This window comes from Corynebacterium durum, assembly GCF_030408675.1.
GTDB lineage: Bacteria > Actinomycetota > Actinomycetes > Mycobacteriales > Mycobacteriaceae > Corynebacterium > Corynebacterium durum.
Genome location: NZ_CP047200.1, coordinates 1,441,381 through 1,499,051 on the forward strand (window position 1 = coordinate 1,441,381; position 57,671 = coordinate 1,499,051).

Genomic DNA, 57,671 nt, shown 5'->3' on the forward strand with positions numbered 1-57,671 from the left:
GTCGAGTATCGGACACGGGGTGCACCGAATGCGGTGCTGAGAATATACCCATTGAACCTGCTCTAGCTCGAACTAGCGAAGGGATAGTCATGAATCAGCTTTGCTGTGCTGTGTCTGCAGTGCGTGAAATAAATCCTTTGGTGCAATGTTTAACAAATAGTGTGGTCATGGAAATCACGGCCAACGTTCTTCTTGCTGTTGGTGCCTCACCAGCAATGTGCGATACCCCCTCAGAATCAGCTGATTTTGCAGCGATAGCATCAGCTGTGCTGATTAATGCAGGGACTCCTACTCGGGACCAGTATGAGGGCATGCGCCAGGCAATTCAAGGAGCGACCGTCGCGGGAACCCCATGGGTGCTTGACCCCGTTGCGGTGGGTGCACTGCAGGAACGCACCGATTTTGCCCGTGAAATTCTGCAGTTCGCTCCGCACGCTATCCGGGGTAACGCATCTGAAATTGTAGCGTTAGCTGGGCTTGGCTCCGGCGGTCGCGGTGTGGATGCTACTGATGATGTCGCCGCCGCACTTCCTGCTGCCAAGCAGCTTGCTGCGCAGACGAAAGGCGTGGTGGCCATTTCTGGCGAATCCGACTTTATCGTAAGCGCACATCAGGTGACCAAGGTTGATTCTGGGCATCCACTGATGCCTATAGTCATTGGGACTGGTTGCGCGCTGGGGGCGTTAACTGCGGCGTATCTCGGTGCCGCCCATATTCGGGGTATCGCTGCCCACGATGCTGTTGTTGCAGCACATGCCCACACTGGCGCTGCGGGAATGGTTGCGGGTGAAAGTGCACGCGGTCCAGGGTCTTTTGCTCCAGCATGGGTTGATGCGTTGTACAACCTCACGCCTGAACACATCGCCGAGCTTGTGACGGTTCAGGAGGTATCTAGCTCATGACTGACTGGACGCTCTACCTTGTCACTGACCCAGATTTAGCAGGTGGCCCAGATAATGTTCCACATATTGTTTCCCAGGCAATCTCAGGTGGGGTGAGTGTGGTGCAGTTACGCGACAAACGCGCCACACGAGGAGAGATACGGCAGCACGCACAGGCGTTGTGCGAAGTTACTGGCAACATTCCCCTCTTTATTAATGATTACGTTGATATTGCCGCAGAACTAGGGTTACACGCCCATATCGGTCAGAGCGACACGCGTTATGTTGAGGCGCGCAAGCTTCTTCCTGATCACCTGATGCTGGGGCTAAGTATTGAAACGCATGAGCAACTCATCACCGTGATTGCTGATGCGCAAGAGGCTGGTGTACGTCTTCCTGATGTGATCGGGATAGGGCCAGTGCGGGCAACCTCAACAAAACCGGATCACGCAGCACCATTGGGAGTTGAGGGCGTAGCGGCGATTGCCCGTACAGCCGTCTGCTACGGAATTGCAACGGTGGCGATCGGGGGCGTCGATAAGCAATGTGCGTCAAAACTTCAGGCAGTGGACGGTGCGTGCGTGGTGTCAGCGATTATGGCTGCGCAGGATCCTCATGCTGCGGCGCGTGAGCTTCGAGGGGCGTTTGTGCAGGTTCCTCGGGTGCTGTCGATCGCGGGAACGGATCCGACTGGGGGTGCGGGTGCGCAGGCTGATGTGAAATCAATTACTGCTGCTGGCGGTTATGGCATGAATGTTGTCACGGCGCTTGTGGCGCAAAATACGCATGGGGTTCGGTCCGTCCATACGCCGCCGTTGGAGTTTTTGGATGAGCAACTTGATGCGGTGTTTTCTGACGTTGCGGTGGATGCCATCAAGATCGGCATGCTTGCCACCGTTGATACGATAGCGACAGTGCAAGCGTGGCTTGACATGTACCCCTCGCCTGTTGTTGTGCTGGATCCAGTAATGATTGCTACCAGCGGCGACAGGCTTATTGACGCCGATGCGGAACAAGCGCTCCGTCAGCTTGCGCGCCGCGTCGATGTAATAACGCCGAACATTCCTGAACTTGCCGTGTTGGTCGGCGAGCAGCCGGCTTCTACTTTTGCGGAAGCAGTGGAGCAGGCACGTCATTTTAATAGAGGCACTGCGACCACAGTCATTGTCAAGGGTGGGCACCTGACCGGCACGGAGGTGGAAAACGCGGTGGTAGAACCCGATGGAAACGTAACAGTTGTGCGCGCGCCTCGGGTGGAAACAATGAATACGCATGGGACTGGGTGCTCGTTGTCCTCTGCGCTCGCAACGCGCATTGCTGCGGGTGACACAGTGGCAGAGGCGCTGCAGTGGTCAATCAAGTGGTTGCACGAAGCAATCGCTCATGGTGTTGAACTGCGGGTTGGTCAGCCAGGCGGCCACGGACCAGTTGATCACGGGTACCGTGCTCGGCAAGTCTAGTGATCAGTCATCGAGGCTTCATAGTGTTTGTCTGAGGGTTGCCTCCCGCAGAGGGTGAAAAGTTAGGCTACCCTTGATTTCTGCATGCAGAAAGATGCTATGTAAGGTTGCGGCGCGCGGGCGTCGACAAGCTTGAACAGACTCAATATAACCTGCGGAAGTGGGACTGATGTGACTCTACCAACCGCCGTGAATGCCGATGTGTCGCGCACCTACAAAATATGGATTGTGCTGGGTATATGCCTCTTGCTTGTGGGGGCGTCATTCGTGATAAGCCTGACGGTAGGATCCCGATCAACTGGTTTTATGGACTCGTTGCGGGTGATGCCGGAATCGCTACGGTACGCCTTTGACTCCAACTACGCCGGGAACATGGCGTTTAATGACCTCGTTGTGCTGATCGGTGGGCTGCGAGTACCACGCACTGTTCTAGCTTTACTCACCGGTGTCGCACTTGGTGGAGCTGGGGCGTTGATCCAAGGGCACACCCGAAATCCACTGGCAGACCCCCATATTTTAGGCATAAACGCCGGTGCAGCCCTGGCTGTCGTGATCGCCGTGTATGCGGGTGTTGGCACCGAACCTGGCAACTTGGTGCTTCCCGCTATCATCGGTTGCGCCATCACCGCTGGATTGGTTTTTCTTATCTCATCGTTTGGGCCGGTGGCCATGAACCCTCTGGCGCTCATTCTGGCGGGTGTGGCGCTAGCTGCTCTGTTTATGGGGCTGGTCAACGCACTTGTTCTGAACAATAGTCTGTCCCTTGATGCTCTTCGTGCGTGGTCAACGGGATCGGTCGGTGACCGTGATATGGGTGTCGTACGTGCCGTATTCTGGCCTTTCCTTATTGGTGTAGTTTTATGCCTTTTCCAAGGGCGAGGACTCAACCTTCTCAGCCTGGGGGAATCCGTCGCTGCGACACTCGGATTGCCAGTGACGCGAACGCGCATTCTCGGGCTTACGACAGTTGCGCTCCTCGGGGGTGCTGCGGTTGCAGGTGCTGGTCCCGTTGGCTTTATCGGCCTAGCTGCCCCGCATATTGTGCGAGCCATAGCAGGCCATGACTATCGAATCATCATTCCGTTGTCCATGGTTGTGGGCGGAATGCTCGGGTTGTGGGCCGATATTCTTGGACGCGTGGTAGCCCACCCTGGCGAAATCGCCATGGGTATTGTCGTAGCGCTCTTCGGGGTTCCACTGTTTATAGTCCTAGTCAAACGAGGCTTGGCGACGGAAGTATGATCGCAGCGCACACAAAGACAACGAGATGGCCGCGCGTGATAACTATAGGCCGATTATCGATTTTCTTTAATATGCGACTCATTTTCCTCAGTGTTCTTGTTAGTACGCTTGCGGCTGGCACATTTGCGTTGAATATTGCCCACGGTGATTATCCTTTAGATATTACTGATGTGGTACGAATTCTCGCCGGAAACGGGACACGAATTGAACATAAAGTAGTGTTTGAACTTCGCATGGGTCGGGCTGTCACAGCACTGGCGGTGGGCGCTGCATTGGGGTGTGCAGGTGCACTAACTCAAAGTGTTGCGCGAAACCCGTTGGTAAGTCCAGATGTGCTAGGACTCACCGAAGGTGCATCACTTGCCGTTGTGATGGCCATTGGCTTCGCAGGACTAGATGCAACGAGAATCAGCAAAGGTGCCGATACCCTGCTGAGCACAGTGGGAATTCCACTGGTAGCCATTGTAGGTGCGCTCATTACTGCTGCATTTATTTGGTTTATCGCAGGTTCCTCCCGTGCGCACACAATGCAGCTTGTATTGATTGGCGTTGGTGCAGCCATGTTCCTCAATGCCGCGATTGTGTGGATCATGGCGGAAACAGACCTAGAACGTTCCACCCAGGCGAAAGTCTGGCTAACCGGCAGCCTGAATGGCCGCGACTGGGGAAACGCCTGGCCGGTTGTGGGATGTGTACTTGTGGTCTGCGCGAGTGCCGGTTGGTTGGCATTTAGGCTCTCTGCTCTAGCTTTAGGTGAGCAAACAGCCCACGTTTTAGGCGTGAACGTGAGACTAGCTACGATGATACAACTATTGTGCGCTGTTGTTTTAAGTGCTGTTGCCGTTTCCGCTGCTGGACCTATTGCCTTTATTGCGTTTGTCACTCCACACATTGCGCGCTTTGCGGCACAAACTGCCACTCCCCCGCTTATATTATCAGCTCTGCTGGGTGGGTTATTTGTCTCTGCAGCGGATTATCTTGCTCGCGTGGTATTGCCGTGGGAATTACCGGTGGGTGTTGTTACTGCTGTATGCGGTGCACCAGTTCTGCTGTATTTTATTATTCGAACGTATAGAAAGACGCTGTGATATGGGCAGAATTGTTGCGAAAGATCTGACAATTTCTTATGGGACGCGTTCTATAATCCAGGGTTTAGACATTGCGATACCAGACAATAAAATCACCACGATCATCGGCCCGAACGGGTGCGGAAAATCCACGCTGCTCAAAGCACTGTGTACACTTCTTCCCTACTCCGGTGTGGTCGAATTGTCTGGAAAAGACATCACCACGTATCGACGCCGCGACCGCGCCCGCCAACTTACGCTCCTACCCCAGCACCCCACCGCGCCGGATGGTTTGACAGTGAAGCAACTCATTTCACGTGGGCGACATCCCCACCAATCCTGGTTGCAGCAGTGGTCCGCGGACGATGATGAGCACGTGCAGCAGGCACTGAAGATAACCAACCTCGTGGGGCTAGAGGAGCGTCGTCTCGCGGAACTATCCGGTGGCCAGCGGCAACGGGTATGGATTGCTATGGTCTTGGCGCAAGATACACCCACGTTGCTGCTTGACGAACCCACAACCTACCTCGACCTAACACACAGTCTGGACGTATTGAAACTGGTTCGTCGGTTGGGTGAGCAGGACGGAAAGACTGTGGTCATGGTGCTGCATGACCTCAACCTGGCGGCGCGTTTTTCTGACCATGTGGTGGTTATGGGTGCTGTGGATGGTCACGGGGTTATATGTGCAGAGGGAGCACCCGCCGCAGTGATAACTCCAAAGTTGTTGGGTGATGTGTTTGATTTAGATGCTGAGGTCATCACGGATCCGGTGTCGGGAGGGCCGTTGGTTGTGCCACGGTAAAACCTTGACATATCAACTTTGGTTAGGCAACACTTATTTTCTGTACTACTTTCACACGTAAGGAGATGACTGTGCAACGTAGAAAAACCGCTGTTAAAAAAATAGCCGCAATTGTTGCAGGTGCAATGCTTATTTTTAGTGCGGCATGTTCTCAGCAATCCAAGGATTCAGAAGGGACATCGTCCTCGGAAAGCTCGACCAGTGCTGCACAATCTGCTGAGTTTCCCCGCACTATAGAAACCCTCAACGGCGCAAAGCAACCCACCACCATCACCATCGAACAGCAACCCAAGCGCATCGTCTCTGCATCAGTGTCCCTCACTGGATCGCTGCTCTCCATTGACGCTCCCATTGTGGCCAGCGGTGGCGGGAATGGCGAATCCCCCATGTTCACCAAGGATGAGGGATTTGGAATCCAATGGGCAGACAAAGCCAAAGAAAAAGGCGTTGAGTCCATGTGGCAACTTCAGCCCAATGTTGAAGCCATCCTCGCACAAAACCCTGACCTGGTGATCATGTCGTCCGTTGGCGGTGACCAAGCACTTGATCTTTACGACCAACTCGCCTCTGACGTGCCGGTGATGGTGATTGACTACAGCGACAAAAGCTGGGAAGACGTCACCACCATGATGGGCAAAGCCACCGGTTTGGAGAAAAATGCCGACGAGGTGATCAAAAAATACGAAGACCGCGTGACCGAGGTGAAAAACAGCATCAACCTTCCTCCTCAGCCCGTCAACATTGTCTCCATGACGCCTGAGTCGATGAACTTCTTCACCCCGGAATCCGCCCAAGGACGAATCTTCACCTCCGTTGGCTTTGAGGTGGCCACTCCACCGCAGGAGCTCATTGGCGAAACATCCATTGGCCGTCAGCGTTCTGATGCCGTCGGGGTTGTCCCAGAAAACTTCGGTCCAGCCCTCACCGGCGAAACCGTGTTCGCGCAGACACTCAAAGCTGAAGGCAAAACCTCGGACAAAATCCGGCAGAATCCGCAGCTAGCACAAGCCCCGGCCGTGACAGCCGGCCGGTTATACGACCTCAACCCGGACGCCTTCCGCATCGATTACTACAGCGCCATGAACGTGCTCAACAACCTTGAAGGCTGGTTCAAAAAATAGGCGCTAAGCCTTGGCAAGCACCGCAACCAGGAAATCAGAACCCTTGGTGAATGGGTGGCATTCCCAGCTAGAGAAGTTAATTGACTGCTTCAATCCAGCCTGTTCGGCCAGGGCAAAAAATTCATCAAAGAAAAATCCACGGCCTGTGCTGAAACCAATGACGGCGCGGCCGTGTGGTGCGAGAGAATCAGCGATGCCCTGAAGAGCGGGAAGCCGCCCCTCAACAGGCAGGAAACCCATCACATTCCCGGCGGATACCACAATGTCGTAGTTATCCCCTGGGACTGTTCCTGTACACAGATCGCCCACATGCCATTCCGCATCAGGAAAATCTGTCTTGGCGTAGTTGATCAGCACCGGGTCAAGATCAACACCCACCACCGTATGTCCGCAGGCGGCCAGGTAGCCGCCAACGCGCCCTGTCCCGCATCCGGCATCAAGGATTCGTGCGGCGCGGGGTGACATGGCGTCGATAAGCCGCGCCTCCCCGTCGATATCCTTGCCCTCGGCGACGAAGTTCCGCCACCGCTGGGCATACATTTCCGAATGGTTCGGGTTGGCTTGCAGCATCTCATTCCATGTAGGCATAGCACCCAGTCTAAACGTATCGCATGCCCACAGGACATAAGGCGGGTATAAGAGGCAGACTTAACGACGCCGCGACCGGTACCGCGTGGTTTTCAGCTCCTCGTAACCTGGGACATCGCCGGACGTGTAGCGCTCCCACACCTCCTCAAACAGGCGTTGAGCAGGCATCAGCACCGGGCATCCCTCAATCGCCGGCTGGACCTTATCGGACTGCCACAGCAAGTAGTGCGGAGCTTTCCACACTTCCATCGGTTTATTGTTCGTGGAACCCGGTAACCAGCCACCAGGAAGGAAACGCGACCTGCCTGCACCCGACCGCTTCGCCTCCACAATGAGCCCCTTATCTAGCAGCTCTGCGGAAGCAGTATCAATATCCTTCTTCTTCCAGCCATTCCAAGCACGGATATTAGCGTCCGTAGGATGTGCGAGAGCAAGAAGCTGTAGGAAATACCGAGCGGCGTTGGTGCTTAGCGCGTGATGCTGCATCACTTGTTGCACTAACTCAGGTACAGAAACTTCAGGATCCCACTGGGAGCCAGTTGTGGTGTACTTGGTCTTCAAATCCGCAATAAGGCTATCCAAGTGCCCTTCCAACAGCACTCGAATTGACTGTAGGCGAGGAGACGTTTTCGCCTTAGCAAAGCGGGAATCATCGAAAGGGGCACCGAATTCGACATCGCACAAATACTTTTTGTACTGCGGAATTGCAAATACTCTCGCTGATTCTGTGCGCAGCCATTCCAGCTTGGATGCTAAAAGCGGCCGTCGAGAATCATCAAGTGGCAATGATGCCGCGAGGACCGTGAACATACGAAGAATGTCATCACTGTTATGGGCAATATCGTTGTCCTCCAGTTTTGTATCCTCGTTGGCATACATCGCTTTGTCGCTTATGCTGTTGAAGCAATCGCGGAGATCCCAAAATTCCTCGCTGCTCAACCTAATATCCGGAACTCGGTGATGGGATTTCCAGTACTCAACAACGCCCTGGGCATCAGGGCCCTCAGTAATGTAGGAAATCGGACTATCAGCCGGAACAGCTGCGGCAAGAACATCAAGAACGGGTGCGTCGCTAAATCTGACCTGCCTGCGCGCCCCTTGAGATTGCTTGACAGTGAAACCATAGACCGCGCGCTGCTCCTTGGTGAGGAAATTAGCCTCCCATGCATCTATACCGGGTAGGCCGCCAAACAAATAGGTCACGGCTTCAGGGGATAAACCTGTTCCACTAGCTATGGCATCTCGTGTTTCAGGAAGTAGAGATCGTTCCGGGGTTGAATGCTCAATGGCATCCAGGCAGGCAAGAATTTCGTCGGCTGACAATGGATCGTAGTGTTGTGACGCTACAGGGTAGCCAGCTATTTCTGTGCGATCATCAGGCGCCCAGACCGTGCGTTTAATGAGGTATTGGGAACCGTCATAATCCCAGGCGTCGTCCACCACGAGGCAGCCATCAGTAACTGTTCCAACAGGGAGCACGCATGTTTTACTATTTCTCCAGCCCGATGAATCGGGGCCAAGATCAAGCGTGACCAACCTGGCACCATGCCCCAGTACTTTGGCATCAACTAATGCGCGTATAAACGAAATAGCGACAGACAACGTGTCATCATGCTCAAACAATGCAGACAGCAGTGGGGAGCCAAGCAGACCAATGAGCTTACGTTCATTATTGGCATATTTGGCCAACGCGCGAGAGAAAAGAAAACTGCGCTTTTCTTCCTCAAGAATATTACCTTGGTTCAATTCTGAAAGAATATGCAGCGTTGCCAACATGTCTTCATGCTCATTATGCCAACCTCCTACATCAACTCTCAGTAATGAAGCAGCAGCATCCGTAAGAATTGCCTTTTCAGTTAAAGAAAGCTGTCGCATGTAGCGCACTCGAATGGCAGCAAACTGCTGATCAATGTCACGAATGGCCTCTGCTAATCTAACCACAGATTCAATGAGGGGTTGGTTGGCCGTGCCCAACTGTGTAGCAATGGTTTCGCGATCAATGCTATCGCCATTCATCACTGCTTTCGCCTGTGCAAGCGTGTAGGAACGCATTACAGTGCTGGCGTCTTCATCTGCGGGGCGAAGTTGATGCCAACCAGCCAGTGGAAGTTCACTCAAGTGAATGTTCGAGTCATTAAACAGTTCAACATCCGACTCTGGATCCCACAAATTTGTGCCGGTGGTAAGCCATACGCCACCGCCCGGGCGCCGAATAGCGGCGCACGTATCGTAAGATGCCGAAGAAAACGTTCCTAATGAACTGACAATGAATGACCGTTTTCCGTGGCTGTGGCCATAATTTTCTGAAGAAAAAGTCAGCGAAATATGCACATCCTTAACACTTCCAAACAGGCTAGTGCGTGTGGTAGGTTGGACCGGAATAAAGGTGCTGCGGGAAGCGTTGAGATTAAAGCTAGCGGGTAGCGTGGAAAAATCAAGGTTATAATCAGAATATACCCCCAATTCCTGAAGCATCTCGGAGAGCGTACCGTCCCATTCCTCTACCCCAGACCCGTTCCATTTGCATAAATCCGCCCAGCGAGATTTCTGAATAAACGTTGGTCCCTTGATCGTATCTGCAGAGAGCACGGTACCTTCACCTGGTGTCGTCGCACTATTTTCCGTCAACACGCCACTTCCGGTCAACCGAGTATCGTTGATGGGAAGCGAATACTCACCAGAGTTACTAAACCAGGTATCAAAATCAGTCACAGCAAGACTGCCCGTCCAGAACACAGAAGAACGGTAGCGGTTTGGCTTGTCGTAGGTCACCATGGCCTGATTGCCAACAAGCCGCACGGCGTCAACATCTCCGTATTGGGCAGGCATTTCTGCATTGATGACGATCTGGTCGCCATCAATGATCTCGCAGTCCTTTTCTGCCACCAGTGACACTGCTGGATAGCTTTCAAAAACCTCTATTTCGTAGTCTTTTGAGGAAAGATTTTCGGCAAGTCGTGCATACTCCTGTTCAAAGAGAGGCCAGGTAAGCTCGGCAAGAATACCCATATTCATGGCCGCTTGGAGTTGCTCGGCGGCATCTAAAGAAAATAGGGCATCAAGGCGCTCTGGAGCAGCAGCGTAAAGCTCTGGCTGAGCATAGTACTCTGCTTTATGTGTTAGGAATTTACTATTTTCAGGAACGCTTCCCTTCTGCTTTTTGCGCTCATCAATGAGCATGTCTATTTTTTGCAGAAGAATCTTCTTTGCGCCTTCGTGGGCAAGAATAAGACCAAGTTGATGCTGAACCCTATGTCCACTTAGGTCGTGGGCGAGTTGCGGCGCTAGTACAGAATCATCAGCGAGAAAGCTCAGCGAACGGCGAGTCGAGTCGTAGTCTGGATTAAACCATTCCGACCACGAAAAATCAATATATCGTTTCTCACCTTCAATACCTTTCCACACAACATTGAATTCAGCTAATGCATCAAGAACGCTCAGAGGTGTGCGGTGCCATTCTGGCCGTATTTCCTGGCCTTGAAGTGCTGTTCCTGCTGCAAGAATTTCATTGATCAGTCGCGGACTTGGTTCATCAAAGGATGAATAGGATACATTTTCGCAAAGATTAATGACCCATGCAGCTAAAGCATCCTTATTTTCTCGCAGTTCAACCAGAGCCCCTGCGTTGTCCAGCAACGTGAGATACTTTTCTATAGTCATCTCATCTGGACAACTGGACAGTAGAATTTCCCGCACATCTGGTCTGGTGCGTGCGTAGCGGCTCAGTGACGTTACAACTGAGTTAAAGAAACCGGCGGGCGCGTTGTCGAAGCCCTTGAGTCCAAGAATGGAGTCAAAGAGTTTATCATCGACGTCGTCGGCAGATAGTCCTGCAGCCTTTCCAATTTTACGCATGTCACGCGGTAGGAATGCATATGGTGCTACGCCGGCGCGTATCCGTTCAGCATTGATATTCAGCATGTAGTCAAAGGCATCTGCCGGATTGTCAGATCGCTCCAGTGCTGCCGATGCCTCGGCCGTGAGTTCACGCGCACCAACAACACCAGCAACGGCGAATTCCACGAAAACGCTCTGGTGGCGGTCATTATCGACGGGCAACGCATGGGCGCGCTCCACTTCGCGAGCTTTGCCAAAATACTGCCTGGCGTACTGAACATTTCCTACCCCGTAGAAGATGCGAGCAAGTTCTTCCAGCAGTGTGGGGACAAAATGCGGCGCGGAGGATGTGAGGGTAACCACCAGGGCGTCGAAACGCTCTTTAACACGTTTGGCGTTGTTTTGGGCATTTCGGCGTGCCCATTCCAGGTCCCCCACCAGGTTTAACGCATGGTGGGCGTTGTCTGGGTCATTGATGATGGGCCATGCGGGGAAGCCCACGGCACGGCTCGCGGCCGCCCCAACTGGCCGGGATGCCCCAGCGGAAACTCCCAAAGAACCTAATGTGAGCGTTTCGGCTTGGTTGAGCTTTTCAGGAATGAGTCGCACGAGGGGGCGATCATTGATAGTGAACGATAGCGCGATAAGGCGGTCGGTGTGTGCGGGTACCCCGTCGGCGAGCGGCGCAATACCGCCTGCTGAAATGGTAGTTGTAGACATTATTGTGTTCTTTCAGTGATTGGTAGCGTTGCCGATTACTTGTTTTCTTTGACGGAGCGTCCTGCGTAGATGAATTCGCACATACGGATGCCTTCGGACCATGCAATGGGACCAACTTTGTCGAGTTCAAGGTCTTCACCATGGACAGAGAAAGACAGTTTTCCGAGTTCGGCTGATTCGGTGGGATCCCACGCTGAAACGTCCAGGGAGGCTGTGATGGTCTCGCCGCCTTCGTGAACCCGAAGGGAAACCTCTCCCATGGTGGTCACAAATCCACCCCCGCGGCCGCGTCCCATGAGGTGGCTAGAACGCTCATACGTTGCACCGACGTATGCCTTGACGGCTGCTTTTTGTCCATCTTCGTCTGCCGGTTTGATGTAGACGTCGCGGAACAACTGATCGAGCCCTTGATGCACTCCAAGTTCAACGGCAAATTCACGCCATTCATCGAGGTTTTCGGTGACAGCGGGGTGTGGGATTGTCACGAGGGCGGCATCGGAGTAGTCAATTGTGGTGGTCTCCCCATCAAGGTCGACGACCTGAATACCGTCATCGTTAACTGCGCGCAAAAACCCTGTGATACTGCCATCAGAGACAATCACATCGGCCAAGTATTTCCGCCATGATGGATCCGGCCATACCGCAATGATCACACTGAGCGGGACGGGAAGGCTAGACAGGAACCATCGCCGAACCGTGTCCAGGCAGTGTTCATCATGCTGGGCCAAAAATGCTCGCAGGCCATCAAGCTGATCATATTGTTCAAGCTTTTTTGCCTTCGCTGGCACGGTCTTCAGCACTTTTCCCTTTGCGTTTCGGGCGATAATGACATCACCCTCCAATTTTAGGGAGTACTCCCCTGCGTCAATCCAGCCGTCGTTGTCCTCTGCCTGGTTGTTGATTGTTGCTACTTTTTCTTTGTTTTCCGACATCTATAATCTCCAGTTAAAATCTCAGCCACGCTATCCACACCAAGGGTAGCAAGACTGATTCTTATTTTGTTGCGAATGGGCTTTTGTGTGCCCACCTGCTCTTTTCCTGGGTATGGGACCCAGCACTGCACGCCATGCACCTTTCCTTCATTTATCGAACCACGTCTGACGTGGTTTTGTTGCAATGAGGAAAGAATAGCTTTCGCTGCAGATACGCTATCTTAAAGATCAAACGCTTGTTCTATCTTGATAATAAATGGCCTGCTCTAATAGCTCTTTTTGCGATATTTAGTCGACTTTATCTGCTCTAAGCTTGGTACCTCCCCACCCGCATATCGCTCCCAGGCGTTACTGAACAAATCAGCCGGTGGGAGCAGAGGAGGGCAGCCAGAAACCACCGATTCCGCCTTCCCTGATTCCCGAACCCACCGCACAAGGTAGTACGGTGCCTTCCACTCCTCCATGGGCAGATTCGGGGTGGCCACATCCAACCACGCTCCAGAGAGAAATACTCGCCGCCCAGATCGCGCTCGCTTGCCTTCAACCACCAACTCTCGCTGTAGAAGCTCAGCTCTAGCAGCATCCAGCTCCTTCTTTGTCCACCCGTTCCAGGTTTTCACCTTGGCATCAGTGCAATTCACCAGGCATAACAACTGCAGAAAATAGGTAGCGGCCTGCGTGCTAAGCCGCAACGTATCGACGACCGCGTCCACCACCATGGCTGCCGAAACCCGAGGATCCCACACGCAGCCGTTCACGGTGTTCGACGAACTGGCATCAGTTATCACGGCATCGAACAGCCCTTCTTTGAGCCCACGGAAAGCATCGCCGCTAGAAATGCTGTGCGGCGGACTAGCCGGCATGACGCCCTGAAGCGGCAGCTCTGTGACATTTTCCATGTGTGCGACGCCGATGGGATACTCCGCGAGTCGCCTCAGTTGAGCGACGTAAAACTCGCCATGGGGGTTGTTGGGGTGGGCGTCGATAAGCACGTGCAACAACACTGCTGTAGCCAGTCCGTGCATGTTACTGAGCGTGCTTTCTTTCGGTAGCGGGACCATGAGTTTCCATGTAAGGGCCACCGTCGTCACAGCATCTCGGCAGCAGGTATCGACGGCGGCCAGCAGCGCGTCGTCAATGGGCACAGATGACTGAGGAAGATCGGCTGCGATTCGCTTGATTGCCTCGACATCAGAGTCAAAAGCTGCGGCCAACAATAGCTCCTGAGTCTGCGCATCGATCCTGTTCAATTGGGCAACTCCGCGTGCCACCGCAGCCTGCGACAACCCTAACGCCGAATACATACTTTTCACCCGGAGTGCATCCTCAGCCACGGCATTTTTCTGGGCTACATAATCGGTATCAAATAAATCTCTACCGAGGTGAATGGGTTGTATACCGCCGCCGAATAGCACTATGGCCGCAGCTTCCGTTAAAGCACAGGCCCCACAGAGCGCCTGAACACATGGTTTGACCTGCTCATACCAGGTTGCAGGATCGCCACTATTCTTGCCATACAGTTCGCACACCCGTGACGACCACGCACTGAGCTGCGGCGATGAAAGCGCAGTGCTCACGCCGTATGTTGCGGCACCTGTTGGCGCGCCTTCCACCGGAACACCTAAAACGCTCTCGGGCAGCTCAGTAGACGAAGCCTGGCAAAGAATCCTGTGTTGACTTCCGTGCGCAGTCCAGTTGTGAGTGTGAGCAGCGGTACGCCGCAACGGCAACCCCAACGTCAACACTGGTAGAGACGTAGGCAGCCGTGTCCCAACAGCAAACTTTCCACACTGATCAGTCAACCTAAACCATTGGATTGTCGCAGCTGACCATTGTTCCGAGCCAACCCCCAACTCGCTCAGCCCCTGAAGCATCGCGGCTAGTTCGATGGGGGCTCTTGGGTGCGCGAACGGACCCGTCGCCCAGGAAATCAACGCCTTTTCTAGGCCAATCGCGCCCAGCCATTCCCATTGTTTGGGCTTAGCTTGGTTGGTTTGTTGGACTTTTCGCGGTGAGCGGTCATTCAACCCTGCTGCTAGCTGGGAAACTTCTTCGGCAGCGACAATCGACGCACCGGCAAGTGTTGTTGCTGTCGTACTTGAGTGGTCCGAGTCATCCGCGTGTTGAGCATAAATTGCGGTTGTGGGTGCACTGTCGAGTTTCGCAATAAGCGCCTGCACCTGGGTATTAAGTGAAGCGCATCGTCGCGCCTCACGGCACGACAACGTCACCAGCTGCACAACGCTGGCACACAATTCTTGATCATCGGTGCCCAGGAACGTGGCAGCCGCTTCCATCGCTGGCGCGTTAGGACGACACAATGGCGACACGGAAGTAGATGTCGCCTTGTGAACAGTGCTTTGTTTCTTAGTTTCCTGCGCGGCGGCCTCAACAATGTTGGTCAATGGCTCAAGTTGCTGAGCTGTGGCGTGACGCAAACGCTGACTTGCAGCTGCGTCACGAAGCCGAAGGTTTCCCCACACCGACCACGGAATATCATGCATCCAATGCCTGTTCCCCCGCGCATCCAACGTTAGTGCAAGGCGGCCGTAGGAAATATCTGCGGTAATGCTTTCCTGAGCCTCCGCACGCGATGCTGCGGGAATAAGCAAGTGGGTGTGATCATCTTTGTCATGCACATCGTCCGCGATAAGCCAAGTAAGACCCGCGACATGTGCAACACCTACACATGGCTCCGCAGACCACCACACACCGCCATCTCCAGTGGTCACGGCATGCGAATCTATCGCATCATACCGATCAACCACATCAACCGACGCGACAAGCACCTCACCATCCACGACTGGGATGGCTCTTTCATGCGAACCAGACAGCTTGTACTCTGGACCTGCGGTGGGTGCAGGAAGCAACGTAGACATGCGGTAATTCACACGCACCCGGACATTTCCATCACTGTTGAATGCGCCTCGCTTTGCGACGTCGCGTTCAACCAGCTGCGTCACTCGTCGCTGCGCACTCACCAACTGCGGCGGGATTTCCTGTTGAATATCCACCGCAGTCACAGGGGCAACACGGCGGACCACAAATGTCCGATCTGCCGAATAACTACCCCGCCACATATTGCCCGATGCATCACAAAACACCACTCCGTCAGGAAGATCAAACGATTCTTGGTGAGGGCTAATCACACCGCTACCACAAAGGCGGGAAGACTGCTCTGTTCCCAACGGCACACTGACCGTACTTTTCGGAAGATCCCAATGCCAACCCCAACGAGACGTAGAAGCGGGACGCACAATAGCCGCACTATCATCAGACCACGCCGCTAAAAGTTCATTCTGGTTATTTGCGGTAATAACGCCGAGCGATGGGGACCCATTGCGCTTAGTGCGCGTGCTCTGCGATTTTATGCTGCGCGAGTTAAGGAAATAGAATGCAGAAATAAGCCGATAGCGTTGGGCTGGAATAGTTGCTTTTCCTATTGTGTTATCACCTTCCACGGCCACAACTTCTTTGCCGAACACTGCCACCGCGCCTGGAAAGCTTTCGCGTATCTGAACGCGCGGAACAGGATCGGTGGAATCTTCCGGTACTGCGGAATTCCATGCAACAACATACCGCTCCAGTTCGGGCCATGCAAGCTCCGTTAATAAACCGTTTCTGAGATTAGAGGCGGCAATATCCGCGGCCGTTAACTGCGCGCACTGTGACATGTAGTGAAAAAATTGCGACAAAGTATCTGACGTATAATACGATGACGATTTTTGAGACGAAGGATGCGTGGCCAGGATGTTCTTTAGAGTATCAACGACTCGAAAAAAGCTTCTTATTAGCGTCGACAGGTGCGGAAGGAGGTAGCCATAGCGCTTGGCTATAACCATCTCACGCGCGACAAGAGCTGCAACAAACCCTAACCCGCCATGCTGGATCAAAACACTAATACGCTCACGTGATATGTCTTTAAGGGAAGTAGTAGCGATAATCTGTGCGACCAGATCCTGGCGAGACGACAGTGTCACAATACTGCAATGCCCCGGGATTAATTTCTGGCGAGCCTCATTAGCGAAAATAACTAATGGCCTATTCCAGAAACGCCTATCGTGCATTTGTGATGAGTGCGCGTTCTCCTTGCTGCCGTCTAAAAATTCTACGTCTGCTCCCGCCCCAAGGAGAGCATCAATAATTTCCAAAGATAGGGCTTGGGGGCACACGGTAAGGTGAAGCCCTCGGAGCGACGCGGATTTCCTAAGTAGAAACGCGGTAAAAAGCTCACTATGTATACCGTTGTCGCCGATAGCGTGCACGATACTATTTATCCAGAAATGGCACAACTGAGTGTTGTTGTCAAGAACGTCAAATAGTCCTGACTTCTCCCCTATTCGTAGCCATTCATCCACATCAACAAAAGGGTTATAAACGCTAAACAGGTGCACAATCAGCTCGGGGTGAGTAGACCGTGTACGCGCAAGCTGACGTGCCAGAGCCTGAATGAAACCGAGAGGTGCGCGGCGCAGACTACCCGCGCCTTTAATCTCGTGCGTCAAGCGCATACCTGTGTCGGCTGGCTTTAGCCCATACATCTTCCCTACCGCTGCTAGGTCTCGTGGCAGATTGGTGTATGGGACTCCACCAGCGCGAATCCGATCGACGTTCAATTGCAGGAAATACTCAAACGCATTGTCAGTCGAATCCCAGCTATCAATGCAGCGTATGCGCTCGGCCGTAAGTTCTTTAGCTGTGACCACTCCCCTTTCAGCAAACTCCTGAAACAAGGAACGCTGACGGTTGGGATCAATATGTATGTTGTATGTGCGTTCCGACGCACGCGCACGTCCGAAGAAACGTGCCGCAAGGTGAGACTTGCCGTTATCGTCAAAGATACGAGCAAGTTCCTCCAACAAAGCGGGAACAAAATGCGGAACGGATCGCTCTAAACTAGCAGTAAGTTCCGCAAATCGGTCCTGCACTTTCCCTGGGGCGGACGCAGCAGTACGCCGCGCCCACTCAAGATCCGCCACGAGATTCAACGCATGCTGTGCATTATCCGGGTCGATGATAATGGGCCATGCCGGGAACCCGATTGCCCTGATGGGACCACATGCAACCGTTTCAATTGGCACACAGTGGTGATCAAATCCAGTGTGTAGCTGCACTTGTTTTTCCGCTGTAACCAGCGCCTGAGGCACAAGCTTGACTACTACACGCTCCGGTAGGCAATCGTGGACAGCGGATAATGCCGCAATCGGGCCGACGTTCCTTCCGCCAACCGTATTCTCAGTTGGCGGTTGAGCAAGCGCCAGCAGTGCGTTGCTTGTGATGCGCATTTAGCGCCCGCGTTTCCGATATTTTTTGGTTGTAAGTTCCTCCATCTTCGGTACGTCGCCGCTGGCGTAGCGTTCCCATGCTGCAGCAAAAAGCTCATCAATGGGAAGAATCGGCGGGCACCATGGAACGACTGAGAAAGCTTTGCCGTCGAACCGGACTGCGTAGTACACAGCCTTCCACGCTTCCATGGCTGGATTCGGTGCGGATGCCTCCCACCATGTTCCAGGCAGAAATACACTACGACCTGTGCGGGCACGCTTCGCTTCAATGACAAGGCCACGTTCAACCAATTCGGCGCGCGCTGCGTCCAGATCTTTCTTCTTCCACCCGTTCCATGACTTCACTTTCGCATCAGAACAGTCAACAAGACACAGAATCTGCAGGAAATAAGCCGCCGAAGCCTCACTAATCCCCAGCTTGTCGACGACCGCACTTACCACCTCAGGCACGGACGCCTGCGGGTTGCACATGGTGCCGTTGATGGTGAGTTTACGCCGCAAACCGGCAATAACCGGATTGAAAAGGCCTTCCTTCAAAGCTCGGACAGCATCGCCGTTATCATTATTGCTTTGCCAGTAGTAGCCCTCATAATCTGTGTCCACTATTGTTCCTTGCAGTGGCAACGTGGTTAGATTTTCGTGGGTAAGCATCTCACTATCAACGGTCTTAAGCCGCTCCAACTGGTCGGCGTAAAATTCCCGTAGTGGATCGTTGGCATCTGCATAGGTTGCCCAGTGCAACAATGTACCCGCAATACGTCCGTAGCCGTATCCACCTTTGAGCTGCAGCCGCTGTTGCAGCGGATTTGCAGCCTTCCAGATGGCGGCAACCTTGTTTTCGTAATACGAGTTACCCCATCCAAGAAGATAATCAAACTGAGCGTCATCAAACATGATCTTCGTGGAAGGTAGTTGCTCTGCAATGGCAATTACGGCATCCATATTTTTATCAGATACAGCCACAAGCAGCAGCTCAAGCAGTTCGCCATCCACGGCATCCAATTGCTCAACCGCAGTGTCAAGATTCTTCAGCGAAATTTTCAGCTTCTTACGTATTGCAGCGGATCGCTCTTTGTCCTGTTCGTATGCGATTGAATTTTGTGTGTAGTCAGTAAACAGTATTGGTGCTTTTCCTAGGCCAGGGTGATAACCGCCAGCCAACAACACCAACACTGCGCGTTCAGTGAGTACACAACGGGAAGCAACCGCCGTGATATATGAAGCAACAGATTCTTTCCATGCCTCAATATCTATCTCTGAATCCTCGCTGCTGAGTAAACTAATATACTTCTGCATTTCGGCTTGGCTGAGTGTTGTTGACAGGCCAAACTCCTTACCACGGACAGCAGTACCTGTCATTGCAACATCATGGATAGCGTCAGGGATTTCGCCCTCAATGAGCAGCTTCTTTTCAGAATGACTGCGGTTAAGCATAATAGCGCGTGGCGCATCGTCGGCGTCGGAAAGTTTAAATGACAGTCCGATATGCGATTTGCCGTAGTGTCGAGCCAATGTCTCCCATTTCACACTGGCCTGATTCCATGCGGGTGAACAGATTCCTGCATCAAGCAACACCGAGAACATCTCAGCGAGATGTAGTTTGACTAGCGGATGCGCGAGCGGGCCTTGTGCCCAGATAGCAAAAGATTTTCCTATACCAACAACAGGTAACCATCGCCATTGTGTCGACCGTGTACCAGGTTTTTTGTGCACAATATCTGCCAATTGCCGCGCTTCCTTCGCTGCCAATGTGGTCAACCTCGGCCGGCTTTCAACTTTCTCAGTGTGCTCAACATGGGTTGAGGATGTGCCGTCTAGTGGCTGTGTTGTTTCTGACGCGGCAGCAGATTCTTCTTCACGTTTCCTGCGAGCAATACGCAGCGTGAGCTTCTTGTTAAGCCGCTCCACACGGAGGTTGTGCTTAGCCACCTGTAACGCAAGTTGCACCATGCTGGCACACAAATCGTAATGCTGGGCTGGATCCTCAATACCCAAAATTGATGCCGCCATCTTCATGGCTGCAGAATCAGGGCGGCAGTCTTCGCTGATGGGATCATAGGTGCCTACATGTTTCACGTCGGATACTTTGCGGTCCGCCGAAGCAACTGGCTTCACCTGGCGCACGCCAACCAAAGTGTCAAGCAGCATCTTTGCTTGTCCTGGTGTTACCGCCCGGAGCCTGGCACTTGCCTCAGCATCACGCACCCGGAGGTTCACCCACGCGGTCCACGGAAGCCTGTGCAACCAGTGGACTTCACCGCGATCGTTGCGTGTTGCGGCGAGTACACCAGAACCATCTCGAAAGTCGGGGCAATGCAATTCACCCTCTGGTGAATGAAGCCACGTTATGCCATTAGCTTGGATAACACCGTTAATAGGCACATCGCTTCCATAGTGGTTGCCGTCGCCTGTGGCAATAAAGTAGTGCATTTCACGCTTAGTATCAGTACCTGCTGCGCACACAAAGTTTCCGTCATGCATCGGGATAACAGCATCACGAGGATCTATCCCTGCAGGTAGCGCCAACAACGTTGATCTATCAAAGTCTGGAGTTGCTGATGCAGAAACGTCCGCGACCACATCAATCAGTGGCTGAGGCAGCCCAGGGCCAATGACATTACCTGTCGCTGAGTCAACGACAAATCCCTTATGAGCATTGTTGTCGTGTGCGCGGCGCATGTAATACGAGTAGTGATACTGATTTTCATCATCTTTCAGCAACCACGCCTGCCCGCTGGATGTAGTGAACACACGGCCTTCGTTGTTGGCTGTAAGACACTGGTCACCAACATGAACCATACCCGATGGGCATAACCGCCCGTCATTGAGCGGAACACTTGATGTGGAATCACCAGCAGAGTCTCCCCGCCACCAGTAATCATTCTGCGTTTTGCATTGAACAACATCCCCGTCCACCCATTGCGCAAAATTAGAGTAATGGTGCTGAGCGGTCACAAAGATACTGTGATCCGCTCCTAGATAGCCGGCGCTAGTAATGGTTCTAGGCTTCAATATTTTTCCCTCACGAAGAGTCTTATCACCTTCAATGGCCACGACTCTTCTACCCCAAATTGCCACTACCCCCGGGAAGCTTTCTTTGAGTTGGACTTTAGTTGAGTGCATCCCTTTCGGCGCAACTGCGCTCAACCAACCACTAACATGTCGTTCCAGCTCTGGCCACGCTAATTCTGTAAGTAACCCTGCACGAAGGTTTTCTGCCAAAACATCCTCAGGAGCGAAATCGACGGCAGCTTTTACCATTTCCAAGAGGTCGCAGGGTAGCTTCAACGACTGAATAGAGTTAATACTCTGTGTCAGTTTTTCCACCGCTGGAAATAGCTTATTGGATGTTCCGGATTGCCCAGTAAAAGAACCGATATTTTTCCGAATCATATAGTGCACGATGTTTTCATATCCATACTTAACAAAAGGATGGGCGATATTTTTGAGAAAATCTACCAGATCCCAACCTTGCAGAAGCTGTTCGCACAGTTCATCATTAGAAAATGCTGCCGTGAGGGAGGGCAGCTGCTTGATGCCGTTATGCCCGCTTCTGTTAATTTGTTGCCGCAATTTCCAGAGGTGCGGAAGTTTTTCTTCTCTGGATGCATTTCTCAGGTTCCAACTCACCCCAGCTTGTACCAAGCAGTCAAAGATTTCCAGATTAATTTTTTCAATCTGGACGGTCATTGTTGTACCCTTGAGAGCATTGCTATGTGCCAGGATGAACTCGCTGAATACCTCGCTATTATCGCCGATCCCCCGAAGATTATTGAGGGTATCCTCCACCCATCGCACAAGACGCTCGGGGTTATTCTCAAGATAGTCAAACAATCCTGAGGTCCTGGCCGCAGTGGCCCACTCATCCAACGAAAGTTCATCGCTTTTTTGACTAAACAACGTGTTCAAAATTACCGGGTTTTCTTTCACTGCAGGTGCAATGTGTTTGCTCACAGTAGAGAAGAATTTTGCGGGAGCACGCCGCAGCCCGGACGCGCCGTCAACCTCATTGATGAGTTCCACGCAGACATCGCTCGCAGACATTCCCGCAGCTTTACCCAATTTCACCAAATCACGCACCATCATGGCGTAAGGTGCTCCACCTGCTTTGATGCGAACAATGTTGAGATCAAGGAAGTACCGGTAGGCGTGTGCGGGGTCGTCGGCACGCTTGATGCATGCAGTTGCTTCTTCGCTTAACTCTTTGGCAGCGATGGTACCGCGTTGCGAAAACTCCATGAAGACTGCTTGATGCCGCTGTGGGTCAACAGGCAAACCATAAGTTCGTTCAGCTTCCCTTGCTTTGCCGAAGAAACGGCTGGCGTATTTAGCATTGCCCACTGAATCGAAAATGCGAGCAAGTTCTTCGTAGAGGGTAGGCAGAAAATGCGGGGCGGCATTGGCAAGCCCTGTAGCAAGTTCCGTAAAACGGTCAGCAACTTTGCCTGGCGATCCTTGTGCCATGCGTTTGGCCCATTCCACATCCGCAACCAGGTTTAATGCGTGCCTAGCGTTTGGTGGATCTTGGAGGATTGGCCATGCTGGGAAGCCAACTGCTCGGGTCAATGCTGCACCAACCGGCTCGGCTGCACCTGGCTCCAGACCCAAGAACTCCTGTATGAGTTTTTCTGCCTGGGTAAGCTGCTCTGCAATGAGCTTTACCACCGTGCGATTGCCCAAAAGTTGTGCGCTTTTCGCCATGGTTGCCACCATGGTCATGTCGTTTACCCCGGCTGCCGAAACTGGAACAATGCCACCTTGACGAACCACATCACTTGTTTTCATGCTTTATTCCGATCACATCACACACCACATGGGTGCGTATTATTTCAGTCTTGTTTTTCCTGTAATGTGCGGCCTGCGTACACAAACTCGCACATACGTATTCCTTCTGACCACGCGATTGGGCCAACATCGTTCAGTGCAATGTCATGGCCGTCGCGGCTGAAAGTCAGCCGATACAGCACTGCTTCATCGAGGGGATCCCACGCGTCCACATCAAGCATGGCTACTGTTTCAATTCCGTCTTCCATCACTGTCAAAGACACAGTGTTGAGCGTGGCGGCAAACCCGCCGCCTCGGCTGCGCCCCACAAGACGGGAGGCTAAGGAATAAGTGGCGCCCTCGTATTTATGCACTGCTGCGTACAGGCCGTCATCGTCGCTGGGTTTAATGTAGAGATCGCGGAAGAGCTGATCCAATCCTTGGTTCACCCCGAGTTCCACGGCAAATTCGCGCCAATCATCAACATCGTCCATCACCGCTGGATGCGGAATGGTGATCACAGTTTCTTGCGAATACGGAATATCAACGGTTTCTCCATCAAGGTCAACCAACTGCAGTCCATGTTCTTTTGATGCAGCGCGCAGCAATCCGACAGTTCCATCGTCTGTGGATATAACAAGATCGTTAAGGTAGTACCGCCACGCAGGATCAATCCACACTGCAGCGATAACAGTGACAGGTACAGGGAGCCCTTTCAAAAACCACTCCCGTACCGTGTCAGCACACTGAACATCGTGCTGGTGCAGGTAGGACCGCAATGATTCGAGTTTTTCGTATGTCTCAGTTTTCTTTGCTTTCGGAGGTACGGTTTTTAACACGCGCCCTTTGGCGTTGCGGGCAATGATGGTGTCTCCGTTAATGCGGAAGCTGTAGTCACCGCCATCTACCCAGTGTTCTTCAACCTGCTCCTCCGCAGTTGTGCTACCTGATGGCGAGTCGTGTGTACTCATAATTGTGTCTCCAATGCTGGCGTGTTAAATCTTTCGAATATAGGCTGCTAAGGCCAGTGAGTGTGTGCTGCGCTGCGGCTCGTGGGTAAACTTTTCAAGCAGTGTTGCTGCGTAGGGTGCACCTAATTGTTCTAGGTGTACGGCGTCGCGTTGCGCTTCCGAAACTCGGCTGTTAATTGCTTGTGCCCCACCGAATACAACTCGATGAAGCCATGGCTCAACAATGTCGGAAATACCACGTTCAATTGGGTGGTCAAGGTCGAAGACACTGCCGGAATCTTTGTACGTGTTTGTCAAACTGGGGGGTGTAACTACATCTAGTCCTGGGAAGATCCGTCCGCCGTAGTCTTTTGGTAAAGAAAGCACTTCGTTCATGGGCCAGACACAGAGAACCATTCCATCACGTACAAGGCAGGTGAATACTAAGGTGTTCCCGTAGCTAAGGTGACGTTGACAAGCTTCGATAAAGTTGGGGAGTTCAGTTTTCTTCGCGGATACACTGAAGTTGAGTGTTACCGTACCTGCATTAGTGGTTTCCAGGACCACACCCTTTAACCCTATGCTGACAACGGTGCCCTCAATCAACGCTAAGCCATCTTTAAGTGGAATGGCTTTCACCATGTCCAGTGTCACGTCTTTCCCAAGAGCTGCCCGCACTCCCCTGCCGCTACCAATACGGCCGTCAGATGAGGAGCGTCCACCAGTGATCAGTAGCGTTTTACGCGCTAGCTGTGCATGATTGCAGTGGAGATCACCCAATCGCAGTGATCCATGCCAAATTCCGGCAACATCGCTGGCCTGTCCTGGAGGGGTTTTGGTGACTGAGTACAGATCACCAGAGGTAGTTGCCAACGCAACCGTCACGCCCGCAAAACCCGAGGAAGCAACAATGGGCTCGGCGTACAAGGGCGTGAACATTCCCGCCCCGGCACCTGATTGCGTGTCCAGGGTGGTGTAGGCGCGACGGGCTTGCCCAATGGCTTCACGGTCGGCGGGATTGCGTTCTAGAAGGAAACAGGTAAATGCAACACGCAATGTGTTAATGGTCGCGTCATTGCGTCCAACGGGTTTACCTAACCGAATGCGCTGAGAGTTAGTTGCCAGTGCCGTAAGGGCACGCTCCAACCTGGGCAAACCAGTGACGCGAGCTTTTTGCACACAAGCAAGCAGCTGGGTGTGTCGAGCAATGCTGAGCTGCCCTAGTCCAAATTCGACAATATCGTCAATAACGTCCTTAACATTCGAAACCAGTTCCATAATGTCGGATGGTGACGGTAGTTCCTTCGCCCATGCTGCATCACTGCGCGGCACGGCGCTATTATCACTCGGATCTGCGTCAGAGGACTCACCAGCGTCAACAGCTTCAATGACATCACCCGAGTTTGCCGACGTCGCCTCGCCCACAGGTGACGCTACGCATACGGCCCCAATGTGTGCGCACTTGGGCGCAAGGAGACAGTCACAGTTCAGTGAGGCTTGACCATCCGCGTTGTCGATAAGCGTGACGGTCGCCTGTCCCATGGTGACACTCAGCCCATTATCGGTGTTGATTTCCCATTCACTGGTATCTGCAGCAAGCTTCTCCGCGCGTTTTTGCAAGCGCGGTGGCAGGAGCTCCAACGCAGCGGCTGCCACGGTGGGGTCGAGTGGTGGGAGTTCGGCGGTCATTGCAGTACCTCCCTCACCCATCGTGCGAGTTGCATAGGACTCACAGATGCGACGCGCATGCCAGCGGCGGCAACAGACTCGGCGATCCCAACGTTGTATGCGGCTTTACCTTCATCGTCCAGTGCTGCACATCCAATGAGTTTCACTCCCGAGTCAGCAAGATTGCGGATTGCCGTAGTCAAATTATTCACCGATCCCCATTCTTCAAAGTCGCTAATCAGCACCACAACTGTTTTACTGGGATTAGTTACCTTCGTTGCTGCAAAACGCACGCCCTGTGCAATGTTGGTGCCGCCGCCGACTTTGATCTCAAGAAGCAACTCCAGCGGATCTTCCACTGAGTCGGATAAATCAATGACGCTGGTATCAAATGTAATGAAACTAACCTTGAAAGTATCAACGCCCGCCAGAATCGCCGCTGTTATTGCTGCGTAAACAGTGGAGGGTTCCATGGACCCCGAGACGTCAACAAGCACGATAATGTGCCACGGTGACACATGCCGTTCTGGTGCGCGAAAAATTGGAGTAACCGGCACAATCTGCGCCCGTCCTTCGTGCGACACTACATTTTTCATGTTGCGGCGAATGGTCGCGGGTAAATCAATACGTGCGGTGCGTCGGCGGGTCGGTTTTGCTTGAGCAATACCTGCTAGCACCGGCGCGAGTTGCTGGGCCAAGACGCGCGACAGTTCTTCAACGATTTTGGCTACTAGTGGGCGCAGTTGGCGGAGACGAGATTCCGGCAGCGCGCCTTTCAGGTTCAATACTGTGGTGAGCAGTTCCACCGATGGTCGAACATCATCTGCATTCAGACTTGTAATAACATCTGGTCGACCTTTTTCTGCTGCTTGGCCGAAAATTTCTTGAATGTGGTCATCGCCAAACAGTGCCTGAATTTCATCAGCCCAATTACGTACTCCCAGCTGACTCGGCCCTGAACCTGCACCTCGCACTCGCCCGTCAGCTTCCCCAGTCTGATCTGAGCCGGGGCCGCCATACAGCTCATCAAGAGCACTCGCCATACGTTTTGCCTGGCCCTGAAGTTTTTCTGGTTCAGCACCGAGAATGAGCCGCCACCGCATTGCGGGGGTGAACGACACATCAGCCAACCCAAGAGCTTCCAGACGTCGGCGGGCTTCCACATCCGCGGTGGCATTCGCCGCCAGAAGGGCTGGATCCACAGTCAAAGCGGTGGAGATTCGGCCAATTTTTTCGGCAAGGTAATCCAAGAAGCGTTCACGTTCTGCGGCTGGAACCGTGTCAAAAGCTCCGCGCAGGGGTGGAAGGGACTGCACAAAATGGTCGTCAGGTAGGGCCGCTACCCGATCAATGATGCTGTCCATGATCGGGCTGTCGCACCACACGCCACGGGATGCACACAGGTAACCTACCATACGTTGCTGCAGGTTATGGCGTGTTTCTGGAGTGCTTGACTGGTCAATCCAGCTGCCAATGAACTCTGCAGTCTGCTGTGGATCAGACGGGGAATCCTGGACGGCATCAAGGACCGCATAGGCGGCGCCTTGCATCAGCGGTGATCCACTTTCACGGACGCGCTGGAGCGCTGCTGTTATGCTCACAAGATAGCTGCTGATCAGCCCAGCTGCCTGACCCAGCTGCCGAGCGTGTTCCACCTCTGTTGAACCCGCGATTCCGCGAATTTCGCGCACAATCACAGCACCCAGCTTCTCTGCCATTGCGTTTGCTAGGTCGCGTTGCTTGTCGGTCAGTAGGCGCGCGGCTGGTTCGCGGTCACCGGCGATACCGGTAAGCAACTCCGTTGCGGTAACTGCATCACCGAAACCAAGTCGGTGTAGCACGTCGGTTTCCATCACCTGAAGGGCTCGTTCTAGCACCTCACCCGCACCTGTTTGCGAAGCGGCACCAATCACCTCAAGGACCACTTGTGGGTTGACCTCATCGTCACCGGCCGAAAGTGCGCCAAGTTTGGCTCCAAGGATCGTGGATACCGCCTGTTCAAGGGTCACTCCAGCGTAGGCAACAGCTGCGAGACCTGCGGCGGTCGTTGCAGTAAAAGCGCACTCTACGGTATAGCTACGTGCCTCCAGGCCGCGGTTAGTTCCGTTGGTTTTATCGCGAACATAGTCCACATCCAGCACATTAAGGCGCATCAGAAGAAGGTGACGCTCAAAGTCTTTACCACCTTTGAAAGGTTCGATGCGGCGACTGACAGCGCGTTGGCGTTCCTTGGCGGATAGCCCAAGTCGCTCCATCTCGGCGCGAGTATGCGCCTCTAACGCTGGAATGGGGGCATCCGCAGGAAGATCCCCATGGCGTTCTCCCACTAGCACTTTCTGCATTGCGCGGGCAATGCCGCGTCCGCGTCCCGTAACGTTTCCGTGAGCGAATACGCTGGTCAAAGCTTCAATTACTTCTCGACGCCCCGGTGCCGGCAGGTGTCTAATCCGGCACAGATCACCAGCAAACCGGCATGCCTCCGCCACCTCACCGGTTCCAGCCGGCTCACCATCAGTGCGGCACGTGCGGGCAACGTCAGTGATCATGGCTTTAGTCAACGCATCAACATCCGCAACAGTGGAGCATTCCCATATCCCTTGCTGCCACTGCGGGTCACGAATACCTGAGGCGTAGCCGGAACGATAGTCAAGCTGCTCAAAGCTGTAGCGCACAATAGACGTAACAACCGGGTTGATGTTTTTAGGCTTTACTTTTTCTCCAGTAACAAGGCCCTGACAGTGGAAAGAACCAACAACAATCAAGGTGTTTTCTGGAAGATCATCTAGACACGCACGCATGTGCGCTTCACGGGCCTGCGTGTATGTATCAATTGTTGGTTGAGCAAGGCGCGCGCCCAATCCAACAGCAAGAGCTGCTTTCTGTACCTGTTGCCATGAGGCTCCGATGGAACGCGATTCAACTTTTGTGTCCCATGCCTCCTGGCCAACAAGCTCGCTAACATCAACAACATCATCAGAAGAATCACCATCTTCATCAATGTCGGCGCGCGCACCGACAGGCAGGTCAATGCAGTGAATAGGGATGTTATTGCGGCCTGCCCACCGAATGATAGCTAACTCAGGGGAAAAATCTGCGAAGGGGTAGAACCCCATGCCACGTGGTCCTGCGTCCTTATCTGACACCGCTACAGCAACCGGCGCGATGGTTTCGGTGTGCCACATCCACGGCAGCATGTCGGTCATGTCTGCAGGCATTTCCACGGCCACGGCAGCGGGACGAAGTTCTTCAGCCGCCTGAATCACGGCGCGGGCACATGCCGGTGAGTGGTGCCGGATGCCGAAGAAGGTGTGCGAACCTGGAGAAACCAGGGCGTCGAGAAGCGTTTCCGGGTCGATGCTGATCTGATCGTGCGTGTCAGTGGACATCCTCACGTGCCTCCCACAGCGTGCGCCATGTCCCCGATTCATCGGTTTGGGTACGGCGGCGAATCACAGCATCCCAATATGCCTGCAAACGCCCCGCGTCTTTATCATCGTCTTTGCGCACAGCACCAAGAAGATGTCCAGGAATGAGCTGCAACGCCGAGGGGCCATGTGGGAAATAGGAGGTAGACAATGCGATGGAAGAGGAAATTGCTACTGCCTCAGCAGTGGACATAATGCTTCCTGGTTTTTCTACTGACCATCCTTCATGCGTAACCCCTCGGCGAAGATCCCGGAAAATAGTGACCAACGTATCCACTACAACTTGATCAACAGCGCCAGGTGCAGCGGCTTCTTCCAATGCCTGCTTTGTTTTTGACTCAACAAGGGCTATTTCAGCATTGCGATCACTAATCGGATCAATGTGTTCAAAGTTAAAACGGCGTTTCAGCGCAGCACTCATTTCGCTCACGCCTTTATCGCGCAGGTTAGCTGTTGCAATCACACAAAATCCTTGGACTGCAGGAACAGAATGCTCTCCTAGTTCAGGGATAGCCATACGACGCTCCGAAAGAACCGGCACAAGCGCGTCTTGAACCTCAGGTTGGCAGCGCGTAATTTCCTCAATTCGAGCCACTTTTCCAGTGGTCATTGCTTGCAAAACTGGGGAAGGAACAAGCGCCTGTTCGCTAGGACCATGGGCCAGCAGCATGGCGTAATTCCAGCCATAACGCAACTGATCCTCAGTAGTGCCGGCGCTCCCCTGAACTGTCAGCTCGGACGTCCCACAAATGGCGGCTGAGAGCAGTTCAGACAGCATTGATTTCGCTGTGCCAGGCTCACCAACCAGCATCAAGGCACGCGAACCAGCAAGCGTGACCACGCAACGCTCAATAAGGGCTTTATCGCCAATAAACTTTGGCGTGATGTCCATGCGTTGCGGAAGTTCAGGATGTGCTTTCTTCTTATCAGCTTTCAACCGCAGCCCCTGCTCGCCACAAATAAAGGCAACAACAGATTGTGGGGTGAGTAACCAACCAGGAGGTTTTGGCCCTTGGTCGTACACCGCCAGGAACGCAAGTTCCTCTGCGTAGCGGTCCTCTGGGAGAACGATCTGCTGGTTGTCATGTATTTTTTGTTGACTATTGCTCATAGCTAACTAAGCTACAGCACGTCACCTACACGGGGGTAAATTCTTAGAACATACTTTTGCTTTCCGCAGCTAGGGCATAACTTCTGCTACACCCGCGCACCAGCACTTATCGACGCCCCGACACTCATCGCACACATGAACCGAACAGCTCGACGGCCACCAGACGGGCGTCAGGACAGCCCCACTAGTCCAACTCTGCACGCGAGAATAGATCAGTAATCAGTTCCCTGTCTTCACACGCGGCTTTGAAGCCTCGGGCATTTTTCTCCAATAAAAAACCAACACCAAAGAGTTCCAGTCATACCCCCTCAAAACCCTCGTCGGCGCTGAGCCTTTCCACCCCCCCACTTTTGGGTAGCAGACAAACTGCAACGTGTGCACCACTTGCTTCTGGGCTTCACATGTGCTTCACTGATTTTTGCGTGAGGCACATGTGCTCGTTACTTCTCTAACCTCAGCATAGATTCACGGGCATCCTTTCCTCACTTATCCCCCAACCTGCCATGATCCTTATCAAGATGGTTGGGGGATAATTCATCTTCACACCCTTATTACCTGTAAAGGTTGCTATGACCACCGCTTCGTTTTTGCGCCGTGGGCTGTTTGTTGTTCGGCCTACGGCCACTTCCCCATCCAATCAAGCCGTTGCTACAACTGCGGCAATCGAGCTACTCAACATCGGATTTATCGCCGACCCTGAGCAGCTTCAACGGCTTTCTGTGGAGGAATTGAAACAACTCATAGCCGTTGCATCGCAGCTGATCGGTGCAGACCGTACATGGACCCCCATGTATCCGGGTTTCCCGGAGCAGGTCATGAATATGTCTGATGTTGAACTTTTGTCCAACGCCATAATCCATTACCTTACTCGGGGTCAGTGGCGGCCAGAGCAATATTCGGAACTGAAACGTACTCCATTAGCCTTAGGCGAGTGGACCGCCTCGCCGCGAGTTCTTACACCAGTCACGCCTGACGCGCTCATGCTGGTCACCGAATGGGAAAAAGCTGTTGCTTTTTCAGAGGCAGATCGCGATTTTGTGCATGATCTGGCGGAATACCTGGACACAGACACTGCTGCGCTTTTTCGTACAGCAGACTTCCGTAATGGTGAAAACTTTGCTACCGCGCTCTGGGACGTGTGGTACACCACGGGTGGCAACCACGACATCACCCTCAACACAGGACTAAACTCTGCACGCACCATCGACGATGTACTACGCACCATCTTGACCGTGTTTGTCGACGACTCTGAGCGCGCCCGCGACCTACTCTGCAGCGCAGAATACCCAGTCAACGTCACACCTATTCCCCGGCGGCACCGCGTCGCCATCATCGCCGCAATAGCACGATTCAACGACGAGTTTAATCTCGACCTGCTGGCACGCCGCCGCCACATCTGGCGACGGGTAATGCGACGCATCCACCCCTTCGACGTCACCGGCCATCAGGCCGCGCAACAACAACTCGATGTCATCCACGGCAATGGCGACTACCGCACATTGAATTCTCGCATCGAGGTAGCACTGGACAACGGCGATGTGGTTGAAGCCGTCAATCTGCTTACACACACACCAGGAAACTTTGTTCGCCGTCTGGATCACTTAATGCGCCTGGCCACCTCGCCCCGCACAAAAGGCTGGGAAAAGAAAGTACGAGCAATTGAAAATGCAGCACAGGAGGTGACCTCGCAAGTCCCGCTAACCACCCTGATTTCCGCATATAACGGCCTGCAAAACCGTGAATCACATGTAGTGGTCACCCGTGTTGGCAGCCGCCGCAATAAGCTACGTGAACGTGTTCCAGCAAAAGTAGACAAAAAACTGCTGGACAATGTCACCACAGCATTGCTGGATGGCATGGTCGTACGCCTGGCCAACGCCCCTGCACCCACAGCACCTGTTCCTGTGGTCAATGATGTTCCAGTCGAGCTGGTAAGGCGTGATGTGTCCTCAGGGCTGAGGCATATCAGCCGCGGTGAGCGTCTTCCGCTGCCGGATAGAGACACCACCGATGTCATCCGCATGTTTGTGCACTGGTTCGGCTACGATGTTGATCTTGGCGTGATGTTCACCGACGCCCATTTCAAGCATGTGATCGGTTATGTGGACTACACTAATCTTTTCCGTAACACTATGCGCGGTTTTGTCACACACTCCGGGGATCTTACTCACGCTCCACAACCGGATGGTGCCTGCGAGTTTATTGATATCAAACTGCATCAAAAAAACAATAGTGCGCTTCCATGGGTAGGTAAAAAGCCGGACTTTATGAAAAAATTCCCATCGGCACGGTATGCCATCATGTCACTGATTTCCTACTGTGGAGGCCCTTTCGAAGGCATCGATAATGTTGCCGGGGTCATGACCAGGTCTCACGGCATGGCTGGCCGGGTATTTGAGCCCCGTACTGTGGAAACCGCCGCGCATGTTGCTGTCCGCTCCACCTCGGCAATTCCGCTGATTGTGGATCTTGAACAATGGGAGCTTATTTGGGTGGATACCTCCATTGGCACTCACCTTGGTGGTTATTCAACAGGACAGTCAGACGCATTAAAGGCCGTCCGGGCTGAGATGGAGGCCATGGAAAACCGCCTATCGGTGGGAGAATTAATGAGGCTGTGGGCACGCGCGCATAACGCCGACACCGTTGACGAACCAGCTGATCAAGCACAAGCAGGCGCGCTGTTAGATGCCTGCTAAAAAGTGACATCCCGAAAGTCGCCGCCTCCTGTGCTGAGGCGGCACTATCTTGAGTTCATCATATCCGGGCACATCTCCACGAGTTATGTCGCCAGCCATTCCCGTTTATGGCTCCGTCTATATCATCGGATCGTAAACTAGCTTTTTGTAGCGCATGTGGCTTCGAAACTATTGCGATAGCACGTCACTAATATGCTGAGCAAGTGCACGAGCAGAGTATTGGTTCAGATGGACGCCGTCGACCGTAAACTTCAAACCGTAACGTCTTCTTCGATGCTGTGCGTACCAGCGTTTGGTGCGAGGAAACAGTGTCATGATCACGCCATCAGCAAGACGGCAGGGTTGGCTATACGCCCATCCATAAGCTCCGGGACGCTGCGATATTTCCTCTCGTTGAACTCGCCCGGAGTCAATGTAGGGAAAACTGTATTTTTCAGCAAGCTGGGCAATAATTTCGTTTCGGCGCTCAATCAGACTGGGAGCGATCTCTTTCATCTCCATATGTGGCAACCCCATCAGCACAGTGTCTTTTCCAGACTGCATTAAAAGCTCACAGATTGTGCCGTACTCATGGGCAAAGTCCTCGTCAGTGGTTGCGCATCGTTGCAGATAACACCGTACGCGCATCTGAGGACGCCACAGTAATGACGCCTCGCCCATTGCAGGCAGTAATACGTCATTAGCGCCGATACACACCACCACGCTATCGCAATCAATAGTGGTGATGTATCGCATTAAGCGATCGCGCGCACCTCGTGTGGTATCGCCATTGACTCCTTTATTGATCACCTGGATATCAGACGGAAGAAAATCAGCAAAAGAGTACCCGATGCTACCCCTTGTAAGGCTATCGCCAAGAAAAAGAACATGCATAGCATGATCAATAATAGCAGTTATACATATACAATCACCCCCATATGAGGTGACCTACCGCTCTTTTTGAAGCAATTTAGCCCAAGTTCATTATTAATAAAATAGTGTTCACTTCATGAAGAATAACGTGGTTATTGTAGATGATCATGAGATTGTTCTCATCGGAATTAGCGCACTCATAAACAGTTCTAATACCTGCACAATGGTAGGCGCCTACCACACTGTGCAGGAGGTTGCGGAACATGTTCACGACCACACTAAACCACCCATAGATGTTGTGCTTTTAGCCCTTCGTCTCAGCGATAATAGTTGTCCACATGACAACATTAATTACTTACATGAATTAGATCTCGCAGTGTTGATCTTTAGCGCATATGAGAGTCCTTATCTTACGCGACAGGCTTTGACCGCTGGCGTTGATGGAATTGTTGAAAAGTCCACATCGTCGGAAAACATAATTCAGGAAATCAACGCAGCGTGTTCAAACCCCCATAACCCTGTTACTTCATGGCTGGCTACTAACTGCGTTCCACTATCGCCGCGGCAGCGAGAAGTTCTTGAGCTTTACGCGCTGGGGGAACCTGCGAAACGTGTTGCTAGCCTTACTGGCCTGTCTGTAGAGACTGTCAACGATTATTTGTCGCGTATCCGCACAAAATATGCTCAGGCTGGCAGGCCAACTTTTTCAAAAGTTGATCTTGTGCTGCGCGCTCTTGAGGATGGTCTTATTCCAGGCCCACGCGACGTTCGTGTTCGCACACTGCGCTAGCTTGTGCTGATGCTAAGCCACATGGTGTACGTTTTGCTTCATGAGCGCTGTGTTCCCCTACCCCACCACCACCGAAGATTTTCGTGTCGCCCTTTCTGAAATTCAGGAACGCATTCAGGCAGCATCATCGCCTGGACAGTCGGTTCGACTGCTTCCTGTGTCAAAGACGGTTCCAGCTGACAGGCTGAGGCATGCGATTGAGGCTGGGTGCACCGTGCTTGGGGAAAACAAGGCACAAGAAGCGCTAGCCAAGTCGGAAAAGTTGGCCGACACTGGCATCTCGTGGTCTATCATTGGCCATTTACAGTCGAACAAGGCCAAGTACATCGCGCGCTTCGCAGATGAGTTTCAGGCTCTTGACTCGTTAAAATTAGCCGAGATTCTTCACAGCAGGCTCGATAGTGAAGACCGCGTACTAAGAGTGTTTATCCAGGTCAATACATCGGGCGAGCCACAGAAAGCAGGCATTGATCCGGCGGGCGTCGACAAGCTACTTGAGCGTATGCCGGAGTTTCCCAGGTTGCGTGTGGTAGGTTTGATGACAATGGCGCGAAACAGTACTGATCAAGCTGTGGTGCGTGGTGCATTTGAACGGTTGCGGCTGTTGCGGGATGTTCTCTCCCCAAACGTGCCGGAGGGGGTGTCGCTCAGGGAGCTATCCATGGGCATGTCTGGAGATTTTGAGCTTGCCATTCAGGAAGGCTCTACCTGTGTGCGCATCGGGCGTGGGCTTTTTGGCCACCGCGATTAGCCAAAAGTTACGCCGCAGCTATGCCGCTGCGGTTATTCGGGAGCTACCCGAACTGCCTCTCTTCAATTGCTCGCTTACGGGTGGTCCACAACATTCCTAATCCTGGAATGCCGATCACTGCGACGACCATAAAGAAGGTCCATCGATCCATGAGGGCAAGCCCAACAAGCAGAACCGCGACGACGACGGCGAAGGAAAAGATGGATGCAAGCGAGAGAGGGAATCCCGGTTCGGAGACGCGTGATTGTGACATTGGAAACCTCGGAAGATGCCTCAGAAGGTGTCTGGAAGAAGTGTTCAAAAGCAATGTTTAGGTTGATGGAGCAGGGAACTCATTATCGGAACCCATTTTCCGGTACCTATTTCCAATGTAGGTCTCGTTTTATTTGATAATCAAATACTTTAGCTTCCGTTTAGCTTTCATTGTGCTAGGTATTTGTTAGGTATTATAGCCTCAGGGAAAAACAAATAATTAGGTGAGAAAGTAGCAGACCCCATTCAACTCACACCTCAAGCTTCAAGCTCATGACGCCACATGCCGTTCGCCTTATCACCACGGTCCCCTTTTACACAGAATCGCCCAGCTCCCGGTCAAGTACCAGCGTCCGGAGGGTGGTTCGTGCCACAATATTGCCGCGATGATTCAAATGCACTTCCCACACCTGCGTGGATCGCCCGAGGTGAATAGGGGTTGCTTCCGCTTCGATCACGCCGGCGCCCACGGAGCGAATGAAGTCAGTGTTGTTATTTACACCAACAACAGGTCCACCTGCGGCGCAGCAGCCCGCAACTGAGCCAACCGACTCCGCGATGGCGGTAAATACTCCACCATGAACAAGCTCCATGGGCTGCAGGTGGGTATCGGTGACGTGAATCTGTGCACGTGTCCCAGACGCGCTGATGTGGGTGTAACGGATGTTGAGCGCGGCGTCGAAACCCGTGTTAAGGGCGTTGAATTCCTCCAGTTCGTCGGTGGTTAGGGGTGCATCGGCGGCTTTCTGAATGAGGTGATCAAATTTCATACCGCCATTGTATCCCGTGGGTCAACACGGAACTGTCTACATCTGCCCGATTATCTTTGTTTATATTGTTTTTGCTGTTCAACGACGTTGTTAGTGCAGTCTCTGGCCATGATTTTTGTCCTGCTAGACGGTCCCCTACACAGGCAATAGCCCACGTGCAAGGTGTGATCATCAGTGGTACCTTTCGCGGACATTCCCATACCGTCCGGGTAGGATGGTGAACCATGACTGATCAGAAAGCACTTGCACAGATTGGCGTTGTTGGCCTGGCTGTGATGGGCTCTAACATTGCCCGAAACTTTGCCCGCCATGACTACACGGTGGCGGTATACAATCGCAGCACGGAAAAAACCGATGCTTTCATGGCTGAGTACGGTAAGGACGGTGACTTCATCCCGTCCACAACAATCAAAGAGTTTGTTGCGTCCTTGGAACGCCCCCGACGTGCGCTGATCATGGTACAAGCTGGCGAAGCCACTGATGCTGTAATCGCTCAGCTTGCAGATGCCATGGATAAGGGTGACATCATCATTGATGGCGGCAATTCCCTCTTTACTGACACCATTCGCCGCGAAGCGGACATGAGTGCTCGTGGCCTGCACTTTGTTGGCGCTGGCATTTCCGGCGGTGAGGAGGGCGCCCTGAACGGCCCGTCCATTATGCCTGGCGGTCCAGCTGAGTCCTACGAGTCACTTGGCCCATTGCTGGAGTCTATCGCCGCCCATGTTGATGACGTTCCCTGCTGCACACACATTGGCCCGAATGGTGCCGGTCACTTTGTCAAGATGGTGCACAATGGCATCGAGTACGCCGATATGCAGGTGATTGGTGAGGCATATCATTTGTTGCGCTATGCCGCACACATGACTCCCGCAGAAATCGCCGAGGTGTTCCGCGAGTGGAACACCGGCGATCTTGATTCTTACCTGGTGGAAATTACTGCGGAAGTGTTGTCTCAGGTTGATGCCGAAACCGGTAAACCATTGATTGACGTGATCGTAGATCAGGCGGGCCAGAAGGGCACGGGTCGGTGGACTGTAAAGGCCGCACTAGATTTGGGCATTCCCACCACAGGTATTGGCGAAGCCGTGTTTGCTCGGGCATTGTCGGGCGCAGCCGATCAGCGCGCTGCTACTGAGGGGCAACTTCCCACAGGTGATATTGCAGACGGCGTATCGGATGATGAACGCCCAGAGTTCATTGAAGACGTTCGCCGCGCGTTGTACGCTTCGAAGCTCGTGGCCTACGCCCAGGGCTTTGACGAGATCAAAGCTGGTTCCGAGGAGTACGGCTGGGATATTGACCCCCGTGACTTGGCCACCATTTGGCGAGATGGCTGCATCATTCGCGCCAAGTTCCTCAACCGCATTGTTGATGCCTACAACACCAATCCAGATGTTGAATCGCTTCTTCTTGACCCCTACTTCAAGAACGAAATGGGCGATTTGATTAACTCTTGGCGCCGCGTCGTCATTGCCGCAACTCAAACAGGCTTGCCGATTCCGGTATTCGCGTCCTCACTTTCCTACTATGATTCATTGCGCGCAGACCGTCTGCCCGCGGCATTGATCCAGGGTCAACGCGACTACTTTGGCGCGCACACGTATCAGCGCGTTGACAAGCCCGGAACGTTCCACACCCAATGGAGCGGCGATCGTTCTGAGGTTGAAGCCTAAACGTGAACAACGACCCTTCATCTTTGTCGGGCCCCAGCTTGCGTGTGCTCAGCACGTGCATGGCCGGGGTCCGATGTAGCTTATCGACGCCGCGACATGCACCACGCACACTGCAACACCAACAGACACGGGAGCAGGGGGCGTCACGTCTGCTGAGCTGCGATTAACATGGATATTGCACTAAGTATTCTTTCTCTTTTCGGGTTTGTTGCATTGACGGTGGGCACGGGCTTTTTCGTGGCCATCGAATTTGCGTTAACGGGCCTGGAGCGCTCCACTATTGATAATCACGTGGAAAACAAGGGCGATGCCACAGCGCGGGCGATTCAGAAGGCGCATAATAAGCTTTCTTTTGAGCTTTCCGGTGCCCAGCTGGGCATCACCATCACTACACTTGCAACGGGTTATTTAGCTGAGCCCATTTTGGCGCGGTACTTCACCCCGGCATTGGAACTTGTGGGCTTGTCTGATAACGCTGCCCCGGCGGTGTCGCTGGTGTTGGCGATGATTGTGGCGACATTGCTGTCGATGGTGTATGGCGAACTAGTGCCCAAAAACATGGCCATCACCAATCCGCTTACTACTGCGCGTGTAACGGTAGGGCCAGTTCGATTGTTCAACCGTGTTTTTGCTGGTGTTATCCACAGCCTAAATAAAACGGCTAACACCCTGGTGCGCCGCATGGGTATTGAACCTGCCGATGAATTAGCTTCCGCACGTTCCCCGCAGGAATTGGGTGCGTTGGTGCGTAATTCCGCGAAGCATGGTGGCTTGGAGGAAAGCCAAGCCAAAATGCTGGACCGCTCGTTGAAGTTTGGGGAAACAAACGCCGAAGAACTCATGACGCCGCGTTCTACTATCGCAGCACTCGACGCCGATGACACGGTGACTGACCTGTTGGCCTTGGCCCTAGAGACCGGGCATTCCCGTTTCCCTGTCACTGATGGGGACTTAGACGCCACGATCGGCGTGGTACACGTCAAGGACGCGTTTTCTATTCCGCGTGAACAGCACAACGCCACAAAACTGCGCTTGCTTGCCCGCCCAGTGCCTACTGTCCCGATCAGCTTGGATGGCGACGCCGTGCTCAACGCTGTTCGTTCCGCAGGATCACAGGTGGTATTGGTCGCCGATGAGTATGGCGGTACTGCCGGCATCGTCACTATCGAAGATGTGGTTGAGGAGATTCTGGGCGAGGTGTACGACGAGCATGACGACACGGGTGACAAAGATTTCGCTCAACTGGGCGATAGTTGGCAGGTCTCTGGGCTTGTTCGAGTAGATGATCTTCCTGAGAATACTGGCTATTTCTCCCCCGAAGGCCCGTACGAAACCATTGGTGGTTTGGTGATGGACACGCTGGGCCGGATCCCCATGGAGGGCGACGTGGTGTTGTTGCCACAAACAGATCGGGATTTCCTGGACGAGTTTGAGTCGGGTATCCGCGGTCGGTGGATAGCACGGGTGGTGGCCATGGATGATCGCCGCGTGGACAAGGTAATTTTGACCCCCATCAGCGATGAAGAAGCCGAGGAGTACAAGCGATGAATGCTCTGCCTGCGATTCTTTTTGCCGCGGTGTTGTTGGCCATCAACGCATTTTTCGTCAGCGCTGAGTTCGCATTAATTTCCTCTCGCCGTGACCGCCTTGATGCCTTGATTGCGCAAGGTAAAACGCGCGCACGCACAGTCCTCTATGCCACTGAACATTTGTCCATGATGTTGGCGGGCGCCCAGCTTGGTATTACTATCGCCTCGTTGCTGCTGGGTAAGGTTGGCGAGCCAGCCATCGCACTTATGATCGAGACACCTTTCCACGCGGCTGGTATGCCGGATAATTTGCTGCACCCTGTGTCTTTTGCCATCGCGTTGGCGCTAGTCACGGTGCTGCACATCATTCTTGGCGAGATGGTTCCCAAAAACATTGCGTTGGCTGGCCCCGAGTCGGTGGCTATGTTACTTGTGCCTATGCATATGTGGTTTGTGCGTATTACCCGCCCATTGATTGTGCTGATGAACTGGATGGCACGTGTCACATTACGCATGTTTGGTATCGAGCAAAAGGAAGAACTGGATTCCACCGTCGACCGCCAGCAACTGGCCACCATGATCCGGGAATCCCGCTCAGAGGGGCTTCTCGACGCCGAGGAACACGCGCGTCTCAACAAAGCGCTGGGAACAGAGTCACGACTGATGAAAGAAGTGCTCATTCCCCGAGCTCAGGTACATACGCTGACGCTAACCCGGGATGGTATCGCCGTAGATGAACTAGAGCAAGCCGTCAGCTCAACTGGGTTTTCTCGCTTTCCTGTCATTGGGGTCGGTGGCGAGTATGCGGGTTATATTCACGTCAAAGACGTGTTGGATGATTTGGTCAATCACTCTGACGCATCGAGTGATGCGTCCACAATTACCCCCGTTTTCCTCCCCCGCTCCAGCCTCCGCAGGCTTATTTCTGTGGACGGTTCAACTACCCTAGATGCTGCGATGCGACTGATGCGTCGTAGATCTGCTCACATGGCGGAGGTTCGGGAGCGTGGACAGCTTCTGGGCATCATCACACTTGAAGATTTGATCGAAGAATACGTCGGAACCGTACGGGATTGGACGCACGAGGAAGAACCATGACGACCGTGCTCTCACCAGAGCAATGGCAGGAGCAAGCCGAGCTCCACAGGCAACGAGCCGAATCGTTGACTGCAGAGCATCTTGAACGCCGTCGGGCCGGTAAAAAACATCCCATCTTTGATTTTTTGTTCGAGTACTACCCCACTAAACCGGCGCAATTGGCCAGGTGGCACCCTGGTGCCGGAGTGTTACTGGAGGGAAATCCTCCGCATGCCGGGTGGCGGGATTACACCACTTTCTCCGACGGTGTAGGCGTGGATGTCCGAGGTTTTTGGGGACGTCGAAAGGAAGCATTATTGTACATAGAGACGCTGCTATCTTCGACCATAACTAATCCCGCGCATTTCGATTGTTTTGGTCTTCACGAATGGGCGATGGTGTACAAAACTGATTCCCCGCGCCATGATCTGGATCTGCGTCTTACGCGAGAGGAAACCAACCAGGTAGTAGAGTCCCACAGCATTCGGTGTACTCACTACGATGCGTTTCGATTTTTCACTACCCCCGCTCGCCCCCTCAACTTCCGGGTTTTGGAGCGCTCAGATCAGGTTGCCTCCGACCAAGTGGGTTGTTTGCATGTCACAATGGACCTATATAAATGGGCCACCAAGCTTGGGCCTTTGGTCCCCGGGCCGCTGTGGCTTGATTGTTTTGAGCTAGCCAGGGATGTACGAATTTTAGACATGGAAGCATCGCCTTATGATGTGCGTCCACTGGGGTTTGGGGTAGTCGAAATTGAAAAAAGTTCGGGAAAGTTGGAATATGTGACAAGACAACGTTTGTTTTCTCGACGCGCCGCGCCATTGAGGCAGCAGCTCATTGAGATCATTAAAAACACGTCAACCGGGCTGCCCGCGTGAGCGGGACAGGTATGAGCAACATAAAAGGTGGTTTCTGTGGGACGGCACTCTAACGGTCATCGCAATTTGAGGGTGACCAAAGAAATGGTGATTTCTATTGTCGCGGCTGTGCTTGTGCTGATGGTCGGGGCGTGGTGGATTTTGAACCGGATGAACGCAAATTCGGAGCATAACCAGGCAGGAAGCTGCCCAGCTGGTGACCTCACTTTGGTTGTTGCTGCCCAGGACAACCCGCAAGTCCAGTCCCTGCTGGATAGTTATAAGAAAAGCAATCCGGTGGTCAAGGACCGCTGCGTAAAGACCGAAATTGTTGGCGAAGTAGCCAACGCGGCGTTGGCATTGATTCCGGGAACAAAAGAGACCGTGAACGCACGCCTGCAGATCGCTGGCCGCTCGGCAAGTACTAACAACTACCCGGTGGCTCTACGCACCTCTCTGGGCATCGCAAAGCTTAAAGAGGGAGGCGATTCTCACGAGCACTCCCATGATGAACATGAGCACGAGCACTCTCATGAGCATGAACACGGCCATGATGAGAATTCATGGGCTCACTTGGCAAGCCACGGCGTCATTGTTCCCGGTAAAGATGCCACGTTCTTCTCCGCCGTTGCCGCCACCGCCCTCGCTGGAGGCGACCCCGACCGCGCCGCAAACATGCTGCGGGAAAACTCAGGCATCTCACTTAGCGACGCCGTGAATGAAAAGAAGCAGCGCATTGCCACGACCGAACCCGAAACACCCGAGGGATATACCTACGAGGCACCCGAGGACATTCACGTCAACACTCTTGCAGTTCCGCTGACCTCTAGCGGTACAGTATCTGAAGATGAATCCCGTGCGGCCGCGCACTTCGCACGCTACGTGGCTGACAATGTGGAGCAAACTGAACCGAACCATACGGAGTCACTGCTGTACTCCACGGCCCAGGTTGTCAGCGAGCATGTTGCCGCCCAGCCGACGCTCTCCCCAGAGGACAATCGCGCTAAGGACACCTTGCTGCTGCTGGACACCTCAGAGGCAATGTCTGAAACCATGGGTGACCAGTCTGTATTCAGTCAGACTGTGCAGCTCCTTGATCCGCACATCCGGCAGGTTGCTGAAAACGGCGGCCACACCGCATTGTGGAACTACTCCTCGCCACGCAGTTCAGGCGTGTCAAAGGGTTGGCGCAGCAATGTGCCGTTCTCTGACCAGTCCAAGGGAGAGAATGTTGTTAGCACTATGCAGCAGTTCGGCCTCGGCGGTGAGCCATGGACTCGGTCGTCCGTTCTCGCTGCGTTGGCCACGGCAGCAGAAAACGCCCGTGTTACTGGCAAGCCCACCCACATCATTCTGGTCACCTCCGGTACTGCGGACCGTATATCCGTTCACGATCTGTGGAATGATCTAGAGAAATTCCACGATGCTGATGTGCACGTTCACGTGATTCACGTTGGTGATGACCCTGTTGATGAGTCTTTGGCCAGCTGGTCGAAAGAGCACTTTGGCAGCGCCGCCGTTGCGAAGACGCCGCAGGAACTGTCGCGTGAACTTGATCGGGCTTTCCAGGATTCCTTTGCTGGGCAGCAAAGCCCAACGTCGGGACACACCGATTCCTCCGACGGAGAAAGCTCCACTGCTGCCACGACCACCACGACGACAGCGGACCGTTAACCATGTCGCTCCAGCTCACCACGCGGTTGGTTAGCCCATAACAATAACCACAGAAACCGGCCCCATACACGGGGTCGGTTTCTTGTTGCCAGCTCTTCTCAGCCTTCCGAGCCACAGCACAAAGCCGCCCTTCTCTTTCTGGGGAGATAGCACAGAAAGAAGGGCGGCTTTAGTGAATTAAGGCAGGTAAAAGCCTCACAGGTGTAATTACACCGCCTGCCTAGACAAACTATGAGATGCGGCGGCGGGCGCGGCGCTCAGCCAACTCGTCGATAGCATCGGCGGGGTGCGCAGCAGGTTGGGCGGTATCGGAAACGCGCTCGGAGGGGAACGCTGCGATGGTACCGGTTAGTTCTTTCATGATGCCGGGCACTGCGATGCCAAACACACCTTGTCCCCCACCCAGGAGGTCAATGACTTCTTCACCGGAGCGGCATTCGTACACGGTGGTGCCGTCGGACACCAAGGTGATGGTGGCAAGATCGTCAACACCAAGGTCACGGAGTTTATCCACGGCGAGGCGGATGTTCTGCAGCGAAATGCCCGTGTCCAGCAGCCCTTTGACAATCTTCAACACCAGAATGTCTTTGAAGGAGTAGAGGCGCTGGGACCCTGATCCGCGTGCGGATCGGATAGAGGGGACCACGAGCTTGGTGCGTGCCCAGTAGTCGAGCTGGCGGTAGGTGATGCCCGCGACTTGGCAGGCGATGGGAACGCGGTAGCCCACTTCCTCATCTGGACCCATATCAAACAGTGATTCCTGCACTGGGCGCTGAGTGTCTGTCATTGTTTTAATCTCCCTGAATTAACCATGTGGTACTTCTCAGGCAAGATTAATTCACTTCACCAAATTTTGCACGCGACACGCCAAAAAAGTTCAATGATTAGCGTTTGCGATGCCCTGGTGATTCCCCGTCGTCGTTGTCGCCCTCTCCCCCAGATGCTTCGTTTTCTCCGAGCAGATCAGTTTCAAAAACACCCATGCTTTGCATGAGTTCTTCGAAGTCAGCGTCAGCTTGAGCATCACCTGAGGCGGAAATGTGGTCATCGATCCCGTTTCCTACTACGCCGGACGAAATGCCAAAGTAGTGTGCAAGGTCGGCGTCACTCAAGAAAATGGATGCCTGCATAAAAACGTCGTCGTCGATTTCAATGGGTAGTTCGAGGATGCGGGACAGGATAAAGGCATCGGAAGGTCGAGCGTCGATTTCTTCACCATCGTTGGTGACCAGCGCAGCAATGTAGACACCTTCAAAGTTACTGTTGATCCGCACGGATTGACATCCCGATGTCAGGCGCATCAGGGCGTCGGCAAGCAGATCATGGGATGCCGGCCGTTTTGGTTGGAAACCGGAGATCCGCGCTTCAATCTCACTTGCTTCTTCGGGATGGATCCAGATGGGCAGAATCCGGTTTGTTCCCGGCATGCGCAAGACCGCCGCAGTGAAGCCTTCGGGGCCTTGGACATGGATGCCGTGAAAATCAATCTGTGTGAATGCCATAACGCGTGTTACATACCCAGTTCATCGCGGAGCGAGGTTTTCACAAGGTCAGCATGCAACGACACAACCAACGCCGTCATCTGCTGGGACAGTTCCTCTGCACGTTGACGCGCCACATCGCTTCGGGATCGTGCAACGGGGGTGGCTACCTGGCCAATGAGTCCCGCCTGTCGGGTGGCGGCGTTACGCAGCGACTTCAGGTGCCTGGCATCGAAACCAAACTCTTGCAGCGCCCATGCGGTGGTGGCGATGCGAATATCGTCGGCGGTGAAGTGTCCCGACGCATCGGGTTTGATCAGGCCCTCACGGAGAAGAACGCCAATGAAGGCTTCGTCCACACCTGCCTGGTCGGCAACGTCCACGTCGGTCAAGCGAGTGGAGGTGGGTGCCCGGAAATTGTCCGGGCTAATCATGGGTTCTACCTGTGCTTTAGTCAGGATGGAGGTGACAGCACCTGAATCCATGGCTTCGAGTTGCTCGCGGATGACTTTCAGCGGCAGGTAATTGTCGCGCTGGGTCACCAAAATGTAGCGGAGGCGCTGGACGTCTTTTTCCGTGAATCGTCGGTAGCCGGACGCAGTTCGCTGCGGTGAGATCAGTCCCTCGGATTCCAGAAAACGGATCTTGGATACGGTGACATCTGGGAATTCAACTCGGAGTTGCTCTAGCACAACACCGATCGACATGGTTTTGACGGCCTTCGCTGCAGGAGCTTTGGCCGTATGAACCGGAGCAGATTTTCGTAGTGCAGACACGTTACTCGATTACAGGTAGACGATGGGGGTTATTTATGCCTTCGGCCCCGCAAGGAAGACGAGGCGGAACTTTCCAATCTGGACCTCATCGCCGGTGGAGAGGACCTCAGAATTTTTGGGTTCGCGGTTGACGTAGGTGCCGTTGAGGCTTCCCACATCAACCACCTCGAACTCACCGTCATTCAGGCGGAATTCTGCGTGGCGACGGGAGACGGTGACGTCATCCAGGAAAATATCGCTTTCAGGGTGGCGCCCAGCCGTGGTGGTTTCGCGGTCAAGGAGGAAACGGGAGCCAGCGTTGGGGCCACGTTTAACAATCAGCAGCGCAGACCCTTCGGGGAGGTTATCTGCGCTGGTGGCGGTGGGGGAACTTCCCGCGCCGGATTCCATTTCCTTGAGCAGGTCGGCACGGAAAACCGAGGTGGTTTCCGCTTGTACCTCAGGAATACCGGGGTTTTCGCTCATTTCTTGGACCTCCAGATTAACTTCTTCGCGTAATGGTTTATATCATAGCGGTTGATGTCCGCTGCGCGTCAGGCCACGCACGAATCCACAGCCACGAATCGGCTGCGGTTGAGGGGCTTTATACGCACAGTAGCTGACATAGACGCGCCGCACTACCGGAACATGGAAGAAATAGCCCCGATGACGGAATTTCCGTTGCCGGACAGGGGGTTGTCGTTGACCATGTAGGTCCATGTGGCGGAGGGGCGAGCGAGCCCTTCGTCGTCCAGATGTGCCCCTGCGGCGTCGATACGTACGGTTTCAAAGGTGCTCACAGCCTCATCAACGGCACGTTGGGCGAGCTGCTTGAACTCCCCTACGGCGATGCGGTGGAACTCGTCGATGGGGGTTTCACGGGCGATGGCACGCAGGTGAATGGACTCGCGAACGTCGTCAAGTAAGGCCAGGTGATCGCTCCAGCCACGGTCCAAGTGATACAGCATGATGTCCCGCGCCGCCTGCTCTAACACGGGTTGCGGCAGGTCGCTTAACGACGCAGCACGTTCCGGCACCCGCGCCGCCAGCTCTTCCCAAGCCTTAGGCGTGTCCAGAAGGTCGGCGCGGCGTTCGTCAATGATCACGCGTTGGTCTGCCAGCAGCTTGTTGTATTTCCATGTTTGGGCGTGAATCTCCAGCAACTGCCCCTCGGTGACGCGCTGGCAGTGTTCCACAAAATCCTCGATACGCTTGGCGTTGATGCGGCCCTCAGCATCGGGTTGGGCCGTCACCGACTCCCCCGATCCCCCGGCGACCACCATATCGTCCTCTAGTGAGACGAAAAACACGGACAGACCGGGGTCACCCTGACGGCCCGATCGCCCCCGAAGTTGGTTGTCCAGACGCGCTGTGCGGTGCCGTCCCGTGCCAATCACGGCCAGACCACCGGCGGCCACCACCGCATCGCGATCACGCTCGTCAGCACCGCCCAAACGGATATCCGTACCGCGGCCCGCCATCTGCGTGGAAACAGTTACACGCCCCACATCCCCAGCCTCAGCGATGATGCGTGCCTCCTCGGCATCGTTTTTGGCGTTGAGCACATTGACGTCAATGTCGTACTCGCGCAGTCGCGCCGCCAGAGCCTCTGACTCGGCCACGTCATGCGTACCCACCAACACGGGCTGGCCTGCCTCATGCAGCAGGCAAATCTCCTCGACAATCGCGTCGTTCTTTTCCGCGAGGGTCGCATACACGCGGTCCGCTTCGTCGAAACGTTGAAGCTCACGGTTTCGGTCAATCACTGATACCCGCAGGTCATAGAACTGCCGAAGCTGATCGGTGGCCTCCACCGCCGTACCCGTCATGCCGCACACCATCGGATAACGGCCCATCAGCGCCTGCAGCGTAATCGTATCCAGGATCCGACCGCCCTCCGTGACGGCCAGTCCCTCCTTCGCCTCCACCGCAGACTGCAACCCGTCCGGCCAGCGCTGCAAATCCGCCACGCGGCCGCGCGACGCATCAATCAACGCCACCTTGCCGTCACGCACAATGTAATGCACATCCCGAATCAGCAGCTCCTGGGCATGCAACGCAAGATTCACCTGCACCAGCGTTGTGCCCACATGCTCGTCGCTATATAAACTACCGATACCCAACGCGCGCTCAATCTTCGCGGCGCCCTCGTCCGTCAAAAACACATTGCGGTGATCGTCATCAATGGTGAAGTCCCGCTTCTTCCGCAGCCCCCGGACTACCTCCGTGATCTTTCCACGCGGCGCACGGCCCGGCTCATTACCAGCCAGAACAAGCGGAACCAGCGCCTCATCCACCAGCACCGAATCCGCCTCGTCCACAATCGCCACATCCGCCCCGTACTGCACCGCATCCTTGCGGTTAGTGATCAGCTGGTCCCGCAACACGTCAAAACCAATCTCATTCACCGGGCCATACACAATGTCAGCGGCATATGCTTCACGACGCTCGCTCGCATCCAGCTTCTCGGTAATACTCGCCACCGTCAGCCCAAAAAACTCCACCAACGGGCGCATCCACTCCGCGTCGCGCTGCGCCAAATAGTCATTCACCGTGATCGCATGCACGCGTTTACCCATCAGGCCAAACCCAGTTGCCGCCATCGCACCCACCAACGTCTTACCCTCACCAGTGGCCATGTGAACCACATCGCCCTCAAGCAAACGCAGCGTCGCCTGTGATTGCACCGGAAACGGAGTAAACCCCAGTGTGCGCTCGGCAGCAATAGCAAGGATGGCGAGGAAGGTCGCGGCGTCGCTAATCTCCCCCGAAGCCGCGAGCTCGCGGGCTTTCTTGGCCAGCGCGGCGTCGCTTAATTTAGCCAGCTTGGTCTGCTGCGACGTGGCCTGGTCAACAATGGCGCGGCTACGCTTCTGATTGCGACTCGACTGTCCGCCCATCGCCTTCCAAAACCAGTCAAAACCAGCCACAATGACCATCCTCCGCTACTGCCGTGAAAACTCGCGCCGATGCGCTGTGCACCGACTCCCTTAATACTGCCTTAAACCTTAATCGAGGCGGCGGGAGCATGAAGTGACAGCTGCTCCACCAAGGCAGGTACACTTGGCTCTAGCTGGGGATTCGCGTTTTTTCTGTGCGTGTTATAACCTAAACAAGTTCGTTCAGCGCAGGTGATCACGCCAGATGCTCAACAAACAACGGACTGTGGCGCAGCTTGGTAGCGCACTTGACTGGGGGTCAAGGGGTCGCAGGTTCAAATCCTGTCAGTCCGACCACTGTGCTATTACACACCACCACCCAATTGATTTTGGGTGGTGGTTTTTGCATATGGCGTAGTTGTGTGGGTGAGGGAGTTGTTTTGTGTTACCTGATCCTTTTGTTGTTTAACAAGCACTCCCTATTACCCCGTCACCTTCACCCCTAGATGTTGCTTACGCTCATACCGATAATGATACTTCCATCAATAGTCATGGCGACCCTAGTCAACATCTAAGCTTCATACCAAAAGAGCCGACAAAAGTAATCACTATCATTAAGTCCGATGTAGCTTTTCCGGAAAGTCATCGCCCAGCAAAAAATACTTCACCAGTTGAATATGGCTTGCAATATCACTGAACAGCCACGCATGGGACCCTCCTGGATAATAGGCGCAGTCGGATTGTGTATTTCTATGCGCCAGCATTTGATGAGATTGATGAATTGTTTCAGATTCTTTTTCGCCTGAGACAAAAAAGGCAGGATTGTCAAAGGTTGCATTAACCTTTAGCATATTGGCCTGCGACATAGCGCGACGAAATGATTTTTTTGTTGTTCTTTGCAGATCGGCGACAAAAAGCTGACACTCCTCTTTTGACACACCATTTTCCTGCATCATTTTTGCCATAAGCTTGGCAATGAATGTGGTATCTTTTAACAAAGACATCAGATATACCATGGCAATAATCACCCGACTACCCTTAATCGGTTGATGAGCGGCCCCGTCCACAATGACTTTATCCACCAAATCAGCATGTTTTTCTAGCAGCGTCAGAATGAGACTACCACCCAGAGAAAGTCCGACAAGGTGCGGTTTCCCGTGCGCCTTATCCCTGATAATACCGGCAATTTCTTCCGTTACATCATCAAAATCTGTCCACTCTATATTACGACTGTTTCCGTGCCCCGGAAGATCTATAATAACGCAGTGAAAATCGTTTTTAAGTGCAGCGGTGTGATACCGCCACATTTTACTGCTTGATCCTGACGCATGTAAAAAGACGACGCTTTTCTTATTTTCTTGCCCACTTTCTTCAATGAATAATTGCGCCATCGTCTATCATCCCCTTGCCGGTTTATGGGATTGCAATATTTCTTCTTAGCATACCAAAGACCGGAAAATCCAGCGCAAACATATGAAAGATCCCGTTAAATAACTTTGGTTGGTTCCTCTCTTGTCCATCCGCCCTCAGCAAAGGGCGTCGAGCTGTTTCGCGAGGATATGAACGCCATCTATCAGTAACCACTAAGCTGTCTGGTGTGACGTAGTTTCATTGAAAAAATGTCTACACGGCGACCTGCTAAAATAACTCTTGTCTATATGTCCGATACGCTGTTGAGTAGCTTACATTCGTCGGAAAATAGGCCGTTCCTAAAGTAAGGTAAAATGATGAACAATCAAATTGGGAATATCACGCATGCAGTAGCTCAGTGGAGTCAGCAGCACTGGCGAGGGTTGACGTTAATTGTAGTGATTATCATGGGGCTGTGGATCAATAATACGAGTCTCTTTGTGCCGGCACAGCATCCACGGATACTTGCTCACCGAGGCCTGGCGCAGACATTTGACTATAGCAAGGTTGGTAATGACACTAACACTGCAGCCATTATAGATAAACCCGAACACCCCTATCTTGAGAATACAATCCCATCTATGCGCGCCGCCTTCGATCATGGTGCGGATGTGGTGGAGCTTGACCTCAAGCTCACGAAGGATCAGCAACTAGCGGTTTTCCATGATTCAACACTGGAATACCGCACAGAAGCCAAGGGCGAGATTGGCAACTACACTATGGCTGAGCTCAAGCAGCTTGACATTGGTTATGGCTACACGGCGGATGGTGGCAAAACCTTTCCATTCCGTGGCAAAGGGGTGGGCTTGATGCCCACGTTAGATGAGGTGCTGGCAGCCTTTCCACACAAGGATCTTCTTTTACACGTTAAGGACGGCAACCACCAGACATACGAAGTGCTGTGGGGAAAGCTCCGGGCAATGAACCCTGAACGCTTCAAACAAATTACAGTCTACGGTAATGACGATGGCATTGCCTGGCTGCGCCAACAAAGCGCTACACTGCGTCTCTGTTCCAAGACCATGATGAAAGCCGGGTTGCTGCGTTACTTAGCGGTTGGCTGGACGGGTTATGTGCCGCACGAGCTGCACAATATGGAGCTGCACATTCCGCGGCGCTATGCACCACTGCTATGGGGCTGGCCAAGTAAGTTTGTTGACCGTATGGCGGCGGTAAACACGCGAGTAATGTTGGTCGAAGGCGATGGACAGTGGTCAGCTGGGTTTGATACAGCGGAGAGTGTGGCGCAGATACCGCCACAGTTTGGCGGATATGTCTGGACGAACCGGGTTGACCGTGTGCAGCCAGCGCTGCCGCATTGAGAAGATAACAAATAAGCTATTAACATAAGGATTTAGCACTTACCATATCGCATACTATAACACTTTGAAATAAAGGAATAAACTACGGGTAAAGTAACTTCTACCGATCGAGATGAATCTGCATGTCGTTTTACTGAAGACCATTTTAATTACGCCCAGACGAGGGTTGACCCTTCATCTAGCGTTAGTTCGACCGTGGCTCGCGGACTATGCAACTTCATGAAGAATCACGCCAACCTCACTTTTCGCTAATATATTCGCCACATAGGTGGCGGAAAATACTTTGAGCCGTTGGTACTTATTCGTGCTATCAAAATGGTAGTACTGTTATTGCTATATCTTACGTAACGATACATAAAAAGGAGTCCCATGCCCATCCACAATCCAACCGAGTATCCTGCCATCATCGCACGCCTCAAAACCAAACTTGCTGAAAAGAGTGTTGTGATGGGGCCGACGCTTGACGAGGCGGAAATCGAAGCGTTCGAAATCGCTTGCAATACGCGCCTGCCGGAGGCTTACCGGCTTTTTCTTCAGCAGGCGGGCGATGGCTGCGATGATACTGTGCTATATGGCCTTAAGCGGCTCGCCGATACCGCCGTGAAGGATCTCTCCCACACTGTCACGATCAATGACTACTGGTTGTGGGAGGCAGAAGAGGACGAAGCATTGCTAACGGGCGAGGCTTTTGATGAGCGGCTAGGCAATCAGGGCGTGCTCTTACTGGACCAAGGCTGCGGCGATACTTACCAGCTCATCACGGCAGGTAAATGGGCCGGCGAAGTATGGAACTTCTGCGATGTAGGCGCGGGCCCCTGCTGTGAGCGCCAGGACTTCCTAGGCTAGCTGGAGCTATGGGTAGATAGTGACTTTGATGCGGACTTCTTTAAAGATTATAAGTAAGTAGCCTTCTTACGCTATTGAACATATCATAGATAAATTTATACACACGGCATTATCTTAACCTTTAGTACGCGCACCATTTTCCGCCGATACGCCCTCCCCTCAGCTTGGAAGTCTCAAAAGTTTATTAACAGCGTAGTCAAGCTCATCGTCTATTCTGATGAAATAGTTCTTGTCAATATATACCGCATCGCTAAAATAGCAAGATCCAAAGGAGTCAGTAATATCATAACTTCCCGTCATGAGATTTCTACTTACGGCTATTTCTAGCACTACTTCATCATTTTCAGCGCTCACCACACGATCCCCAGAAAGCAACAGGCTCAACACGAGCCTAGTCTTATCCTTCCTGACAAATATATCTACGTCAGTTTTTACGATATCGTCTTCACTAGCTTTCCGATCTTTTAGCTTGATAACCTCAGAGATTAATTCAAGTTCGTTCACTTTGGCCTTCTCAAGAATAGTGCGGCACAACAATCCCAATCCTCACCACTAAAGTATCATTTTCTCTATCGCGTTGTCCTTATCACCATTTCTTTTCCCATTTCGTTGGTTCCCTGTTCAGATCGGCAGACCGGCATGTTGCTCTCCCACCTCTGGCCGATGTGAACACTAACCAGGTGCCACTCAAGGAGGTTGCGATGGACGTCGTTAAGCTGCCTTATGCCTGTGGGGTGCCGCAGGAAAAGTTGATACGGCTGGCGCACATGTTTCCGGATTGACTGCAGGCACTCCCGCACGGTGGCATAGCCCACATACCCCTCACCAAAAGAGGCCATCACGGTGCACCGCACCAACCCACCACCCCACTCACAGCACTACCGCTACGTACCCCCATCTGGTTACAGTAATTTTTTCATGCTTGATGTGTTAACAAACGTACTTGGTTAGTCGATACTAATGGTGGAATGCAAAGTACACGTGTTCCTCGGCCTTGCTGGGCATGAGTGGTTGTAGCGGTTTGTCCACGATGCCCAGCAAGGTTATATATTTTTCCTTCCATCTCCCCTGCTGCTCACAGCTGTAAGGGCCGCGTTGAGGATGCTGAGCGCACGCTTTTCGGTCATGCGGCGAGGGTTTTCGGCGGCACGCGCCACAGCTATCCCATCGGCGACGGCGAGGAGATGAGCCGCATCGTCTGCATGTAGGCCCTTGTTGGGGTGGGCTTCAAGCATCAAGTGCAGGAGCATTTTTTCAACATAGTCCCAGTTTGCACTGTGTTCTTCGCGGAGCTTTTCGTCGACACATGCGCGGGCAGCAAAAGCTGTCCAGATGACGGCACCTTCGCGTGCACGGTCGTCGGTAGCAGCTATGGCGTAGAGAAATGCGCGGAGGCGTTCTTCGGCTGTAGGCAGTTTGTCTAGGGTCTTTTCCATACTCGCCGTGAACTGTCGGTTGAGTTCGCGCATGGCTGCGACAAGTAGTTCGTCTTTTGTTCGGAAGTGATGTTGGACGGCCCCAACGGATACCCCGGCTTCAGCGGCAACTTTGCGCACTGTTGTTTCTTCGGGGCCGCGGGTGGCAATCAGTTTAATGACGGCCTCAAGTATCGCATCGCTTCCCATACGTTCGTATGGTACCATCGCCTTCATGAACAATACGATCGTATTGGAGTCTTCGCAACCGTCACCAGGCCCCTCACCTCGCATTGCGACTCTCGACATCGTCCGAGGCGTAGCCATCCTGGGCACGTTATGGACCAACATGTGGCTCTTTACCAACATCAACGGCCTATTCGGTGCGCTCAACTCCACAACACCCCAACCCCTCGCAGAACGCATGATTGTCGCGCTCAGCCAAGGAAAGTTCCTAGCACTGCTATCCCTTATTTTCGGCGTGGGTCTTGCACTCCAGTTGGATTCCGCACGCCGCCGCAACCAACGCTGGCCGGGAGCCTATATCCGCCGCATGCTGTTGCTGCTTCTCGACGGAGCGATTAACTTCCTGCTCATCGCCGAATTTGACGTCCTCATGGGTTACGCAATTACCGGTCTGATCGTCTCCTACCTGGTACTCACTAGGCCGCGAACACAACGAATAGTGATCATCACTCTGGGCACTATCCATGTTGTGCTTCTCAGCCTAATCGCATGGGCGGCTGAGTTCTATTCAGGCGGTACAGGCGATATACCAACTTCCGCTCACGTGAACACCCCATACGCTCATGGCAGCTTTCTGGATCTTGTGATGTTCCGCCTGAATAACGCAGCGCTGTTTCGTTCTGAAAGCATCCTTATTGCCGCGCTCACCATCGCAATGTTTCTGTTGGGTGTGCGGCTGTACGAAGCAGGAGTCTTCAATCCGGAGGCCACGAGCTTAAGGAAAAGACTTCTGCTTATCGGTGCCGTCGCACTGCCGATCGATCTTGCTCTCGGAATCGCAGGAAACACAGGATTGGTGCTGCTAGAACGCTATGTTGTGGCACCTTTCACGGCGATGGGACTTCTTGCCCTCATTATTGAAGCATGCCAACGTCTCGGAACTACTAACCTAGCTGGGCGGCTTTTGCAGAACGTGGGTCGCACCGCGTTGTCATGTTATCTCTTGCAAAATTTACTGGGCGGAATATTTTTCTACGGTTGGGGTTTCGGGTTAGTTAATCACGTGCAGTCGTGGCGTATTCCGGCAACTATGCTCGGATACATTGTTATTGCCGCGGCCGTCGTTATGTTTGCCAATCTGTGGTTGCGTCGTTTTTCCACCGGTCCGGTGGAGTGGCTATGGAAGAAGATGGCGCAGTTATAAGCTGGTATGCATGTGGATTTCCCCTTCTCTATCACTAACTGGCCAGCTTGTGCGTCTGGAACCACTGTCCCTGGACCACACTGACGCGCTTATCGACGCCGTGCATGATGGCAACCTGCACACCTCCTGGTGGACCTCCACCCCCGGCCCGGACACCATGGCTGATGACATTCGCGCCAAACTCGCCCTAAGGGACTCGGGCGCGATGGTGCCTTTCGCATGTATCCGCAGCTCCAACGAAGAAATGTTGGGAGTGACCACGTTTTACGACCTCTCCCCTGCTATTCCCCGCCTAGAAATTGGGTATACCTGGACCCGCGCGAGTGCACAAGGCACTGGCACAAACCCCGATTCCAAGTTGCAGCTGCTCACCTACGCATTCGAGGAACTAGGCTGCCAGTGTGTCGGCATCCGCACAAAGTGGTCGAACCAACAATCACGCACTGCGATAGAGCGCCTGGGGTTCAAACGTGACGGCGTCCTGCGCGCGCATACTCGCTTGCGCAATGGCGCGCTTGACGACGCCGTGCTGTACTCCGCGCTGCCCACCGAATGGCCCGCCATCAAAGCCAGGTTGGAAACGCGCGTAGAGCGGCACGTTAGTAACGCCCACTAACGGTTTTTCCGCGGCCGATACTTTTTGGTACGTAGTTCCACATAACCCGGCACATCACCAGAAATGTAGCGTTGCCATACCTGCTGATACAGCTGCGCGATTGGCATAAGCAAAGGACTTCCAGGAAGCACCGGCCGCACCTTCATATCTTGCCAAAGCAGGTAGTGGCGGGCCTTCCATTCTTCTACTGGGCGATCCTTCTTTCTACCTTCAAGCCAGGCACCAGGTAGGAACCAACTGCGGCCCGCACGCGCACGATGGCCTTCCACAATCAACCCACGATCTGCGAGCTCGGCAACTGCTGCCCGGAGAGTGGCCGCATCCCAGTTGTTCCACCTACGAATATCTGCGTCAGTTGGGTACATCAAACCCAACATCTGCAGGTAATAGCGCGCGGCATCATGACTAATCCTCAGGTGCGTAACAACTTGGTTCACCACCCCGGGAGCGGAAACCGCAGGATCCCAGGGACATCCTTCCACATCATGCACAATGCTCAGATCCGCAATGTAGGTGTCCAGATAGCCGTCCATCAAAAGCCTGATTGCCTGTAGATCTGGGAGCTTATCTCCGGTAAAACCGGGATCAGTGAAACTACTGCCAAAAGGAACAGTGGCAAGATACTCAGAATTTTTCAAGTTTTTCTCTACGGATTCACGCAGCCACGTGAGCTTATGGGCAACAAATGGTCTTCCCGGATCATTGAGTTCTAGATTCTGCGCTAGATGCAGGTAGACAGCAAGGTAATCCCTGTAGAAAAGTGGCCAATCTGAAGTCTCTAGTTCGGGACGATTAAAAATTATTTCATACGCTGGTGTGTACCACGGCGAATGTAACGTCACATGAGAATCTACAAGAACCTTGTAGTGCATATCAGCGGTGATATGCATTCCGGGTTTTCCTAACTTTTCCTGCCAATAAGAAATAATGGCTGCAGTATCCGGCCCCTGTTGGATATAAGATACTGGATCGGTTTGCGGTACAGCGTGAGCCAGTAGCTGAAGAATACCAGTAAACTGCTGATCATCGTTGTTATTTTCAGAAAAATGATCAAGACATTTACCTGCTAAGAAATGTAGATAGATTTTTGTAACCGCTTCCTCTGCAGTGGTGAATTTATAACTACCCGAAGGGGTGTAATCATTGTCGTGCTTCATACCGCTAAATACATAGCGGATAGTAGCGGGAATCAGGCCGGTTCCCCAAGAGATTTCCTTTACCACGTCTTCATTAAGGGCTCTACCGCTCATTTCGCTGATCGCATCGAGACAGGCAAGGAAATCTTCGGCATTCATGCTGACATCTTGATTATATTTAACTGTATATTCGCCAACTTTTTCTCGACTATCTGGGCAGAGAATAATGCGGTGTACGTGGCGTTTATCTTTATCCCAGCGATAGTCATATCCAGTCACTAAGCATCCATCAATTACAGAGCCACGAGGAAGTACATCTATCACATCTTCGACTGACTCATAGATACCAATATCAATGGAAGCTCGGCGCCAACCACATCCAAAGATACCAAGTTTAGTTGCAGTCCGAAAGAAATTCACCAGGTCGGTAAAAGCATTATCTTTTTTATAGAGTTGAGGAAGCAAGGGAGAGCCTAGCATACCAATGATGAAACGCTCATTATGCATAAGCTTGACCCATTCAGAGCCAATTTCATCGGAAGCAAGAGCGGAAAAGTTATCGGGATCGGCAATGAATGATGCGATACTTTGGACGTCACGTGATATTACATGCGGATAATCATAAGAGTGTTTATCCAAGTATAGATATAGTAATTTTGCCGCTGATTCACTAATAGTAATATCAGAGGCTACAGCGCTTTGAGTCAACTGCCTAGCAAGCGCTTGAAGCTTCTCAGCCTGTTTGCTAATAATGCGCTGTGTGGCCACCAGTTCATTCAACAGCACCTCATCAGCAGTTCCTAGCTGGGTGGACAAAATAGAATATGCTTCGCTATCAGTTCCTGCGTTAATTACTCGCTGTGCTTGCGCGCAGCTATAGGTTCGCATGAACCTACTTGCATGTTCATCACGATAGTGAAGTTGATGAAACGCAGAAAAAGGAATCTTGCGGAAAATAGAATCCTTGTCTTGCAACGCAATCATTACACCTGTTTCAGCATCATTCCATGAAGTAGCGTCATCACATACAAGCCATGTACCACCACCAGGCTTAGGAATGATACCTTTAGCATCCTTATCGTCCTTGAAGATGCCATGTGGCGAGACAATATAATAGTCGTTATCATATTTATATTGGATATAAAAGTGATTCCCCCCTGTAGTGCCGAGCAGACTATTCTTAGTCGTCGGATATGCTGGAATAATTGTTGATGATCCAGCCATAATCTTGGAGCCGTCTGGAATGCCTGAGACATCTAGCCCATAGGAAAATACACCTAGTTTTTCTAGTGCTTCCTTGGTAGTCCCCTCCCACTTTTCATAACTTGCTCCATCCCATAGCATCAATTCACTGTCATCATGGATCGATGCAAAAATAGGTGAGTCTTCTTTATTGGTAGCAAAAATATTTCCAAATCCATACAATCCGAGCTTCAGCTCTGTTGGCCGCAGGAGACCAAAAGCCGTCAATCGAGTACCATCGGGACGGAGTAAACTATAGCCGTTATATCCCCATCTACTGTCATCAGCTGGGTAAATTTGCATATCTCCCAACCACATAAGATGACCATCTGACTGGTTATGCGGCGTAAGATAAACTTGAACTTTATCACCAACTGTAAAAATCGAATGAAC

38 protein-coding genes, 1 tRNA gene, 1 pseudogene and 1 riboswitch (1 of these 41 running past the window's edge) are annotated in these 57,671 nt (G+C 53.0%); of the genes and pseudogenes, 19 read left to right on the forward strand and 21 right to left on the reverse strand.

Translation table 11 applies throughout. The features are described from left to right. The first annotated feature begins 5 nt into the window (after positions 1–5). Positions 6–102, forward strand: a riboswitch (TPP riboswitch). The 6 genes and pseudogenes from thiM to fepB all read left to right on the forward strand — a co-directional run bounded on the left by thiM (position 90) and on the right by fepB (position 6,576). Next, complete coding sequence (gene thiM / locus CDUR_RS06765) at positions 90–902, forward strand: hydroxyethylthiazole kinase (protein WP_179417622.1); 813 nt, start codon at positions 90–92, stop codon at positions 900–902. Its footprint overlaps the riboswitch before it by 13 nt. Further along, a pseudogene (gene thiD / locus CDUR_RS06770) lies at positions 899–2,317 on the forward strand (bifunctional hydroxymethylpyrimidine kinase/phosphomethylpyrimidine kinase); the annotation flags it as partial. The gene thiM and the pseudogene thiD, both read left to right, overlap by 4 nt. Positions 2,318–2,512: 195 nt before the next feature. Then, positions 2,513–3,583, forward strand: a complete 1,071-nt coding sequence (locus CDUR_RS06775; RefSeq protein WP_290206947.1) for a FecCD family ABC transporter permease — start codon at positions 2,513–2,515, stop codon at positions 3,581–3,583. Then, positions 3,580–4,671: a FecCD family ABC transporter permease gene (locus CDUR_RS06780; protein WP_179417624.1), complete on the forward strand. Its 1,092-nt coding sequence runs from the start codon at positions 3,580–3,582 to the stop codon at positions 4,669–4,671. Before CDUR_RS06775 ends, CDUR_RS06780 begins: the two co-directional genes overlap by 4 nt. Position 4,672: 1 nt before the next feature. Further along, a complete protein-coding gene (locus tag CDUR_RS06785) occupies positions 4,673–5,455 on the forward strand; it encodes an ABC transporter ATP-binding protein (RefSeq protein ID WP_179417625.1) in 783 nt (260 codons plus the stop codon). Positions 5,456–5,526: 71 nt separating this feature from the next. After that, on the forward strand, positions 5,527–6,576 hold the full coding sequence (fepB, locus tag CDUR_RS06790; protein ID WP_179417626.1) for a Fe2+-enterobactin ABC transporter substrate-binding protein: 1,050 nt from the start codon (positions 5,527–5,529) through the stop codon (positions 6,574–6,576). Positions 6,577–6,579: 3 nt separating this feature from the next. Here fepB and CDUR_RS06795 read toward each other — a convergent pair whose 3' ends face one another. The 9 genes from CDUR_RS06795 to CDUR_RS06835 all read right to left on the reverse strand — a co-directional run bounded on the left by CDUR_RS06795 (position 6,580) and on the right by CDUR_RS06835 (position 29,856). Beyond that, positions 6,580–7,164: a class I SAM-dependent DNA methyltransferase gene (locus CDUR_RS06795; protein ID WP_179417627.1), complete on the reverse strand. Its 585-nt coding sequence runs from the start codon at positions 7,162–7,164 to the stop codon at positions 6,580–6,582. A 60-nt stretch (positions 7,165–7,224) separates the two neighbouring features. Continuing rightward, entirely contained in the window at positions 7,225–11,721 is a 4,497-nt protein-coding gene (locus CDUR_RS06800) for a hypothetical protein (RefSeq protein ID WP_179417628.1), read from the reverse strand. Positions 11,722–11,756: 35 nt separating this feature from the next. Then, positions 11,757–12,653, reverse strand: coding sequence for a DUF4132 domain-containing protein (locus CDUR_RS06805; protein WP_006063439.1), 897 nt, complete (start codon positions 12,651–12,653; stop codon positions 11,757–11,759). 266 nt (positions 12,654–12,919) lie between these two features. After that, positions 12,920–17,938 (reverse strand): hypothetical protein, encoded by a 5,019-nt coding sequence (locus tag CDUR_RS06810; protein WP_179417629.1) that lies wholly within the window; start codon positions 17,936–17,938, stop codon positions 12,920–12,922. Continuing rightward, a complete protein-coding gene (locus CDUR_RS06815; RefSeq protein ID WP_179417630.1) occupies positions 17,939–22,723 on the reverse strand; it encodes a hypothetical protein in 4,785 nt (1,594 codons plus the stop codon). A gap of 44 nt (positions 22,724–22,767) precedes the next feature. Further along, a complete protein-coding gene (locus CDUR_RS06820) occupies positions 22,768–23,673 on the reverse strand; it encodes a DUF4132 domain-containing protein (RefSeq protein ID WP_179417631.1) in 906 nt (301 codons plus the stop codon). Positions 23,674–23,697: 24 nt separating this feature from the next. Further along, the gene (locus CDUR_RS06825) at positions 23,698–25,341 is read right to left on the reverse strand and encodes a hypothetical protein (protein ID WP_179417632.1); all 1,644 of its coding nucleotides are present in this window, start codon (positions 25,339–25,341) and stop codon (positions 23,698–23,700) included. Beyond that, entirely contained in the window at positions 25,338–28,706 is a 3,369-nt protein-coding gene (locus CDUR_RS06830; protein ID WP_179417633.1) for a DUF5682 family protein, read from the reverse strand. The genes CDUR_RS06825 and CDUR_RS06830 overlap by 4 nt, the downstream gene beginning before the upstream one ends. Then, positions 28,696–29,856 carry an ATP-binding protein gene (locus tag CDUR_RS06835; RefSeq protein ID WP_179417634.1) on the reverse strand — a complete coding sequence of 387 codons (1,161 nt, stop codon included), beginning with the start codon at positions 29,854–29,856 and terminating at the stop codon, positions 28,696–28,698. The genes CDUR_RS06830 and CDUR_RS06835 overlap by 11 nt, the downstream gene beginning before the upstream one ends. A 569-nt stretch (positions 29,857–30,425) precedes the next feature. Between CDUR_RS06835 and CDUR_RS06840 the strand changes: the two genes are divergently transcribed. Beyond that, positions 30,426–32,555 carry a TerD family protein gene (locus CDUR_RS06840; RefSeq protein WP_179417635.1) on the forward strand — a complete coding sequence of 710 codons (2,130 nt, stop codon included), beginning with the start codon at positions 30,426–30,428 and terminating at the stop codon, positions 32,553–32,555. Positions 32,556–32,723: 168 nt separating this feature from the next. On the opposite strand, the gene CDUR_RS06845 is transcribed toward CDUR_RS06840, so the two are convergent. Beyond that, complete coding sequence (locus CDUR_RS06845) at positions 32,724–33,428, reverse strand: SGNH/GDSL hydrolase family protein (protein WP_179417636.1); 705 nt, start codon at positions 33,426–33,428, stop codon at positions 32,724–32,726. A gap of 115 nt (positions 33,429–33,543) precedes the next feature. Between CDUR_RS06845 and CDUR_RS06850 the strand changes: the two genes are divergently transcribed. Then, the gene (locus tag CDUR_RS06850) at positions 33,544–34,197 is read left to right on the forward strand and encodes a response regulator transcription factor (RefSeq protein WP_179417637.1); all 654 of its coding nucleotides are present in this window, start codon (positions 33,544–33,546) and stop codon (positions 34,195–34,197) included. Between the two features lie 40 nt (positions 34,198–34,237). Then, a complete protein-coding gene (locus tag CDUR_RS06855) occupies positions 34,238–34,948 on the forward strand; it encodes a YggS family pyridoxal phosphate-dependent enzyme (protein ID WP_179417638.1) in 711 nt (236 codons plus the stop codon). A gap of 43 nt (positions 34,949–34,991) precedes the next feature. Here the strand turns inward: CDUR_RS06855 and CDUR_RS06860 are convergent, their stop codons facing one another. Both CDUR_RS06860 and CDUR_RS06865 read right to left on the reverse strand, forming a co-directional pair. Then, entirely contained in the window at positions 34,992–35,201 is a 210-nt protein-coding gene (locus CDUR_RS06860) for a hypothetical protein (RefSeq protein ID WP_006063451.1), read from the reverse strand. A 313-nt stretch (positions 35,202–35,514) separates the two neighbouring features. Continuing rightward, a complete protein-coding gene (locus CDUR_RS06865; RefSeq protein ID WP_179417639.1) occupies positions 35,515–35,970 on the reverse strand; it encodes a PaaI family thioesterase in 456 nt (151 codons plus the stop codon). 224 nt (positions 35,971–36,194) lie between these two features. On the opposite strand from CDUR_RS06865, the gene gnd reads away from it, so the two are divergent. The 5 genes from gnd to CDUR_RS06890 all read left to right on the forward strand — a co-directional run bounded on the left by gnd (position 36,195) and on the right by CDUR_RS06890 (position 42,786). After that, entirely contained in the window at positions 36,195–37,646 is a 1,452-nt protein-coding gene (gene gnd / locus CDUR_RS06870; protein ID WP_179417640.1) for an NADP-dependent phosphogluconate dehydrogenase, read from the forward strand. 168 nt (positions 37,647–37,814) lie between these two features. Beyond that, positions 37,815–39,194, forward strand: a complete 1,380-nt coding sequence (locus CDUR_RS06875) for a hemolysin family protein (protein ID WP_179417641.1) — start codon at positions 37,815–37,817, stop codon at positions 39,192–39,194. Then, positions 39,191–40,273 (forward strand): hemolysin family protein, encoded by a 1,083-nt coding sequence (locus CDUR_RS06880; RefSeq protein ID WP_179417642.1) that lies wholly within the window; start codon positions 39,191–39,193, stop codon positions 40,271–40,273. The genes CDUR_RS06875 and CDUR_RS06880 overlap by 4 nt, the downstream gene beginning before the upstream one ends. Then, the gene (locus tag CDUR_RS06885; protein WP_179417643.1) at positions 40,270–41,133 is read left to right on the forward strand and encodes a 3-methyladenine DNA glycosylase; all 864 of its coding nucleotides are present in this window, start codon (positions 40,270–40,272) and stop codon (positions 41,131–41,133) included. The genes CDUR_RS06880 and CDUR_RS06885 overlap by 4 nt, the downstream gene beginning before the upstream one ends. Positions 41,134–41,217: 84 nt before the next feature. After that, positions 41,218–42,786, forward strand: a complete 1,569-nt coding sequence (locus CDUR_RS06890) for a VWA domain-containing protein (RefSeq protein WP_179417644.1) — start codon at positions 41,218–41,220, stop codon at positions 42,784–42,786. A gap of 229 nt (positions 42,787–43,015) precedes the next feature. Here the strand turns inward: CDUR_RS06890 and CDUR_RS06895 are convergent, their stop codons facing one another. The 5 genes from CDUR_RS06895 to secA2 all read right to left on the reverse strand — a co-directional run bounded on the left by CDUR_RS06895 (position 43,016) and on the right by secA2 (position 47,952). Further along, positions 43,016–43,573, reverse strand: coding sequence for a MerR family transcriptional regulator (locus CDUR_RS06895; RefSeq protein ID WP_006063460.1), 558 nt, complete (start codon positions 43,571–43,573; stop codon positions 43,016–43,018). A 97-nt stretch (positions 43,574–43,670) separates the two neighbouring features. Beyond that, positions 43,671–44,288, reverse strand: coding sequence for a bifunctional nuclease family protein (locus tag CDUR_RS06900; RefSeq protein WP_179417645.1), 618 nt, complete (start codon positions 44,286–44,288; stop codon positions 43,671–43,673). Positions 44,289–44,296: 8 nt separating this feature from the next. Then, positions 44,297–45,043 (reverse strand): transcriptional regulator FtsR, encoded by a 747-nt coding sequence (gene ftsR, locus CDUR_RS06905; protein WP_040359933.1) that lies wholly within the window; start codon positions 45,041–45,043, stop codon positions 44,297–44,299. 33 nt (positions 45,044–45,076) lie between these two features. After that, positions 45,077–45,508, reverse strand: coding sequence for an oxoglutarate dehydrogenase inhibitor Odhl (gene odhI, locus CDUR_RS06910; RefSeq protein WP_006063463.1), 432 nt, complete (start codon positions 45,506–45,508; stop codon positions 45,077–45,079). Positions 45,509–45,660: 152 nt separating this feature from the next. Next, complete coding sequence (gene secA2 / locus CDUR_RS06915; RefSeq protein ID WP_179417646.1) at positions 45,661–47,952, reverse strand: accessory Sec system translocase SecA2; 2,292 nt, start codon at positions 47,950–47,952, stop codon at positions 45,661–45,663. Positions 47,953–48,181: 229 nt separating this feature from the next. On the opposite strand from secA2, the gene CDUR_RS06920 reads away from it, so the two are divergent. Next, a tRNA-Pro gene (locus CDUR_RS06920) sits at positions 48,182–48,258 on the forward strand. A gap of 257 nt (positions 48,259–48,515) precedes the next feature. Here CDUR_RS06920 and CDUR_RS06925 read toward each other — a convergent pair. After that, the gene (locus CDUR_RS06925) at positions 48,516–49,292 is read right to left on the reverse strand and encodes an alpha/beta fold hydrolase (protein WP_179417647.1); all 777 of its coding nucleotides are present in this window, start codon (positions 49,290–49,292) and stop codon (positions 48,516–48,518) included. 333 nt (positions 49,293–49,625) lie between these two features. Between CDUR_RS06925 and CDUR_RS06930 the strand changes: the two genes are divergently transcribed. After that, positions 49,626–50,633: a glycerophosphodiester phosphodiesterase family protein gene (locus CDUR_RS06930; RefSeq protein WP_218865417.1), complete on the forward strand. Its 1,008-nt coding sequence runs from the start codon at positions 49,626–49,628 to the stop codon at positions 50,631–50,633. Positions 50,634–51,002: 369 nt separating this feature from the next. Beyond that, positions 51,003–51,479 (forward strand): SMI1/KNR4 family protein, encoded by a 477-nt coding sequence (locus CDUR_RS06935; RefSeq protein WP_179417648.1) that lies wholly within the window; start codon positions 51,003–51,005, stop codon positions 51,477–51,479. 159 nt (positions 51,480–51,638) lie between these two features. Here CDUR_RS06935 and CDUR_RS06940 read toward each other — a convergent pair whose 3' ends face one another. Further along, complete coding sequence (locus CDUR_RS06940) at positions 51,639–51,983, reverse strand: hypothetical protein (protein ID WP_179417649.1); 345 nt, start codon at positions 51,981–51,983, stop codon at positions 51,639–51,641. A 539-nt stretch (positions 51,984–52,522) separates the two neighbouring features. Continuing rightward, positions 52,523–53,131, reverse strand: a complete 609-nt coding sequence (locus CDUR_RS06945; RefSeq protein WP_290206980.1) for a TetR/AcrR family transcriptional regulator — start codon at positions 53,129–53,131, stop codon at positions 52,523–52,525. On the opposite strand from CDUR_RS06945, the gene CDUR_RS06950 reads away from it, so the two are divergent. Together CDUR_RS06950 and CDUR_RS06955 are read left to right on the forward strand one after the other, a co-directional pair. Then, positions 53,130–54,284, forward strand: coding sequence for a DUF418 domain-containing protein (locus CDUR_RS06950; protein ID WP_233452913.1), 1,155 nt, complete (start codon positions 53,130–53,132; stop codon positions 54,282–54,284). The genes CDUR_RS06945 and CDUR_RS06950 overlap by 2 nt on opposite strands. A 10-nt stretch (positions 54,285–54,294) precedes the next feature. After that, complete coding sequence (locus tag CDUR_RS06955) at positions 54,295–54,900, forward strand: GNAT family N-acetyltransferase (RefSeq protein ID WP_006063477.1); 606 nt, start codon at positions 54,295–54,297, stop codon at positions 54,898–54,900. On the opposite strand, the gene CDUR_RS06960 is transcribed toward CDUR_RS06955, so the two are convergent. Beyond that, positions 54,897–57,671, reverse strand: partial view of a hypothetical protein gene (locus tag CDUR_RS06960; protein ID WP_290206983.1) — the 3' portion only. 1,761 nt of this gene lie beyond the right edge of the window; 2,775 of the gene's 4,536 nt are visible here — the last part of the coding sequence; the start codon falls outside the window, past its right edge; the stop codon is at positions 54,897–54,899. The two genes, CDUR_RS06955 and CDUR_RS06960, sit on opposite strands and share 4 nt — an antisense overlap.

Bases quoted from the DNA above. Each gene is read 5' to 3' on its own strand.
- thiM (WP_179417622.1), top strand. From the start codon at position 90: ATGAATCAGCTTTGCTGTGCTGTGTCTGCAGTGCGTGAAATAAATCCT.
- CDUR_RS06780 (WP_179417624.1), top strand. From the start codon at position 3,580: ATGATCGCAGCGCACACAAAGACAACGAGATGGCCGCGCGTGATAACT.
- CDUR_RS06785 (WP_179417625.1), top strand. From the start codon at position 4,673: ATGGGCAGAATTGTTGCGAAAGATCTGACAATTTCTTATGGGACGCGT.
- CDUR_RS06795 (WP_179417627.1), bottom strand. From the start codon at position 7,164: ATGCCTACATGGAATGAGATGCTGCAAGCCAACCCGAACCATTCGGAA.
- CDUR_RS06800 (WP_179417628.1), bottom strand. From the start codon at position 11,721: ATGTCTACAACTACCATTTCAGCAGGCGGTATTGCGCCGCTCGCCGAC.
- CDUR_RS06805 (WP_006063439.1), bottom strand. From the start codon at position 12,653: ATGTCGGAAAACAAAGAAAAAGTAGCAACAATCAACAACCAGGCAGAG.
- CDUR_RS06810 (WP_179417629.1), bottom strand. From the start codon at position 17,938: ATGCGCATCACAAGCAACGCACTGCTGGCGCTTGCTCAACCGCCAACT.
- CDUR_RS06815 (WP_179417630.1), bottom strand. From the start codon at position 22,723: ATGAAAACAAGTGATGTGGTTCGTCAAGGTGGCATTGTTCCAGTTTCG.
- CDUR_RS06820 (WP_179417631.1), bottom strand. From the start codon at position 23,673: ATGAGTACACACGACTCGCCATCAGGTAGCACAACTGCGGAGGAGCAG.
- CDUR_RS06825 (WP_179417632.1), bottom strand. From the start codon at position 25,341: ATGACCGCCGAACTCCCACCACTCGACCCCACCGTGGCAGCCGCTGCG.
- CDUR_RS06830 (WP_179417633.1), bottom strand. From the start codon at position 28,706: ATGTCCACTGACACGCACGATCAGATCAGCATCGACCCGGAAACGCTT.
- CDUR_RS06835 (WP_179417634.1), bottom strand. From the start codon at position 29,856: ATGAGCAATAGTCAACAAAAAATACATGACAACCAGCAGATCGTTCTC.
- CDUR_RS06840 (WP_179417635.1), top strand. From the start codon at position 30,426: ATGACCACCGCTTCGTTTTTGCGCCGTGGGCTGTTTGTTGTTCGGCCT.
- CDUR_RS06845 (WP_179417636.1), bottom strand. From the start codon at position 33,428: ATGCATGTTCTTTTTCTTGGCGATAGCCTTACAAGGGGTAGCATCGGG.
- CDUR_RS06850 (WP_179417637.1), top strand. From the start codon at position 33,544: ATGAAGAATAACGTGGTTATTGTAGATGATCATGAGATTGTTCTCATC.
- CDUR_RS06855 (WP_179417638.1), top strand. From the start codon at position 34,238: ATGAGCGCTGTGTTCCCCTACCCCACCACCACCGAAGATTTTCGTGTC.
- CDUR_RS06860 (WP_006063451.1), bottom strand. From the start codon at position 35,201: ATGTCACAATCACGCGTCTCCGAACCGGGATTCCCTCTCTCGCTTGCA.
- CDUR_RS06865 (WP_179417639.1), bottom strand. From the start codon at position 35,970: ATGAAATTTGATCACCTCATTCAGAAAGCCGCCGATGCACCCCTAACC.
- gnd (WP_179417640.1), top strand. From the start codon at position 36,195: ATGACTGATCAGAAAGCACTTGCACAGATTGGCGTTGTTGGCCTGGCT.
- CDUR_RS06875 (WP_179417641.1), top strand. From the start codon at position 37,815: ATGGATATTGCACTAAGTATTCTTTCTCTTTTCGGGTTTGTTGCATTG.
- CDUR_RS06880 (WP_179417642.1), top strand. From the start codon at position 39,191: ATGAATGCTCTGCCTGCGATTCTTTTTGCCGCGGTGTTGTTGGCCATC.
- CDUR_RS06885 (WP_179417643.1), top strand. From the start codon at position 40,270: ATGACGACCGTGCTCTCACCAGAGCAATGGCAGGAGCAAGCCGAGCTC.
- CDUR_RS06890 (WP_179417644.1), top strand. From the start codon at position 41,218: ATGGTGATTTCTATTGTCGCGGCTGTGCTTGTGCTGATGGTCGGGGCG.
- CDUR_RS06895 (WP_006063460.1), bottom strand. From the start codon at position 43,573: ATGACAGACACTCAGCGCCCAGTGCAGGAATCACTGTTTGATATGGGT.
- CDUR_RS06900 (WP_179417645.1), bottom strand. From the start codon at position 44,288: ATGGCATTCACACAGATTGATTTTCACGGCATCCATGTCCAAGGCCCC.
- odhI (WP_006063463.1), bottom strand. From the start codon at position 45,508: ATGAGCGAAAACCCCGGTATTCCTGAGGTACAAGCGGAAACCACCTCG.
- CDUR_RS06925 (WP_179417647.1), bottom strand. From the start codon at position 49,292: ATGGCGCAATTATTCATTGAAGAAAGTGGGCAAGAAAATAAGAAAAGC.
- CDUR_RS06930 (WP_218865417.1), top strand. From the start codon at position 49,626: ATGATGAACAATCAAATTGGGAATATCACGCATGCAGTAGCTCAGTGG.
- CDUR_RS06935 (WP_179417648.1), top strand. From the start codon at position 51,003: ATGCCCATCCACAATCCAACCGAGTATCCTGCCATCATCGCACGCCTC.
- CDUR_RS06950 (WP_233452913.1), top strand. From the start codon at position 53,130: ATGAACAATACGATCGTATTGGAGTCTTCGCAACCGTCACCAGGCCCC.
- CDUR_RS06945 (WP_290206980.1), bottom strand. From the start codon at position 53,131: ATGAAGGCGATGGTACCATACGAACGTATGGGAAGCGATGCGATACTT.
- CDUR_RS06955 (WP_006063477.1), top strand. From the start codon at position 54,295: ATGTGGATTTCCCCTTCTCTATCACTAACTGGCCAGCTTGTGCGTCTG.